This window comes from Janthinobacterium saanense, assembly GCF_014200675.1.
Lineage (GTDB): Bacteria > Pseudomonadota > Gammaproteobacteria > Burkholderiales > Burkholderiaceae_D > Janthinobacterium.
The window spans coordinates 1-52,755 of sequence record NZ_JACHCI010000025.1 but is presented as its reverse complement, the minus strand read 5'-3'; the positions used below and the strand labels follow the sequence as shown (position 1 = coordinate 52,755).

At 59.2% G+C, this 52,755-nt stretch carries 64 protein-coding genes, 1 tRNA gene and 1 pseudogene; 40 read left to right on the top strand and 26 right to left on the bottom strand.

From position 1 onward, the window contains the following. Positions 1-205: 205 nt before the first annotated feature. From HDE72_RS24565 to HDE72_RS27605, 6 genes are read right to left on the bottom strand one after another with little or no spacing between them, the layout of a single operon-like run. Positions 206-856, bottom strand: coding sequence for a DUF6475 domain-containing protein (locus HDE72_RS24565; protein WP_183747315.1), 651 nt, complete (start codon positions 854-856; stop codon positions 206-208). Then, on the bottom strand, positions 843-1,655 hold the full coding sequence (locus HDE72_RS27610) for a YdaU family protein (RefSeq protein WP_221291394.1): 813 nt from the start codon (positions 1,653-1,655) through the stop codon (positions 843-845). Before HDE72_RS27610 ends, HDE72_RS24565 begins: the two co-directional genes overlap by 14 nt. Beyond that, a complete protein-coding gene (locus HDE72_RS24555) occupies positions 1,652-2,059 on the bottom strand; it encodes a hypothetical protein (protein WP_183747312.1) in 408 nt (135 codons plus the stop codon). Before HDE72_RS24555 ends, HDE72_RS27610 begins: the two co-directional genes overlap by 4 nt. Beyond that, entirely contained in the window at positions 2,056-4,686 is a 2,631-nt protein-coding gene (locus HDE72_RS24550) for a DNA methyltransferase (protein ID WP_183747309.1), read from the bottom strand. Before HDE72_RS24550 ends, HDE72_RS24555 begins: the two co-directional genes overlap by 4 nt. Beyond that, positions 4,683-5,171: a nuclease domain-containing protein gene (locus HDE72_RS24545; protein ID WP_221291393.1), complete on the bottom strand. Its 489-nt coding sequence runs from the start codon at positions 5,169-5,171 to the stop codon at positions 4,683-4,685. The genes HDE72_RS24550 and HDE72_RS24545 overlap by 4 nt, the downstream gene beginning before the upstream one ends. Then, complete coding sequence (locus tag HDE72_RS27605) at positions 5,168-6,217, bottom strand: adenine nucleotide alpha hydrolase family protein (RefSeq protein WP_221291392.1); 1,050 nt, start codon at positions 6,215-6,217, stop codon at positions 5,168-5,170. Before HDE72_RS27605 ends, HDE72_RS24545 begins: the two co-directional genes overlap by 4 nt. Before the next feature lie 29 nt (positions 6,218-6,246). Here HDE72_RS27605 and HDE72_RS24535 point away from each other — a divergent pair, with 29 nt between their 5' ends. After that, a complete protein-coding gene (locus HDE72_RS24535; RefSeq protein ID WP_260176901.1) occupies positions 6,247-6,900 on the top strand; it encodes a DUF4145 domain-containing protein in 654 nt (217 codons plus the stop codon). A 337-nt stretch (positions 6,901-7,237) separates the two neighbouring features. After that, on the top strand, positions 7,238-7,630 hold the full coding sequence (locus tag HDE72_RS24530) for a hypothetical protein (protein WP_183747306.1): 393 nt from the start codon (positions 7,238-7,240) through the stop codon (positions 7,628-7,630). Position 7,631: 1 nt separating this feature from the next. On the opposite strand, the gene HDE72_RS24525 is transcribed toward HDE72_RS24530, so the two are convergent. The 7 genes from HDE72_RS24525 to HDE72_RS24495 all read right to left on the bottom strand — a co-directional run bounded on the left by HDE72_RS24525 (position 7,632) and on the right by HDE72_RS24495 (position 12,314). Further along, positions 7,632-9,890 carry a DNA cytosine methyltransferase gene (locus tag HDE72_RS24525; RefSeq protein WP_183747303.1) on the bottom strand — a complete coding sequence of 753 codons (2,259 nt, stop codon included), beginning with the start codon at positions 9,888-9,890 and terminating at the stop codon, positions 7,632-7,634. 103 nt (positions 9,891-9,993) lie between these two features. Continuing rightward, entirely contained in the window at positions 9,994-10,770 is a 777-nt protein-coding gene (locus tag HDE72_RS24520; protein WP_183747300.1) for a hypothetical protein, read from the bottom strand. Beyond that, positions 10,767-11,129 (bottom strand): helix-turn-helix domain-containing protein, encoded by a 363-nt coding sequence (locus tag HDE72_RS24515; RefSeq protein ID WP_183747298.1) that lies wholly within the window; start codon positions 11,127-11,129, stop codon positions 10,767-10,769. The genes HDE72_RS24520 and HDE72_RS24515 overlap by 4 nt, the downstream gene beginning before the upstream one ends. 154 nt (positions 11,130-11,283) lie before the next feature. Beyond that, entirely contained in the window at positions 11,284-11,454 is a 171-nt protein-coding gene (locus HDE72_RS24510) for a hypothetical protein (protein WP_183747295.1), read from the bottom strand. Continuing rightward, positions 11,451-11,717, bottom strand: a complete 267-nt coding sequence (locus HDE72_RS24505; RefSeq protein WP_183747292.1) for a helix-turn-helix domain-containing protein — start codon at positions 11,715-11,717, stop codon at positions 11,451-11,453. Before HDE72_RS24505 ends, HDE72_RS24510 begins: the two co-directional genes overlap by 4 nt. 76 nt (positions 11,718-11,793) lie before the next feature. Next, positions 11,794-12,009: a hypothetical protein gene (locus HDE72_RS24500; RefSeq protein ID WP_183747289.1), complete on the bottom strand. Its 216-nt coding sequence runs from the start codon at positions 12,007-12,009 to the stop codon at positions 11,794-11,796. Between the two features lie 17 nt (positions 12,010-12,026). Further along, a complete protein-coding gene (locus HDE72_RS24495; RefSeq protein ID WP_183747286.1) occupies positions 12,027-12,314 on the bottom strand; it encodes a hypothetical protein in 288 nt (95 codons plus the stop codon). Positions 12,315-12,432: 118 nt separating this feature from the next. On the opposite strand from HDE72_RS24495, the gene HDE72_RS24490 reads away from it, so the two are divergent. After that, entirely contained in the window at positions 12,433-12,897 is a 465-nt protein-coding gene (locus HDE72_RS24490; RefSeq protein ID WP_183747283.1) for a hypothetical protein, read from the top strand. A 28-nt stretch (positions 12,898-12,925) separates the two neighbouring features. On the opposite strand, the gene HDE72_RS24485 is transcribed toward HDE72_RS24490, so the two are convergent. Beyond that, on the bottom strand, positions 12,926-13,249 hold the full coding sequence (locus tag HDE72_RS24485; protein WP_183747280.1) for a transcriptional regulator: 324 nt from the start codon (positions 13,247-13,249) through the stop codon (positions 12,926-12,928). A gap of 80 nt (positions 13,250-13,329) precedes the next feature. Here HDE72_RS24485 and HDE72_RS24480 point away from each other — a divergent pair, with 80 nt between their 5' ends. The 4 genes from HDE72_RS24480 to HDE72_RS24465 all read left to right on the top strand — a co-directional run bounded on the left by HDE72_RS24480 (position 13,330) and on the right by HDE72_RS24465 (position 16,668). Next, on the top strand, positions 13,330-13,854 hold the full coding sequence (locus HDE72_RS24480) for a helix-turn-helix transcriptional regulator (protein WP_183747277.1): 525 nt from the start codon (positions 13,330-13,332) through the stop codon (positions 13,852-13,854). 378 nt (positions 13,855-14,232) lie between these two features. Then, complete coding sequence (locus HDE72_RS24475) at positions 14,233-15,126, top strand: LysR substrate-binding domain-containing protein (RefSeq protein WP_183747276.1); 894 nt, start codon at positions 14,233-14,235, stop codon at positions 15,124-15,126. Between the two features lie 168 nt (positions 15,127-15,294). Further along, positions 15,295-16,167, top strand: a complete 873-nt coding sequence (locus HDE72_RS24470) for a hypothetical protein (RefSeq protein ID WP_183747273.1) — start codon at positions 15,295-15,297, stop codon at positions 16,165-16,167. 159 nt (positions 16,168-16,326) lie between these two features. Then, positions 16,327-16,668: a hypothetical protein gene (locus tag HDE72_RS24465; protein WP_183747270.1), complete on the top strand. Its 342-nt coding sequence runs from the start codon at positions 16,327-16,329 to the stop codon at positions 16,666-16,668. 397 nt (positions 16,669-17,065) lie between these two features. Here the strand turns inward: HDE72_RS24465 and HDE72_RS24460 are convergent, their stop codons facing one another. Further along, positions 17,066-17,254, bottom strand: a complete 189-nt coding sequence (locus HDE72_RS24460; RefSeq protein ID WP_183747267.1) for a hypothetical protein — start codon at positions 17,252-17,254, stop codon at positions 17,066-17,068. A gap of 543 nt (positions 17,255-17,797) precedes the next feature. On the opposite strand from HDE72_RS24460, the gene HDE72_RS24455 reads away from it, so the two are divergent. From HDE72_RS24455 to HDE72_RS24330, 27 genes and pseudogenes are all read left to right on the top strand, one after another. Then, positions 17,798-18,079 (top strand): hypothetical protein, encoded by a 282-nt coding sequence (locus tag HDE72_RS24455; RefSeq protein WP_183747264.1) that lies wholly within the window; start codon positions 17,798-17,800, stop codon positions 18,077-18,079. Further along, a complete protein-coding gene (locus HDE72_RS24450) occupies positions 18,076-18,309 on the top strand; it encodes a hypothetical protein (protein ID WP_183747261.1) in 234 nt (77 codons plus the stop codon). The genes HDE72_RS24455 and HDE72_RS24450 overlap by 4 nt, the downstream gene beginning before the upstream one ends. A 477-nt stretch (positions 18,310-18,786) precedes the next feature. Next, complete coding sequence (locus HDE72_RS24445; RefSeq protein WP_183747258.1) at positions 18,787-19,095, top strand: hypothetical protein; 309 nt, start codon at positions 18,787-18,789, stop codon at positions 19,093-19,095. 30 nt (positions 19,096-19,125) lie between these two features. Further along, complete coding sequence (locus tag HDE72_RS24440; RefSeq protein ID WP_183747256.1) at positions 19,126-19,578, top strand: hypothetical protein; 453 nt, start codon at positions 19,126-19,128, stop codon at positions 19,576-19,578. Beyond that, positions 19,575-19,754 carry a hypothetical protein gene (locus HDE72_RS24435; protein ID WP_183747253.1) on the top strand — a complete coding sequence of 60 codons (180 nt, stop codon included), beginning with the start codon at positions 19,575-19,577 and terminating at the stop codon, positions 19,752-19,754. The genes HDE72_RS24440 and HDE72_RS24435 overlap by 4 nt, the downstream gene beginning before the upstream one ends. Further along, on the top strand, positions 19,751-19,882 hold the full coding sequence (locus HDE72_RS27890) for a hypothetical protein (RefSeq protein ID WP_260176900.1): 132 nt from the start codon (positions 19,751-19,753) through the stop codon (positions 19,880-19,882). Before HDE72_RS24435 ends, HDE72_RS27890 begins: the two co-directional genes overlap by 4 nt. Further along, complete coding sequence (locus HDE72_RS24430; protein ID WP_260176899.1) at positions 19,879-20,391, top strand: DUF3268 family zinc-finger domain-containing protein; 513 nt, start codon at positions 19,879-19,881, stop codon at positions 20,389-20,391. The genes HDE72_RS27890 and HDE72_RS24430 overlap by 4 nt, the downstream gene beginning before the upstream one ends. Further along, positions 20,388-20,639 (top strand): hypothetical protein, encoded by a 252-nt coding sequence (locus HDE72_RS24425; protein WP_183747250.1) that lies wholly within the window; start codon positions 20,388-20,390, stop codon positions 20,637-20,639. The genes HDE72_RS24430 and HDE72_RS24425 overlap by 4 nt, the downstream gene beginning before the upstream one ends. Before the next feature lie 112 nt (positions 20,640-20,751). After that, positions 20,752-21,747, top strand: coding sequence for a hypothetical protein (locus HDE72_RS24420; RefSeq protein WP_221291391.1), 996 nt, complete (start codon positions 20,752-20,754; stop codon positions 21,745-21,747). After that, positions 21,744-22,400 carry a lambda exonuclease family protein gene (locus HDE72_RS24415; protein WP_183747247.1) on the top strand — a complete coding sequence of 219 codons (657 nt, stop codon included), beginning with the start codon at positions 21,744-21,746 and terminating at the stop codon, positions 22,398-22,400. Before HDE72_RS24420 ends, HDE72_RS24415 begins: the two co-directional genes overlap by 4 nt. Next, positions 22,397-23,767, top strand: coding sequence for a coiled-coil domain-containing protein (locus tag HDE72_RS24410; RefSeq protein ID WP_183747244.1), 1,371 nt, complete (start codon positions 22,397-22,399; stop codon positions 23,765-23,767). Before HDE72_RS24415 ends, HDE72_RS24410 begins: the two co-directional genes overlap by 4 nt. 25 nt (positions 23,768-23,792) lie before the next feature. Then, a complete protein-coding gene (locus HDE72_RS27600; RefSeq protein ID WP_311735285.1) occupies positions 23,793-24,548 on the top strand; it encodes a KTSC domain-containing protein in 756 nt (251 codons plus the stop codon). Continuing rightward, positions 24,545-24,793 carry a hypothetical protein gene (locus tag HDE72_RS24395; protein WP_183747241.1) on the top strand — a complete coding sequence of 83 codons (249 nt, stop codon included), beginning with the start codon at positions 24,545-24,547 and terminating at the stop codon, positions 24,791-24,793. The genes HDE72_RS27600 and HDE72_RS24395 overlap by 4 nt, the downstream gene beginning before the upstream one ends. Continuing rightward, positions 24,790-25,482: a hypothetical protein gene (locus tag HDE72_RS24390; protein WP_183747238.1), complete on the top strand. Its 693-nt coding sequence runs from the start codon at positions 24,790-24,792 to the stop codon at positions 25,480-25,482. Before HDE72_RS24395 ends, HDE72_RS24390 begins: the two co-directional genes overlap by 4 nt. Before the next feature lie 28 nt (positions 25,483-25,510). Beyond that, positions 25,511-25,924 (top strand): recombination protein NinB, encoded by a 414-nt coding sequence (locus HDE72_RS24385; RefSeq protein ID WP_183747235.1) that lies wholly within the window; start codon positions 25,511-25,513, stop codon positions 25,922-25,924. A 9-nt stretch (positions 25,925-25,933) separates the two neighbouring features. Continuing rightward, positions 25,934-26,830, top strand: a pseudogene (locus HDE72_RS24380) (recombination-associated protein RdgC); the annotation flags it as partial. 51 nt (positions 26,831-26,881) lie between these two features. After that, on the top strand, positions 26,882-27,247 hold the full coding sequence (locus tag HDE72_RS27885; RefSeq protein ID WP_311736845.1) for a DNA translocase FtsK: 366 nt from the start codon (positions 26,882-26,884) through the stop codon (positions 27,245-27,247). After that, a complete protein-coding gene (locus HDE72_RS24375; RefSeq protein WP_183747232.1) occupies positions 27,244-27,660 on the top strand; it encodes a hypothetical protein in 417 nt (138 codons plus the stop codon). Before HDE72_RS27885 ends, HDE72_RS24375 begins: the two co-directional genes overlap by 4 nt. Beyond that, positions 27,657-28,361 (top strand): hypothetical protein, encoded by a 705-nt coding sequence (locus HDE72_RS24370; RefSeq protein WP_183747229.1) that lies wholly within the window; start codon positions 27,657-27,659, stop codon positions 28,359-28,361. The genes HDE72_RS24375 and HDE72_RS24370 overlap by 4 nt, the downstream gene beginning before the upstream one ends. After that, the gene (locus HDE72_RS24365) at positions 28,358-28,792 is read left to right on the top strand and encodes a hypothetical protein (RefSeq protein WP_183747226.1); all 435 of its coding nucleotides are present in this window, start codon (positions 28,358-28,360) and stop codon (positions 28,790-28,792) included. The genes HDE72_RS24370 and HDE72_RS24365 overlap by 4 nt, the downstream gene beginning before the upstream one ends. A gap of 100 nt (positions 28,793-28,892) precedes the next feature. Next, complete coding sequence (locus HDE72_RS24360) at positions 28,893-29,225, top strand: hypothetical protein (protein WP_183747223.1); 333 nt, start codon at positions 28,893-28,895, stop codon at positions 29,223-29,225. After that, positions 29,222-29,455 (top strand): hypothetical protein, encoded by a 234-nt coding sequence (locus HDE72_RS24355; RefSeq protein ID WP_183747220.1) that lies wholly within the window; start codon positions 29,222-29,224, stop codon positions 29,453-29,455. Before HDE72_RS24360 ends, HDE72_RS24355 begins: the two co-directional genes overlap by 4 nt. Beyond that, the gene (locus tag HDE72_RS24350) at positions 29,452-30,339 is read left to right on the top strand and encodes a hypothetical protein (protein ID WP_183747217.1); all 888 of its coding nucleotides are present in this window, start codon (positions 29,452-29,454) and stop codon (positions 30,337-30,339) included. The genes HDE72_RS24355 and HDE72_RS24350 overlap by 4 nt, the downstream gene beginning before the upstream one ends. A gap of 1 nt (position 30,340) precedes the next feature. After that, the gene (locus HDE72_RS24345) at positions 30,341-30,592 is read left to right on the top strand and encodes a hypothetical protein (RefSeq protein WP_183747214.1); all 252 of its coding nucleotides are present in this window, start codon (positions 30,341-30,343) and stop codon (positions 30,590-30,592) included. Then, positions 30,589-31,215, top strand: coding sequence for a hypothetical protein (locus HDE72_RS24340; protein WP_183747212.1), 627 nt, complete (start codon positions 30,589-30,591; stop codon positions 31,213-31,215). The genes HDE72_RS24345 and HDE72_RS24340 overlap by 4 nt, the downstream gene beginning before the upstream one ends. Next, a complete protein-coding gene (locus tag HDE72_RS24335; RefSeq protein ID WP_183747209.1) occupies positions 31,212-31,574 on the top strand; it encodes a helix-turn-helix transcriptional regulator in 363 nt (120 codons plus the stop codon). The genes HDE72_RS24340 and HDE72_RS24335 overlap by 4 nt, the downstream gene beginning before the upstream one ends. Beyond that, positions 31,460-32,470, top strand: a complete 1,011-nt coding sequence (locus tag HDE72_RS24330) for a tyrosine-type recombinase/integrase (RefSeq protein ID WP_183747206.1) — start codon at positions 31,460-31,462, stop codon at positions 32,468-32,470. Before HDE72_RS24335 ends, HDE72_RS24330 begins: the two co-directional genes overlap by 115 nt. An 88-nt stretch (positions 32,471-32,558) precedes the next feature. Here the strand turns inward: HDE72_RS24330 and HDE72_RS24325 are convergent. From HDE72_RS24325 to HDE72_RS24310, 4 genes are all read right to left on the bottom strand, one after another. Continuing rightward, positions 32,559-32,633, bottom strand: a tRNA-Val gene (locus tag HDE72_RS24325). A gap of 80 nt (positions 32,634-32,713) precedes the next feature. After that, positions 32,714-33,430 carry a DNA polymerase III subunit epsilon gene (gene dnaQ, locus HDE72_RS24320; protein ID WP_183747203.1) on the bottom strand — a complete coding sequence of 239 codons (717 nt, stop codon included), beginning with the start codon at positions 33,428-33,430 and terminating at the stop codon, positions 32,714-32,716. An 87-nt stretch (positions 33,431-33,517) separates the two neighbouring features. After that, positions 33,518-33,955, bottom strand: a complete 438-nt coding sequence (gene rnhA / locus HDE72_RS24315) for a ribonuclease HI (RefSeq protein ID WP_183747200.1) — start codon at positions 33,953-33,955, stop codon at positions 33,518-33,520. Beyond that, positions 33,948-34,724, bottom strand: coding sequence for a class I SAM-dependent methyltransferase (locus HDE72_RS24310; RefSeq protein WP_183747198.1), 777 nt, complete (start codon positions 34,722-34,724; stop codon positions 33,948-33,950). The genes rnhA and HDE72_RS24310 overlap by 8 nt, the downstream gene beginning before the upstream one ends. A gap of 19 nt (positions 34,725-34,743) precedes the next feature. Between HDE72_RS24310 and gloB the strand changes: the two genes are divergently transcribed. Further along, complete coding sequence (gene gloB / locus HDE72_RS24305) at positions 34,744-35,565, top strand: hydroxyacylglutathione hydrolase (protein ID WP_183747195.1); 822 nt, start codon at positions 34,744-34,746, stop codon at positions 35,563-35,565. Between the two features lie 188 nt (positions 35,566-35,753). On the opposite strand, the gene aceB is transcribed toward gloB, so the two are convergent. Further along, positions 35,754-37,352 carry a malate synthase A gene (aceB, locus tag HDE72_RS24300; protein WP_183747192.1) on the bottom strand — a complete coding sequence of 533 codons (1,599 nt, stop codon included), beginning with the start codon at positions 37,350-37,352 and terminating at the stop codon, positions 35,754-35,756. 234 nt (positions 37,353-37,586) lie between these two features. Between aceB and HDE72_RS24295 the strand changes: the two genes are divergently transcribed. After that, positions 37,587-38,486 carry a LysR family transcriptional regulator gene (locus HDE72_RS24295; protein ID WP_183747189.1) on the top strand — a complete coding sequence of 300 codons (900 nt, stop codon included), beginning with the start codon at positions 37,587-37,589 and terminating at the stop codon, positions 38,484-38,486. A gap of 111 nt (positions 38,487-38,597) precedes the next feature. Here the strand turns inward: HDE72_RS24295 and HDE72_RS24290 are convergent, their stop codons facing one another. From HDE72_RS24290 to HDE72_RS24275, 4 genes are all read right to left on the bottom strand, one after another. Next, complete coding sequence (locus tag HDE72_RS24290) at positions 38,598-38,801, bottom strand: cold-shock protein (RefSeq protein ID WP_010398811.1); 204 nt, start codon at positions 38,799-38,801, stop codon at positions 38,598-38,600. A gap of 295 nt (positions 38,802-39,096) precedes the next feature. Continuing rightward, positions 39,097-39,459, bottom strand: coding sequence for an Hpt domain-containing protein (locus HDE72_RS24285; RefSeq protein ID WP_183747186.1), 363 nt, complete (start codon positions 39,457-39,459; stop codon positions 39,097-39,099). 33 nt (positions 39,460-39,492) lie between these two features. Then, complete coding sequence (gene upp, locus HDE72_RS24280) at positions 39,493-40,143, bottom strand: uracil phosphoribosyltransferase (RefSeq protein ID WP_183747182.1); 651 nt, start codon at positions 40,141-40,143, stop codon at positions 39,493-39,495. 151 nt (positions 40,144-40,294) lie between these two features. Then, positions 40,295-41,986 carry an isovaleryl-CoA dehydrogenase gene (locus HDE72_RS24275; protein WP_183747179.1) on the bottom strand — a complete coding sequence of 564 codons (1,692 nt, stop codon included), beginning with the start codon at positions 41,984-41,986 and terminating at the stop codon, positions 40,295-40,297. Between the two features lie 361 nt (positions 41,987-42,347). Here HDE72_RS24275 and HDE72_RS24270 point away from each other — a divergent pair, with 361 nt between their 5' ends. Then, positions 42,348-44,087 (top strand): putative bifunctional diguanylate cyclase/phosphodiesterase, encoded by a 1,740-nt coding sequence (locus HDE72_RS24270; protein WP_183747176.1) that lies wholly within the window; start codon positions 42,348-42,350, stop codon positions 44,085-44,087. Continuing rightward, a complete protein-coding gene (locus HDE72_RS24265) occupies positions 44,084-45,580 on the top strand; it encodes an HDOD domain-containing protein (protein ID WP_183747173.1) in 1,497 nt (498 codons plus the stop codon). Before HDE72_RS24270 ends, HDE72_RS24265 begins: the two co-directional genes overlap by 4 nt. A 41-nt stretch (positions 45,581-45,621) precedes the next feature. On the opposite strand, the gene aroC is transcribed toward HDE72_RS24265, so the two are convergent. Continuing rightward, entirely contained in the window at positions 45,622-46,716 is a 1,095-nt protein-coding gene (aroC, locus tag HDE72_RS24260) for a chorismate synthase (protein WP_183747170.1), read from the bottom strand. 474 nt (positions 46,717-47,190) lie between these two features. Between aroC and HDE72_RS24255 the strand changes: the two genes are divergently transcribed. Further along, positions 47,191-49,455 (top strand): putative bifunctional diguanylate cyclase/phosphodiesterase, encoded by a 2,265-nt coding sequence (locus HDE72_RS24255; protein ID WP_183747155.1) that lies wholly within the window; start codon positions 47,191-47,193, stop codon positions 49,453-49,455. 34 nt (positions 49,456-49,489) lie between these two features. On the opposite strand, the gene metE is transcribed toward HDE72_RS24255, so the two are convergent. Then, positions 49,490-51,772 (bottom strand): 5-methyltetrahydropteroyltriglutamate--homocysteine S-methyltransferase, encoded by a 2,283-nt coding sequence (gene metE, locus HDE72_RS24250; RefSeq protein WP_183747153.1) that lies wholly within the window; start codon positions 51,770-51,772, stop codon positions 49,490-49,492. Positions 51,773-51,946: 174 nt separating this feature from the next. On the opposite strand from metE, the gene HDE72_RS24245 reads away from it, so the two are divergent. Continuing rightward, positions 51,947-52,627, top strand: a complete 681-nt coding sequence (locus tag HDE72_RS24245; RefSeq protein ID WP_183747151.1) for an epoxyqueuosine reductase QueH — start codon at positions 51,947-51,949, stop codon at positions 52,625-52,627. Positions 52,628-52,755 lie beyond the last annotated feature (128 nt).

Here is a 52,755-nt window from a genome sequence, read left to right as displayed (position 1 = left end):
GAGTTAATTTGCGCAGCGATGCTCGTGCTTTACGACAAAAAACAGCTAGCAGCTGCGCGAGCGAAGAATTTAGTCAGCAGCAACCTGAATCTTTCGCTAGCGCCTCATAGTTCAATTTATTTCGACCCGGACAGACACTGGTAGCAGGCAGCACCTCCTCGCAGCGTGGCGGTAGCTGAATTCAAGCCGCATCGCTTTTTGCGCATCAACCATGGCCCACCATCCGCTGTGCGGAAGCAGCTGGGCCTGCCAATGCGCCAGCAGATCGCATGGCAATCAATGGCTGCGCTGTGCCGCCGGCCATCACGCGCTGAGCCAGCGATTGATCCCCGATCAGGGTCGGCGCTTCGCCGCGGAAGCCGGCCTGCGCGTTCTGCGCCTCGGCCAGGCCCACCAGGACCGGCGGGTAATCGGGGCATTCGTTGCGCATGCGATAGCCGCGGTACCGGTTTTCGAACTCCTTGGCAACGAAGGGCCATTCCTTCTCAGTCTTCGCGCCCAATGCAGTCCAGCCACCCATTTCCGTCAGCACGCGGTGCACCAGGGCATCATCGAAAGCCACGCTGCGGTAGGTGCCAACAACCCGTAGCGCGCGATCAACCTTGGCCCAAGCTACCAGCGCCGAATCCTGCGTGGTGCCGCCCATCATTCGGATCAGATCGGCCGGCTTCGGCGCGAACTGGCCGCTATCAGGATTGCGTACGTGGCGGTCAAAGGCCTGGCGCACAGCGGACAGGTCGTACTGCCGGAGAGCGCCCCACCAGATCGTGATGGCGAATTCGCTGGCGGCGCGCCCGTAAAGCTCGGTGATCGCACCTACCATGCCGGCGAATTCCTCGTAGTCATCCTGCGTCATGCAGACCTCCTTGCGTTGCTGCGTTACCGAAAATCCTCGCCTTGGCCCGCTCGGCGGCGGCCATGGTCTGGCCGTAGACCGTGCTGGCACCCTGCCCTCGCCCGGCCTGCGAGGCGTGCTGTGTAATCCATTCGGCCTTGAAGCCGCGCCATCCCCTCTCGCAGCAGATGCGCAAAGCGCCCTCCAAGGTCAAACCGGCCTTTTCCGCTTCGCGCACGATGCCCTGGATCGCAGTCTTCGTGATCGGCGCCTTGTGCTTGGTCCGCAGGGCCTTGAAGTCAGCAACGATCTGCGGATCGATCTCGGAAAGCAGATCGTCGGGAGCCGGAGGCGACTTGTCTTTTGTTTTTACTGGTTTATGGTTATTGGTTATTGGTTCTTGGTTAGTTTTTGATCCGGTTTCAGCCGGGTTGCCAGTAGCATCCAAATCGAAACCCGATGGAAACCCGCTAGGTTCTTGATTGGTTGTTGATTGCTTGCGGGGGCGACCGCCCAGCCTCCCATTTGCTTTCGCTGTTTCTGCCTTCACGTGGTAGTCGGCAATGACTTGCTCGCACACCTCATGACGGTATCCGTCATCTGTTTTGATGAATTTGAAGCGAAGCAGGCGCTCAACAATCACACGCTCATCTGCCGTCTCGACGCCCAGGGCGTCACATAGCACATCGATATCGAGCGGAAGTGGTGCCTCGACGTCGTAATAGACATCCATCATGTCCCGGTAAATCCAGCGAGCCTGGCGAGACATATTCACGGTCCCGGAGCGGAAGTCGCCGATGTGGAAAGGGTAATAGTTCAAGGCGCCACCTCCTGGGAGCGCGCCGCGCCGAACAGCGCAGCCACCAGAGGATCACCCGCAGCGGCGGCTTTGCGGATCCAGTACTTGCTGCGCCAGCGCGCCTGCATACGGTCCCAGCGGCCGTCCTGCTTGGCCTTGGCCTCAAAGCGCAGCCGGGTCTGAAGCTTCGTTTGATGCTTCAGGCGGCACGGCGCATCAGGCAGGCTGCCGACGGCATACACGGCCATGGCCGCGCCAGCGCGCGGGTGGCGCTTCCAGCTGCAGATGTAAATCTTGCGCTCGGCATGCAGCTGGTTGACCCAGCGCAGCACGGTGGCCTGACTGACGCCTGACTTGATGACGATATCGGCCTTGGTACCGGGCATGGCGCCCAGCACGAATTCACTGAAATTTGCGCGCGTCACTTTGCATTCTCCTCGTCCATCAATTCCATATCGAACAGTGTAGGCATGCTGACCTCGCGCTCCATCGCCTGGCAGTAATGCACCTGGTCCGCGAAATAAGCCGGATTCAACTCGCTGCCAGCACCACGGCGGCCAAGCTTCATCGCGCGCACGGGCACGGTACCCAGGCCGCAGAATGGGTCATAGATCACTTCGCCAGGGTTGCTGTAACGGCCGATCAGGCGGTCTACGATATCGATCTGGAATGGGCAAACGTGTTTTTCGACCGCGCGCGCCGACTGTTCGCCATTCAAAGTGCGCATGCGCACGATGTCGTGCCACACGGCCGGGTCGGTGCTACCGGGTGCCAGGCTGAGGTAGTCGGCTGGAAGCGCCTTGTTGGCCAGCAGCGCCTCGCCCACCTCAACGTGGTATTCGTAGTTGTAGACGTTTTCCAACGACAGGCCGGTGAACAGCTTCGCCAGCTTGGCCGGGCCGAAGCTGGCCAGCTCTGCGGCACCCAGCAGGCGGTCGCCGCTCGAGCGCCAGAATGCATGCGCATCGACCTGCCAGCGCGCCACGCTGTAGCCGGTACCGGTAATTGGTGCAGCCTTGCGGTCGAACGGGATGCGCTCGCCGTCATCGTCCAGACACATCGGCTTTGCCTTGGTGACTGGCGTATCGGCGTAGCCGCGCGAGCGGTCCGTCTGTGGCTTATGGAACAACAAGATGTATTCCGGCGAGCCGACGCCCATCTTTGTGCCGTCCTTGCACACCTCGGAATAGCCCAGGCGGTAGGTTTGGTTGTTTTCGCGCACCACATCGGTCACGACTGTGATCATGCCCATATAGTCGAAGCCGTGCTTGATGCCGTGAAACAGCGCTTCGGCGTGGAACGGGCTGACGGTCGGCACACCGGCGCCGGTGACATTGCCGAAATTGATGCGGTCCTTGACGTGGCAGGCATAGATGCGGCCAGGCTGCAAGATGCGCAACAGTTCCGGCGTCAGGAAGTCCATCTGCGCCCAAAAGTGGTCATTGTCTTGAGTGTGGCCAAAATCGTTATAGCTCGGCGTGTATTCGTAATGGTTGGCGAATGGCACGCTGGTGATGATCATGCCCACCGAGTTATCGGGCTGCTGCATGGCTTCGAGCACGCAATCGTTATTGGCTACGGAAAAGCGCTCGCCGGCCACCACGGCGCGCTCGACACCGATGGTGCGCGCCAGCGAATCCTGCATAGACAGCTGATCCAGGCCGTAGGAGCGGATGATTTGGCCCATTTTGGCCTGCATTTCGTCGTGGCGGCGCCATTTCTCCATCAGATCGGCCAGCACCTTGCGCTCGACTTCCGTGTGAATAATGTCAATGCGGACGGCGTGCCGCTGCTGGAAGCGCTGCACCCGGTGGATTGCTTGAATGAAATCGTTGAACTTGAAGCCGATGCCCGCGAAAATCTCACGATGGCAATACACCTGGAAGTTGCAACCGCTGCCAGCGATGATTGGCTTGGTGGACAGGCTCTTGATCTTGCCGTCGCTGAAATCAGCAATGCGCTGCTCGCGCTGGTCCAGGTCCTGCGTACCCCAAACACTGACCACATCAGGGATTGCCGCCTGAATGGCGTGGCGCTCATCTTCCAGGTCGTGCCAGATCAGAAAATGATCGTCAGGATCCACAGCCATGATCTCAGCCACCTTGGCGACCCGCGCGGCCATACTGTCGCGTTTCTCGCCAGCGGCGGCCGACAGACCCATGGCCACGTTCGGAATGAGCAGGCCCTGGCCATTCTTCTCGGCGCCGGCCGTGTCGTAATTGCTCGGCACTTCGTGAAAGCGCACATCGAGGGCCGGCAGGTCATAGCCCTCGTCCGAATGACCCAGGTCGCTTGGGCGCTGGATAAAAACGGCCCAGCTGGCCACCCACAGCCAGAATTCCTGCTCTTTGTGCGGATACAGCGTCAGGTTGCCCGCCTTTTCACTGTCGCGCTGGAAGAAGCGCGTCAGCGCCTGGCCAGTGTCCATCACGCCCAGGTAGCCGGCATAGTGGATCAACTCTTTGAAGCGGTTAGGGCTCGGCGTGGCCGTGTAGACAAACTTGAACTCGACACCGTCGAACATCGGCAAGAACTCTTGATAGGTCTTGCTGCCGTAGCTACGCAGCACGCTGGCCTCGTCCAGGCCGGATGCCTGCCACTTCGTCACGTCGACCTTGCCCTCACGGACTGACTCATAATTCGTCATGTAGATGGTGGCCGGGTCATCGATCTCCGCATCAGTGCGGATGAAGCGCAGGTCGACAGCCTGGTCGCCGGTGAAGCGCTTCGCCACCTCGCGGGAGAATTCCTGGCGCACGCCCAGCGGGGCGACGATGCCGCGAATACCGCCCGGGCGGTGGATGCCGATCTGGCGCATCACTTCCAGGTTGGTGCTGGTCTTGTGCAGGCCGAACGAGGCGAAGATGGCGCGCTGGCCGCCAGCCAGGGCCCAGCGCACGATATCGCGGGTGTGCGGCTTGAGGCCGGGGTGGATATCAGCCAAAGGCACGTCGAAGCCCTTGCGCTGAGCCAATTTGATCTTGGCGCGCAAGAATTCGCTGTACGCCACTTCTTTCAGGTGTTTTTGTTCTTGCGGGCTAAATGCGCTCATGGGTGTTCCAATGTAGGTTGAATGGCGGCAGGCGCTGCATCGAGCAGGCCCATCGTCCGTAAAATTTCGTGGGTGCGGCACACGGCCGCGTAAAAAGTGTCTTCCAGCTCAGCCAGCGACAGCCCAGCCGGGCGCGGGCGCCGGCCGTCGAGCACGTCGTGGCAGGCACTGCAGCCGAACGCCGCGGCGGTGTCCGGCGCCTTCAGGCCCATACCCTTCCCGTCTGCCAGGAAATTGCTATGGCATAGCACGGTGGTGTCAGGGTCAAAGTTGCAGACGGCCATGCGCAGCGTGCAGTCCTGGCCGCGCGCGGCGCGCCGGATCGGCGTCGAGCGCGGGCCTTTGGTCTTCAAGCCAGCTTTGCCCTTCGGCGCCATGCGCTGATGCGACTGCACGGAGAGCATGCCGGTGCTGGGCATGGGCGAGGTGCGCTTGAATGGCGTGCGCGCCAGGGGGTTGCCGGGCTTCATGGGGGAGCGCTTCATACCGCCCGCCAAAGGGACGACATGTTAATATGTTGCCAATATCCACGAGGAAATTTATGAAAGCTTTCGTTCAATTCGCGGGTCTGGCACTGTTTTGCTTTGCAGGCGGCTACGGCCTTAGCAACATTCCGTGGTCCAGTAGCAATACTCCATCCTGGGTACAGGCTGTTGGCTCCATAGTCGCGATCGGAATTGCAATATGGGTACCGTACTGGCAAAAAAGGCAAGCTCAGGAGCAGGCGAGGATCGCTGAATCGGAACAAGTGAGGCACCTTCTTCGAAATCTGCTCGATGAGATGATTGTCGTTTCCGATAGTTTTGGAGTGCGAAACGGTAAGCTTTTGATGGATGTTCCGGCCGGGGAACCCTTCCTTTACGTGATCCCAATCGTGGAACGTCCATTCCCAATCTACGATGCCTCGACCGCCAGACTCGGGCAAGTCCCGAATGACGATTTGCGCCGCCTTATTATCATGGGGTATGGACATGCGAATAGCTTTGTCGGCAGTATTCGCCTGAACAACATTCTCATAGAGCGTTTTGAGCAAGCTGACTACATGGCCTCGGTACATGGCGATCAAATTCACAAAGATTTGCGAGATGCTCGTCTTCGCAGACTGGCGCAGTACTGTGACTCCCTTAGAGCGTCCTATACGGTGGCGATAGAAAAAATGCAAAAAATGCAGACCACCATCAAGGCAGAACTGGGGCTGATCTAGCCTTATCACTTGATTGGCGATTTCAACACGGATGCCGCGCTCTTGCAGCTCGTCCGTGATCTGGCGCGCCGCGATGGCCAGCGGTGGCAACTCCTGGCGCGTGTCGGCGTAAAACACCGTCAACGACTTCGGGCGGGCGATCTTGCCAGTGTCAAGCAGGTAGGTGATCAGCGTCAGCGTGGCGCTGGAATCTTTGCCACCCGACCAGGCAATGCCCCAGTGTTCATGCGTGGCGCCGTAGGCCAGCAGCGACTGGATCGTCAGATCGATGGAGTCGGTCATCTGCAGGCGCTGGGCGCCCACCGAGAAAATATCACCTTGGCTCATGATAAGATTTCCTTTTGATAAGGAAATTTATGGCTACAATCGTTTATGACTGTCCGCATTGCGATGCAAAGATAATGAGCTTTGCAATCCAATCCGAATACATCAGGCCAGCAAATCCACAGCAGTTGATTGTTAGCGCCACATGTGGCGGCTGCAATATGCCGATTACAGTCTTGTTTCACAGTGCTGCAAGTCTGATCATGCTCGGCTATAAGACCGCTGATTACTCTGGAAACCTTATGGCAACAGGACATCAGGTTCGCGCTCATAAGGTATTTCCAGAAAGTACCTCGTCCGAAGCGCCTGCTGACATTCCTGATTCGGTTGCTCGCGTCTTTTCTCAAGCTGCTGCATCGCTTAAAGGGCAACATTTCGACGCTGCCTGCAGCATGTATCGCAAGGCTATGGAACTCGCCCTCAAGGCGTTTTCGCCAGATATCGAAGCCTGGAAAATTGAAAAGCGGATTGATCGATTGGCCAAAGAAAACAGAATCACTCCCGAAATTCAAGCCTGGGCACACGAGCTTAGACTTGACGGGAATGAAGCCGTACACAGCGATACGGTTGCAACCGTGGAAATGGCCAGCCAGATGCATGAGTTCTGTAAGTTCTTGCTCATATATCTCTACACTCTGCCTGCACAAGTTGAGGCGGCCAAACTGCGTCGAGAGGAAGGGCAATAAAGAATTGAACACGCTCAACCCCTCGTGCTGCTGGCCACTACCGGCGGCAAAATAGTTGCGCCATCCCCACTTGGACTTCGGATGTTGCTGCACGGCGCCCAGCATGTGCTGCAGCTTGGCGAAGTCGCCAGGCAGAATTACGGCGCGGACGGCGGCCAGCGCGCATGCGGCGCATTTGCCGTGCTGCGACAGTTGCTTGGCGGTGCTGGCCTTGCCGCAGGCGCAGAGCTTGCGGATCAACGAATAGGCGGGAGCGGCTTGGTTTGCAATATGTGCGCGATCATTTCTTGCCAAGTCGTACATCATGTTAGGATTCCTTTTTGATAAGGGGGAAAATATGGACGAACAAGCCTTGGCGGATGTGATCAGGAACTTCGAAACCAAATCATTCGAGGAGGCATCGCAATGGGCGGACCTCCAAGGGAATACAGACAATGCAATAGCATTTCGGCAATGGAATACTCGACGCCAGGTTGCCGCCATCGCAGCGCAGCGCGCGGAAGACTTGGCGCTTGCGGTCCGTAATACGGGTGCGGCCGAGGCTTCATCTGAAGCCAGCCAGTTGGCGGCAGATGCTGCTGTAAGGGCAGCGGAGGCAAGTGAGCGCGCAGCGGTCGCAGGGGAACGATCGGCAGCGGCGTCTGAGCGATCACTTCGGTTGGCGGTGATTTCGTTAGTTATTGCAGGGGCAGCACTCGCTATATCCGCATACCCATATGTAGTGAAGTAATTCACGCAACCCTCGCAATCTCGCGCTCATGCGCGAAGTTGGCCAGGATCAGCGCCTTGGCCATGGGCGGGCACACCGAATTACCGCACATGCGCACTTGGGCCGATTTCGTCAGTTTCAGTCCTTGGGCCGGGTCGTCGCCGATGATGTAATCGTCGGGGAAGCCCTGGGCCCGGAACAGCTCGCGCGGCTGCAGCATGCGCAGGCCGATATCCACGATCTGGTAATCCTGGCCGTGGATCGTCACCAGGCCGAAGCGGTCGCGGCTAGTTACCGTATTGAGCGGGTCCGCCAGGTCGTGCGTTTCGCTGGCGCCGTAATAAGCCAGCAGGAACGAGCGCACCTCGGCGTGATGCTGGCCGCCGGCGCTGACCGTGCCCAGCGGCTCGTCGGTACCGGCCGCCGTGCTTGTTCCGCGCAGCTTGATCATGTTGCTGGTGACCAGCGCCGACTTGCCGCCACCGCCGGCCGTGACCGTGCCAAGTGGCGCATCAGCGGCATGTCCAACGCTGGCGCCCATGTCGCGCTGGATATGAGCCGTGACGACGCCCAAGGCATGGGGCGCGCCGGCCGGGTTTTCCTTCGGCCCGGCCGTGATTGTCGGCAGCGGTGTGTTCATGTCGCTACCGGTGGCGCCAGTGCGGAATTTGGTGATGTGCGCCGACACCATGCTGAAATGCCCACCTTTGACCTGGGCGCAGATCGTGCGCAGTGGCTCGGCGGCCGACATCACGCGTTGATTGCTTGCGTTGGCATGCTCCGTCAAGAACGCCGTCACCAGGCTGTGGTGGTCGCATGCGGTGACCGTACCGATAGGATCGGTCAGGTCGGAACCCACGACGCCCGTGTAATGTTTGGCCAGGAACGCGGTGGCCACGGCCTTGTTGCCGCTGGCCGTGACGGTACCCAGTGGAGTGTCGACGTTATGCGCGCCTGTGCCCCAGCGCTTGACACCGCCAGGCGACACCTCGCCATGCGCAGCGTCGACCAGCAAGGCAGATACAAGCGCGTGCTTTGCTGCGGCGCCCACCACCGTGCCCAGTGGCTTCTCGATATCAAGCGCGCGCGGCGCCTGGCCGGCATGCACCAAATCAATCTGCTCTTCCTCTCCGCAGCGCGGGCACTCGGCAGGCGCCAGGCCGCCAGCGCCCGTGGCGTGTTGATCATTGAAGTTATCGCCGCACGCCTTGCAGTGGTACAGCGCCGGCCGCTCTCCATAGCCCACCTGTACCAGAGTGGCCACGCCCAGCGCTTTCTCGCCCCGGTGTGCACCGGTGATGGTGCGGAACGGTTCCCCGATGGATTCGGTGCGGTCGCCGCCCTGGTGCGTGACCGGGACGATTGTTGGCAGCACTACAGCACGGTGGTTTTCCGTCGTCAGCGTGCCGAATGGCTGATTTGCCGAGACCGGTTTGCCGCCGTAGATCGGGCCACCCTGGCCGACAATGAACGGATCGGCCGCGTCAACCACATAACGCATGATGCCCTTGGCGATGCGGCGCAGTGTGGCCGGTGCCAGCGGCTTGTCGCGCTCGAAGATCGACGGGCACGGCAAACTGAAGTCGATACACTCGGCCGCCGTGCGGTACGGCAGCAGCTTGCCGGCGCGCACGCCGATGCTATCCGGCGCGCCATGGGTCGGTTCTGGCCACTGGATGGCGATGCCGTCGCGGCGTGCCACCAGGAAGAAGCGCTTGCGGATGGTCGGCGTATTGTGGTCGCAGCCGCGCATTTCGCGGTATTCGACGGCATAGCCGTGCGCGCGCAGCTGGCGAATGAACGAATCGAACGTTTTGCCGCGCTTGGCCGGATCCGGCTTGGCGCTACCGTCGGCGGCGACCAGCAGCGGGCCCCAAGTTTTGAACTCCTCCACGTTTTCCAGCATGATCACGCGCGGCTTGCACTTGGCTGCCCAGCGCAGCGTCACCCAGGCCAGGCCGCGAATGCGCTTTTCGACCGGCTTGCCGCCCTTGGCCTTGCTAAAATGCTTACAATCTGGACTGAGCCAGACCAGACCCACCGGGCGGTTGCCCGTGACCTTGATCGGGTCGACGTCCCACACGCTTTCGCACAGGTGCGTGGTGTGCGGGTGGTTCGCCGCGTGCATGGCCAGCGCTTCGGGATCGTGGTTGATGGCGATATCGACCGGGCGGCCGAATGCCTGTTCAAGGCCGGTACTGGTGCCGCCGCCGCCGGCGAAGTTGTCGATGATCAGCTCGCTGCCCAGGTCGAGAGAAAGGGTGAAGTTGTCGCGCTTCATGGTTGCGCCTCCACAGGACGGAGGGTCACGCGCAGGCGCGCAAACAGCATGGCCATCACCAGGTCGCAGACGCGCTGGTCACGGGCGAGTTTGAGGGAGGGCATCATGGGCGCACCTCGTCATTGCTCGATGGTGCAGCAAAGATTGCGCACGGCGGGCTGGTAGTCAGAACTTCTGCTGGCGCAGCCGCTGCCTTCTTCGCCAGTTCGGCGGCGGCCTTCAGCACGTCGTATTTTTCAACACCCCAAGCCAGCGCGTAGCAGCACCAGAGGAAGCTGTGCGTGTATTCCGTGAAATCGTGTTCGAACAAATCATCGAACTGCCAGCCGCGCCGCTGCGCATCGGACGGGTCTGTGTGATGGAAATCGTAGGCCGCATATTGCGCACGGTCGCCGCCATCATCCAGCACGCCTATTACCTCATCTTCGACCGCTTCCCACAGTTCGCGTCGCCCCTCCTTGTCGAGCGAGTTGCTTGCCTTGGCGTCTCGCATCCACTGCACGCGATATTCATTGATGACCCGTTTGAATTTGTCTTCATCGAAGGCCTTTGGCTTGCCGCCGTGCCTGTTGCCGTCGACCGCGATCAGCTTCTCGGCCCAGTAGCCCAGGTTTATGCCCAGCTTCCGCCCGCGTGACTGGTTGTACGCCCGGTCGGTGCGGAAAAACTCGAACATGTCCGTCAGGCGCTTGAAGACGTAAGTGCCCATGTCGCCGGTGTAGCAGAGGTGGCCCGGCCAAGTGATCAGGTCGAAGAACATGTCGCTGCTGTCCGGCTTCTTGAATCGTATGTGGCGGTTCACGCCGTCGTCGCGGATCACGATCAGCTCATGGTGAGCAACATCGCGCAGGAAGCGCTCTTCAGTGAGGGTGCGACTCATGGGCGCACCTCCGCCGCCGGCGCACCAAACATCGCCTCAACCAGCCAATCACGGCCGTGTTGGCCGCGTGGCCAATTGTTGGTGCGGGTCCGGTACAGGTCGAATTCGGCCTGCTCGTCCAGGTCCGGCATGCCGTACAGCGCGCCGGAATGCTTAGAGGCAGCCTCGATCATGACCAGTTTGCCAGCGTCGACCAGGGCGGTCAGGCGCTTGCGGACGGATTCGCGGTGCATGCCCAGGTCTATAGAGAGATCAACGATGGTTGCGGCGCCAAAGCGCTTGACCGTGGATACAAGGTCGGCCGCGTGTTCGCTTTTGAGGTAGTCGCTGTTGATGTGATTGCGGATAGTGGTCGTCATGGCTGACCCCACGCAAATTCGCCATGCGCGTGCATTTGATGCTGCTCAGGCGCGGCCTGAGTGTTAGTAGCAGCATTGGTGGTGTACAATTGGCTCATAAATTCTTTCGGGATTTATAGCGTTTCAAGGAAGCCCGCCTGCCAGCGGGCTTTTTTTATTGCCCGGCCAGCAGCTCTTTGAGCATTGCTTCGTAGTGCTTTCGCGCACGGACGTGGCCGAAATCGATCTGCTGCATGCGCTCGGCCTGGTCGTCGTGCTGGGCCGAGGCGCCCTGCCCGTCCTGCGCCGGCGCGCTGCCTTCTTCGGAATGTGTCGCCCCGGTCAAGCCGCCACCTCAGCACGAGCAACACGCTTGAGCTCGCGGATCGACACGTCGAACACTTCGTGCATGCGGATCAACAGCGAGGCACCGATGGGCAGGCGGCCGTGGCGAATCTTGGAAATCACTGGCGGCGCCACTTCCAGCGCGCGGGCCAGGGCGGCGTCGTTCTTGAGGCTGTGCTGGAGCACCAGCGTATCGAGCAGGTCGTTGTTGCCCTGGGCATTGTTCAGCGAGGTGGAAGTCGTTGTTGCATTTGCTTGTGTCATGTCATAGTCCTAATTGATGGTGGATAAAGTGGCCGTTTCCGGCCATGTGATGCTGTAGCTGTTGGGTGCGGGTTCGTTATGGCGGCTCGCGCCGTGGCACCTCATATTTCCGCGCCACCTGGTCAGTGGCATCGCGCCACTTGTTCCGTGCCGCCTTATGCGCGGCTTTCGCCGCTTCCTCACCCTCCCCGTCCCTGGCTCCCTGCAGGTCTTTTTCCGCCTGCCGGTAGCTCAGGGAGCGCTGGAAGATGAGTTCCCTTTCCTCGGCTGTTGCCTCGGTTTGTTTATTCAATAGCTGCCTCCATGCCGTTAAACCCGCAGGCGAGTGATGCGCGGTACCAGGCCGAAACTTGGGCGCGATGCCGGAAACTGGGTCTTACTGTTTCCTGATTTGGGCCTAGCTCCGCTCGAAAACGGCGGGCTATCATTGCGCTTCGGTTTGGCATCCAGGTGGTTGCGGATGATTACGATGGTGCATTCGTTGAGCACGTCACTGACGGTCTTGCCCTGGGCGGCGCAGGCCTCTTGCAAGGCGTCCTTGTTGCTGTCCGTGATGTAGCTTTTGACGAGTGCGGTACGTTTTTGCTTGTGTTTCATGGTTATCTCCTGGTGGTCGGTGTTGCAGGGTTTGTGTTTGTGTTGCTGGTAGTGCTCAATGCTTGTCCATTTAGGTGTGGTAAATTAGATATTTCATATAAACAACTAAGGAATCGCTTTGGCCTTCAATGTTTTTGAAGCTCTTACTGCAATCTCGACTGCTGCCACAGGGCTATTGGTGTTTTTGCAGTACAAGACCCAGCGAGCCTTGAGTGCAGCTTATCTAGATGGAAGTATTAGCAGGACACGGAATGACGAACTGCTAGTTCGACTAAAAATTCATCCGGCGGAGCTGCCTGTGCAATTCATTGGAATTTCAGCCCGCAAAGCCGAGATCGCTAAATTCAAGTCCATCTATGAGCCAGGGGGCAAGGCGCAATTCTCGCTAGACGGAGGCTGGCTAGAATCCTTGCCAGGGCCGATCGACGTAGCACCATCACGCGTTTCCACTTCCCCCGTTGAGATTTGGTTTTTCATAAAGCCCCGGAGTACTGAAAGCTCAGCCCTCATTTCGCTCCATACCCGCGTCATGTGGATTCCTGTCCGGTACAAGATAAAGCTGCCGATCACGATCAATACATGACTGGCAAGTTGCATGAGTTCGAACTTGCTCATGACGAACCTCGCGGATCGATGCCAACAACGGAGTGCAGCGGGATGGTGTCGAGGATGTTGGTTGGGGATGGGGGTTGGCGGCCGGCGTGGCCAGGATCGCCCTCCGCCAGTTCGGGCCAGATCTTGTGCCAGTCATCCGGGCGCAAATCTTTGCGAGCAACTTGGCCGCCGGTCTGCTTTTCGATAGCAGGACAGTGCCGAATCGCTACCGGGCGGATTTGCTCAATCCATTGATGGAGTAAAGCGGCAGAGATATTGATCGCACGGGCAAAGTCCGCCTTCTTCACGCCCGTAGCAATGAGGTAATTTTTAAGGTCCATGGCGCAATAATAGCATTGCTAGTACGTAAGTCAATAGCAAAGCTCGTTGCGGCTTTAAATAGCATAGCTATACTTCGCTCATGAAAAAAGAACCGAAAGCACTGGAAGACTGGCAAGCAGCAGATGCGCAGCGCCTTAAGGCGCTGTTTGACGCGCGTCAACCGAAAATTTCCCAGGCGGATTTTGGTGATTTATATGCTATTGGCTCTCAAGGGATGGTGTGGCAGTACGTTGCTGGCCATCGCCCGCTGAACATCAAGGCAGCCACCGCCTTTGCGCGGGGCTTGAATGTGAACGTTGAGTTGATCAGCCCAACGATTGCAAAAGAAATTGCAGCTGCTGCCTCACACACGGGTCAGCCAGCCGAAGCCTTTGAGGCCGTTGGCTCAATTGGCTCGCAAGTTGTCGCTGACTACTCCAAGCCAGAGCCCGGCCCTTTGTCGCCCCCGACCGCTCACACGCAATGGATTCGCGATGATGAGGCGCGCCTCCTTGATCTGTACCGCACCACTGACGATGCTGGCCGCGAGAGGATCATGACGGTGGCCGAAGGTGAGCCGCGTTCAGCGCTTCGGGGCATTTCGATCGTTGACAACCAGTCTTAAAAGTCGCGCCCGGTCAGGGTGGCGTTTCGCGTCAATTTCCATCATTCGCAAGTTGGCCTCGCGCCTACGCTGATCCATTGCCTTGTAGGCCGCGATGACCCTCTCTATGTTTTCCATCCTAGAACGCCTCCTGGGCGTGCGGGCCGGTCGCGCATGAAAACAGGACGGCCGCACAAACTCTCAAATTAATCGGGCGCGGATTTGCAAATAACGCACACTTATCCGCCGAGCAACAAATAGCGTACCCGAGTTTCCAATTTTTCGAAATTGCCGAAATAGATAACTTGAATTATCGAGAACGTTAATTGGGCGTCACAATTACCGTCTATCCATTTCAATTCCGTGACGGTTGGTTAGAATCCTGCGCAAATAGGATTCATGATGCTGACACTCCGCGACCTCGAACTGATGCGACATATTGGGATGGAAACGAGCCTGGTTGCGGCAGGACGACGCGCGGGCATGGCAGCCCCATCAGCAACGAATCGACTGAATAGAATTGAGGAAATTGTCGGGGAATCCCTGGTTATTCGAAGTGGTCGCCGATTCGAACTTACGCCGGCCGGCAAGATCGTGGCCGCGTCCGCCACCCTCATCGCTGACGAGCTGCGCAGGATGAATGAGCTGTTGCAGGGGCGGCAGCGCCACGGCCGACAGACGCTTAGACTTGCATGCTCGGACACGGTTTTAATAGGCGAATTGCCAGCGGTGCTTGGGGAGTTCCTGGAGGCGCATCCCGCAATTGACGTGGCAGTAGTCAGCGGGGATTTCGATGCGGTCGCCGCCCTGGTAGCATCGGGAGAGGCCGATTTGGCGCTGTTTCCGCACCCGCCAGCTGGGCACGGCCTGCGCTCGATTCCCTACCGCCTGGAGCGGATTTGCTTAATTGTGCCGGATGGCCATGAGCTTGCGCGTCGACCTGGCGCAATAGCATTGGCCGACGCCCTGCCCTATGATTTTGTTTCGACTCACCACGATCTGCGCCTTACTAAATACATCGCGGATCACGCCCCCGAAAGCCTCCTGGTTCGCTCACGCGTCACCGTTGACACTCTGGCGGCCCAGGCTGAAATTATCGCACGGTCCAGGCTTGGAATTGGCGTGACCGTCGAATCAATTGCGAGGCAGGCAGCACGCACATATCCGGTGAAAATGATTCCGCTTGCCGACAAGTGGGCGCGCCTGGATTTCCATTTGCTCGCAAAAAATCTCGATAATTTGGGCGAGGTAGCATCGTTATTTGCTCAACACATAAAGTCACGAGTTGCGTGATTGTTGGATAGAATATTTTTGTTGTTTTTCATCAAATCCGCAATGGATCAGCCCGTCACTTGTGCAGCAAGCAACATATTTGATGCAATAATTTGCTACTTTTCATAGAATTAGCATTCTATATAATGCTGCGGCGCAACGGTCTGCGCCAACTAAACTGGGACGAGAATGAAAAAAATACTACCGCTCTTGCTGCTCGCTTGCGGGCTGCACGGATCCTCATGGGCCCAAGATGCATCGAACAAGGGAACAAAAAAATCAACACAACCAAAACAGGGAGCGGATTCGAAATCTTCACAGAAAAAGGTGAGTGATTTAGCGGCATTCTCCCAAGACCCATTTGATGCGAACGCCGAAACCCTCCCCATTGACTTTCGTGGACATAGTTGCATTGCGATCTCAGACAGGCTTAAGGCATTCAAATTAAAAAAAGATGAATTTGAATCCACAAAGGCTTACGCTGAGCGTGTCGAGCACGTCAAATCTGAGCCCATCTATGGCAACTTAAATGGCTCAAGCATAATAGCCATGTCGCCAGATAAGCCCTTGCTTATGCCTAACTACAATGCGGATACTGAAACAATGACGGTACGCATGTTGTCTCACGGCAGCAGAACAACCATGATTGGAGAGGGCTTCTTTTCCTCGGCCTTGATCAATAGCAGCCTATCAAGCACGCAGAAGTACATCGGGGAAAATGGGTATGGAAAGAAAGTTGAAATAACAAGCTCCGTTTATGATGCTTGCGGAATTACATTTGCGAATATTAAGTCCCAGGGCCCCTCGACTGGCATCCCTTCAGATTTCTCGTTTAAGATTTCACCCGATGATGCAAGACTAAACAAGGGCGCAATTCGCATTCTCTACATCGCGAAGCTAGAGTCCCCATTTCTTTCCAGATACGGCAACATGATAAAGCCGACAATGGATAACCCGATAGAATTGCTTTGGAATGGTGACTCCCTTGTGATGAAACTGTCGCAGGTTTGGCTGTATAGCTCCGTAACTGGCAAGGTTTTCTCAAAAGAGCTCTTGCAATAATCGCTCCAAGGCGGAGCCTCAACTGCAAGCAAAAATTGAAGCCCGCCCCACGCGGGCTTTTTAATTCGGATTTGCAATTATTGAATAGATTTCATGTTGTAAATTTGCATATAATTGATGCGCGCAACGGCACGCTCCTATGCCGCAACATCAATAACGATGACCAAGATTTTTGGCTTGCTCCTAGCGCTCAGTCTTACGATTCCCGCACTTGCTGCGGATGGCTTGCCTATCCTCCAACCAGACGAGGTGATAGCTAAATACGGCAAACCAGACTCAGTAAGATCAAGCGAGTATGAAAAGCCGCGACCTCCACTTGTAACCAAGATGCTTGAGTACAAAAAGGAGCATGTGCGCGTCACGCTGCTTGCAGGCGGAAAAGTCGGCAACCCACCGCCTTACAAATCCTGGCATTTAATAGGATATCAAGACCCGCGAGATAATAGCGTTATAACAAAAGAGGAGGCTGAAAAGCGACTTCTAGGGAGATTGAAAAAATAACAAGCCCGCCGCGGTGGGTGAAAAAAGAATCTGGGGTGATTCCCGGACTGCGGACCATCAATCCGCTTAAGGTGTTGACGTAGCAGCTCGGAGGACATGGATATGGCACTGAGCGGCGAGATCGGCAATGCCGAACTGCAATGGAGGCGGTGCCTACGTTGTAGCGCGCCATCGTAGCTGCAGCTACACCGGCTAGCGCCTGGCAAGGCGCGATATAAATGCCGACCCTAACCTGTTGGCAGGCCTGCCGGCATAAATGAGGCTCACGCCATGTTTAAGCTGACATGTAAAGCAATAAAGGTGGAAGTCAACCTATGGGCTGTTGCAGCAATTTTGCATCAGATTTTCAGTTGGCTTTCTTCCTAAGAGTGTGGGGTGGCGCAGGCCGTCCCATTTCTTAATCGACTTCTGGCGACGTATTTTCAGCCTTCTTTGCAGTTGCGAGGAGCAAGCTAATGGCCTGCGTCAATTCTTGCAGCGCCTTAATATCTCCCTTAATAACACCCCCCTGCCCGACAACTTTCAGTTGATATCTACCAGAGCTTCGCTTTGTAAGCTGAATCATATATTTCGGCGGCGCACTCATATTTTTCCTCGCCCAAGCGGGCTCGAATTATTTTCTACTTTTATTTCCCCTCTATGGGTACTCAAAAAGTCCCTTATCTTGCTCTTGAAGTTCGCTTTTGATCTTGCCTTCTAAGGTCAAAAGCCGGTCGCTTCAAAGTCCTACCAGGTGGCGGGAAAGACTCAGCCATCCTTAGCTGAGCCTTTACATATAGACCAGTACGACGTCTTTATGACTCGTCAGCCTCTTCGGTCTAGGGCGCTAACTTCGTCACCCTCGTGCGTCTCTCAGACCATCCTCACAGTACGCCTATCCCAACACCCCTGCCGGCGATTCCCGACGAGTGCTGCGGCCGCCTGAAATTTTGGCGACGGATGAATTTTAACAGATTTTACTAGCATCGCTATTGCATAATAAAAATAGCTTTGCTATTATTCATTCCATCGAACAGCAACCACCGGAGAAAACCATGTCCCCAGCAGAACTCGCAGCACTTGAAGCAGTCCTCATCGCCCACGGCGAAGTCATCCCGGTGGTTCGCATTGAAGTGCGCGGCTAATCACCATGAACGTCACTTCCAAAGTCCGCGCCCTGCTGCCGCTGCAACGCGCCAGCCACCGCGAAATCGTCAGCAAAGAAGGCGCCCTGGTTGTCGAGGTCATGTCAGCTGTCGGCGTCGGCGCGGCAAACGAGCTGGAAGCGTTGATCGTCGCGGCGGTGAATTCGCATGAAGCGTTGGTCGCGGCGCTGTCGGCCATGGTTGCTGCCGATGCTGCCGGCCGGGAAATCTCGGTTGATGAAATCAGCGCTGCCACCGAAGCGCTGGCATTGGTGAAAAAAGCATGAGTGCCCGTGACGCCATCCCTGCCCTGTTTGAGCCTGCGCCAGCCCGCGCCACGGTGCGCAAGTACGACGTGCGCATCAAGTTCGAGGATGGAACCTACGAAGGTAGCGCCTGGGCTGGAAGCGCAAGTCGTGCTCATGAGCTGGCACGGATCGATGCCCGCATGTTGGCCTGCTCTGGCACGTTTTATGGCCGCGAGCTGGGATGGACTGCGGAGCTGGCAAAGGTTTAGCGGTCGCCCGCGCCGTAGGCAAGGCGGGACAGGACTGGCAGCCCGATTAACTGCCCTGTGGGATCAGGATGCCCGCCTCCCTGCGCAGGTGACCCGGAAGGGCAAGCGCAGGAACCACATGGCTGCTGACTGCCGAGGAACCTAGACCACACAGGTAATGCTGGTGCAAGCGGGTGGGCGGATTGGTGGGGCAGTCGGCAGCCATGTGGTGAATGCGCAGGCTGATGCGCGGTGATGTTGAGGATGGAAATCGCAGTCCTGACAAAGGCCGATACAACAAGCACTCGGGGATAAGCCATCGCACCGAGTAAGCCGGAAGCAGTCAGCACCGGCCGCCACACGCGCTTCCTGGCGTACGCAGGATTGAAAACCCCGTTAGCTCAGTGGAGAGCGCCGAGGACACTAACTCGGAGGATGGCTTAGCGGCCGGGTTCGACTCCCAGCGGGGCACCAGATCATAAACAGGAGAGCGGAACCATGAATTGCGACTGCGTAAGAACAATCGAAAACAAACTGGCCAGCGCGCCATTCATCGTGGCCAAAGCTGGCAGCGATATCAAGGTCGAGTGCCAAGCCACCGGCATCGCCATGACGGATGACATGGGCATGCGCAGCACGATCAATATCCCGTTCCGTATTCGCGGTACCGGCAAGGGTTTTTCCAGCGCCAAGGGCAAGGAAATGCCGTGCGTCGCCAGCCACTGCCCCTTCTGCGGCCGCACGACTGGTCGCTATGTGGTCGGCGAAGACGCAGGCATCGCAGCGGCGCTCGCGCCAGCGGCTTAAACAACACCCAAAACAACCAGAGGAGCGGCCATGCGCCAAGTTCAAGTTTTCAAGTGGATTCAAGAAAGAAGTGGCGACGGCAAGCCGCAAAACGTCCGCATCCAGGATGGCATGGCTACATTCCATCAGTTCGGCGCCTCCTACGAAGAGTTCGAGAACGGCGCCGGCAATTACGCGGTCGCCATCATCGAGCGCGCCGACGGCAGTGTGCATCAGGTTGGCGCGGACATGATTCAGTTTCTCGCCCCGCCTGCGGCTGCGGCCCATATCGGCTCCAAGTGGGAGCGCGTCAATGAAAAGGATGCCAGCTTTTCACGCCTGCGCGTACCGACAGGCTGGCTGGTACGCGAAGTAAGCGACTGCGCCCACATCGGCAACGACAAAAACGAATACATCACCACCGGCTACGACTGGCGCGTGGCGTTGACCTTCGTTCCTGATCCTGATGGCGCATGGCTGGCAGCGCCGGGCGGTGCAGCATGAGCGCCGCCGTGAAATGCGCCCTCGGCGCAAAGCACAAGTGGGAATGGCTAAAGGACGTGACCAACATGACCGCGACCATTACCCGCGAAGGCGCCGTCCGCAAGCTGAGTCGTCGTGGCATCTATAAGTGCGCAAGCGGCGCTGAGCGCCAAGGCAGCGCAAGGAGCGGCCTGTGAGCTACATCATAACCATCCGCACCGCCAGCACGGCGTACAGCTACGCCGCTATCGGCAACCTGGCCGCGCTGATCGATGCCGCCTATGACGACGGCGCCCTGGGCGTCACGGCAATGGTGCAGCCATGATCGGCACCATGCAAAAGGCGCTGACCAAGGCGGGCATGGTTAAGCCACGCACCGGTCCGGTCACGCCGCAAAACCCATCGCGCAGCGCCACGGCACGCGTCAAGAACCCGCTGCCCGCGCCAATTGAGTGCCCATATTGCGGCGATACCGTCGAGCTCGTAAACAACAGCGAGATTTATGGCCGCCCATATGGCGAATGGCCTTGGGCCTACAGATGCGCAGACAGTGACTGCAACAGCTATGTCGGGCTGCACCCGCTCACCGGCATTCCACTGGGCACGCTCGCAAACACCGAGCTGCGCAAGGCGCGCAAGGATGCCAAAGCGGCATTCAATCCAATCTGGCAAAGCGGCGAAATGACCAGAAACGAAGCATATGCCTGGCTGGCCGACGCCCTGCGGATTGAAAACGCGGAGGAGTGTCATATCGGCTGGTTTGACTTGGTCATGTGTAGGCAAGTTACCCGCCAATGCTACCGCCGGCGTGTCGCCCAGCAGGTGAAGTCATGAAGCTCGCCACCCTGCTCCACCGCCTGCCGTCCGCCAGCCGCTACCACTGGGCGCGCTATCAGCACTGGATGAACAAGCTTCGTCTGTCCGGCGTGCGCCGCGAACTGGCCGGCCAGGACGAAATCCGCAAGGCACTGATCAGCGCAAAGATCGACGCAATGATCGAACTCGAAGCATCCGGCGAGCGCTTGCAGCAGTTGGGTCGCGCCCACCGGGAGGCGCAGTGGCCGTCGAAAGTCAAACCGTGATGGATGTGGCCGGCCAGGTCTTACGCAACTGGCATGCCGGCCACGCCATCGTTTACGCCGTCCGCCTGGCGCTGTTGAAAGCGGAAATTATAAAACTCACAAGGAAACAGACATGAACGAAGTAATCGAAATGCCGCGTCGCGAGAGCGCCGGACTGGTCGCCGCCGAGGTCCACCGCTATTCCCTGGTCGAGATTCGGGAACGCGTGAACCTGGTGCAGGAAGTCATGCGCGGCATCATGAAGAAGGATACTCATTACGGGACGATCCCTAGCACACCGAAGCCGACCCTCTACAAACCCGGCGCCGAAGTGCTGTGCGTGACGTTCCGTATCGCGCCGATCTATCGCATCCTCGATCTCAGCACCGACCTGGTGGCCCGCTTCCGCGTTACCTGTATCGGCCAGCATCAGGTGTCCGACATCATGCTGGGAGAAGGTGTGGGTGAATGCTCATCGGCCGAAGAGAAATACAAGTGGCGCGCTGCCGTTTGCGCTGAAGAATTCAACCTGACGCCTGAAATAATGCGGCGCCTGAAGTTCTACAAGAACGGCGGCAAGGCAACACAGGTACGAACTGAAGCCGCTGATCTGTCAAATACGGTCCTAAAAATGGCCTGCAAGCGCGCCATGATTGCGATGACATTGAACGTCACAGCAGCATCTGACATTTTTACGCAGGACATCGAAGACCTACCAGAAGAGCTGCGCAGCCAAGATGCGGGCGAGCCTGCGCTGTCAGCCCTGGCAATCGAATGGGTGGCAAAGGCAAATGCCGCACCAACTGCCGAAGACTTGGCTCTTGTATGGAAGGCCGGCGTCAAGGCCATAAATGAGGCAAAGGATGCTACGGCATCGAATGCATTCAAGACTGCCGTTACCGCACGAGGAGAGACACTTAAGGCGGCGCAGCCAGCGGCCAAGCCGGCGGCGCAACCACTCTCCGCTGCTGCAGCCGAAATTCTCGCAGACATGGAGGTAGTCGCCGATGATGGTGTCGAGGTCTTCGCCGCGAGCTGGGGCAGTTTATCGAAATCCACGCAGAACACGCTTGCTCCTCATTACGACGCATTGATGGCGCGCGCGCAGAAAGCTCGAGGGGCAGCATGAAATTCATCACATGCGCCCAAGGTACGGCCGAATGGCATCAGGCCCGCGCTGGCGTAATTACAGCCTCCTGCTACGCCGATGCTGTATCCAAGTTGTCTCGCGCGTCCGGAAAACGCAAGGCTGGCGATCCGTCCGTCGCATCCGATAAGTACGCTGCTGACCTGGCCATCGAGCGAATCAGCGGCAAACCCTATGGCGCACCAGTCAAAGCTTGGGTGCTCGATCGCGGCCACGAAATGGAGCGTCTGGCGCGCATGGCTTACGAGGCACGCACTGAGTGCATGGTCACTGAGGCGGGCCTGGTGCTGACCGACGACGGCTTATTTGGCTATTCAACGGACGGCTTTGTGGGCAATGACGGCCTGATCGAGATCAAGGCACCAGTGGACAGCGTCAAGATCGTCGAGATCCTGGAGACGGGCGATCTGAGTGAATACATGCACCAGATGCAAGGCGGCATGTGGATCACAGCCCGCAAGTGGTGCGATTTCATCATGTACGTGCCCGACTTAGCCAACGCCGGCAGTGACTTATACATCAAGCGCGTAATGCGCGACGACAACTTTATTGACGCAATGGTGCTGGACCTGGCCGCGTTTGCGCGCCGCGTATCGGACCGGGAAATTCTTTTCAAACTCAAGGAGGCAGCATGATCACCGAAACCACCCAGGCAGCACCAACCACCACTGCACTCTCATTACCGCAGCGCGCTGCCGTTGCGCTGGGCGCCGCCGACTACGAAACAAAAATCAAAGAGCAGGTTGCCGCCTCTACCGATATCACCGCCGTAATCGACCCAGCTGGGCGCGATCAGGCGCACCGCATAGCCATGAACCTGCTGAAGCTGCGCACCGGCATTAAAGCTGTGGCCGAGGCGGCCCGCAAGGATGCAACCGAATTTAGCAAGGCGGTCATCACCAAAGAGAAGGAACTGATTGCGCTGATTACCCCAGAGGAAGTCCGCGTTTTCGAGTTGCGCGATACCTACGATGCCAAAGTTGAGGCCGAAAAGCAGGCAGCGATTGCAAAGGAGCGCGAACGCATTGCAGCCATCCAGGCCGATATCTCCACGATTCATGACAGCCCACTGGATTTGGTCGGAAAGACCGCCGCAGAAATCCAGGTAGTCATTGAGTCCGTGGCAGCCATTGTGGTGAGCGAAGAGCGCTTTGCTGAATTTGAGCGCGATGCCACCAAGGTCGTCGCCGAGGTGAGCGTCAAGCTGGCCGGCCTACACGTCGCAGCGGTGGCAAGCGAAGAAGAGGCCGCCCGCATTGCCGCGGAGCGCGCAGAGCTGGCGCAGTTGCGCGAAGCTGCTGCCGAGCGTGCGCGGCTGGCACAAGTTGAGGCTGAGCGCATCGCCGCAGAACAGAAGGCAGAGGCCGAACGTCTGGCGGCACTCGCTGCCGAGCAGGAAGCTGCCGCTCTACGTGAGCGCGAGGCTGCCGCAGCCAAGCTGAAGCAAGAAGCCGAGGCTCAGGCTGAGAAAAACCGCCTCGCTCAGGCGGAAATCGACCGCCAACTCGCCGAGTTGGCTGCAGCAAAAGCAGCGGCGGATGCTGATCGCCTGGCTGCCGAGCAGGCGCGCATAGCTGAAGAGGCAAAGGCCGCAACCGAACGCCAGGCCGCCACCGATCAAGCAGAGCGCGACCGCGCAGCCGCACTGGCTGAGCAAGGCCGCCTGTCCGACCTCGCCAATCAGCAAGCTGCGCAGGCGCAGGCACGGGTATGTGAGGCCATCCCAGCCAAGCCATCGGCAGCCGGCGCGGCGGCAACCGACTTGTTCGCCGAAGCGGGCACGGCCAAGTCTTCCCGCCCATCCACGCCGCCGACGCTGCGCCTGGGCCAGATCGGCGACCGCTTGGGCTTTGCCGTCACCGCCGTTTTCTTGGAGTCGCTGGGCTTTGCTCCAGCAGGCGCGGACAGGGCCGCGAAGCTTTACCACGATTCGGATTTCCCCAGCATGTGCAGTGCCCTGCGCCGCCATATCGCCGACGTACAAGCCGCACACACCGTTTAAGCCAGTCAACCACCAGGAGATTTCCGTGAGCACCATCCCTCAAATCATCATGCACCAGGTCGAGTCCAGCCAGTTTGCGGCCATCGGCCATGCGCCAGAACTGGACCTGCTGGCCGTCCAGTTCCACCCGAAGAAATCCACGGGCGTGAGCGATATCTACCACTACCAGAATTTCAGCGCCGAACTGTTCGCCGAATTCCTGGGTGCTGAGTCGCAAGGCTCGTTTTTCATCCAGCGCATCAAGAAATGCGCCGACCAGTTCCCGTACTCGAAGGTCGACCAGGCTGCCTTCAGCTACGCCGCAGCGCCGCCGGCCTCCAAGCCGGCCAGCCTGGCCGAAGCTGCGCCAGTGCGGTCGTTGAGCAAGGAGCTGCTAGCCGGCCTGCTGACGGGCCGCGAATACGGCAAGGAAATGCTGAAGGAAGAGGAAATGCAAGCCAAGGCAGCCGGCCTGATTGTGATCTTCGGCGCCAGCGACGACCTGATGGAATTCCGTGGCTTGGTGGACGACGAGCGCGGCGCACCGACCATTGCACTGATCGACGACAAGGGCTTGCTGCCGTTCCGCGAGGATATCGAGCACGACGACGAAGCGCTCAAGGAGTATTTCGCCCGGGCGCAGCAGGTGCGCGCCGTGGATGCCCTCTGGGCCAAGGAAGACGGCTACAGCTGGACCTACCGCACCGACGTGCCGCACGCCACCTTCGAAATCGTGGAAGACGGCGAGCCTTACTGCCGCGGCATCGTGATCGACGTGGCCGACCTGGGCGGTGCAGCGTGACCACGCGCGCCGAACGCCAGGCACAGGCGACCGCCAAGCTACAGGCCGTATGCGACAAGTTTAACGCGGCGCACCAGGTCGGTGCCGCCGTCAGTGTTGAGCTGGACAGCGGCGAGGTCCGCGAGACGGTTACCACCAGCGAGGCGCAGGTGCTCAGCGGCCACAGCGCGGTGATCTGGCTCGATGGCATCAGCGGCTGCTATGACCTGGAGCGCGTGACGGCTTTGAAGGCGGCAAAAGCATGAGCGCCACCTCCCCCGAAGAGCAATTCCTTCGCGACGTCGCCGAACACACGATGACCGTGATCCGCGATGACGGCGTGAACCGCCACATACGATTCAAGAAGCCGGACAGCAGCGAAATGTTCTTCGATCTGATCACTTGGCCGGGCCACCTCTGCTACACCGGCGACATGGGCACTTACGTGTTCCAGCGCCTGACGGACATGTTCGAGTTTTTCCGCACCGACCGGGCGTACAACCAGTCACGTGGGCGGAAGCTGGGCATAAACCTGGGTTACTGGACCGAGAAGTTGATCGCGGTCGACGGCAACCGGCATGGCGGCAAGCCAAAGGCCTTCGATGAAGACAAGTTCAAACGGGTCATCAATGAATATCGCGTGCAGTGGGTGCGAGACGCCAAGGCAAGCAACTCGCTCGACAAGGAAGGGCGACGCGAACTGTGGGAAGCGGTCGAAGATGGGGTAATAGGCGTGCTGGATGATGGCGGCGACCGTGCACAATATGCGGCCTACGATTTCCATCACACCGACCCGTCCGACGCGCAGCGGCGCGGCTGGCAGTTCGATGATTTGTTCGAACGCGATTTCACGGAATACACGCACAGCATTATCTGGTGCTGCTATGCGCTGGCCTGGGGAATCGAGAAGTACGACGCGGCGCAGCGGCTGGCGGCCGAGGCGGTGCCAGCATGACGGCGCGCCGCGCGGCGGGAGTGCCGCCATGACGAAACAGACCTACTTCCTCGTACACGACGAGGCACGGCGCCGGGCGGTCGAATTTGCCAAGACCGCGCCGGTCGGCTGGATGGTGGTCTTTTCCGAGCCGAAGAAGAAGCGCGCCCAGGAAGAAAAGTACCACGCCATGATCGGCGAGATCGCCAAGCAGGTGGAGCACATTGGGCGCAAGTGGGATGCGGACGATATGAAGCGGCTGCTGGTGGACGAGTTTGCCGACGAAATGCGCCTGGCCGGCGCGCCGCTGCACCACGACGGGCGCGTGACGCCCAGCTTCGACGGGCGCCGGATCGTGCAGCTGGGCGTCCAGACCAGTGACTTCTACGTGAAGGAAGCCGCGCAGTTCATTGAATTTTTGTATGCCTTCGGTGCCGCGCGCGGCGTCGTATTCTCAGAATAAGGAAGCGCCATGTTTTTCAAAAACCTCCAGATTTACCGCATTCCCGCCCGTTGGGCCATGACAGCCGCCGTGCTCGAGCAGGCGCTGGCGCCGCAGCAGTTCACGCCTGCCACCAGCATGGACCTGGTGCGCCAGGGCTGGGCCGCACCACGCGGCGCCGGCGCGCCGCTGGTGCACGCCGTAGGCGGCCAGTTCCTGCTGCAGCTGAAAACCGAGAAGAAGCTGCTGCCGTCGACCGTGGTCAACCAAGTGGCCGCCGCCCGCGCGCTGGAAATGGAAGAAGCCCAGGGCTTCGCGCCCGGCAAGAAGGCCATGAAGGAATTGAAGGAGCGCGTCACCGACGAACTGCTGCCGCGCGCCTTCGCCATTCTCAGCACCACGGCCGTGTGGATCGATCCGGTGAATGGCTGGCTGGTGGTGGACGCGGCCAGCCCGGCCAAGGCCGATGAAGTGATCAAGCTGCTGCTGAAATCCGTCGACAAGCTGCCGCTGGAAAGCCTACGCGTCATGCGCTCGCCGGTGGGCGCGATGACGGAATGGCTGCAAGCCGATGAATCCCCTTCCGGCTTCACGGTCGACCAGGACGCCATCATGCGCGCCACCGGCGAGAGCAAGGCCCAAGTGGCATACAAGCGCCACACACTCGAAGCGGACGATATCCGCCGCCATATCGCGGCCGGCAAGCAGTGCACGCGCCTGGCCATGACCTGGAGCGACAAGATCAGCTTCGTGCTGGACGAGAGCCTGGCCATCAAGAGCGTCAAGGCGCTCGACATACTGCGGGAATGCGCGATTGGCGAAGCGGCCGACGAGCGCTTCGACAGCGACTTCACCTTGATGACCGGCGAGCTGGCCAAGATGCTGTCCGACCTGGTCGAGGCGCTGGGTGGTGAGGCTGATGTTGAAAAGCCAGCGACGCGCCCGGCGGATAGTGCGCCAGCAAAAGGCGATGAGCCGGTGCGCGCACAGCGCGTGGCCAGCGATGATGGCAGCGCGGCGGCCGCAGTGCGTCGCCTGCACAACAGCCTTGCCAAGGATGGCGCCACCGCCACTATCACGGTCGGCGGCGAGTCCGTCGAGCTGGGCGCAAGTGCCGCCGTGCCGCCCGGCGACGGCAGCGCCGACGATCCACTCTACACCCAGGCCGTGGACCTTGTCCGCACCCAGGAACGCGCCTCGGTGTCGCTGGTGCAGCGCCATCTTCTCCTCGGCTACAACCGAGCCGCGCGGCTGATTGAGGCGATGGAAGCTAAGGGCGTGGTCAGCGTCGCGGCGTCGAACGGTGACCGTACGGTACTGGCCGCGTCGGGAGTGGCAGCGTGAGCGGCGCGCATACCCCTGGCCTACTTTTCGTTGCCGAAACCGGCCAGGATGACGGTTGCAGCCCGGAAACCGTGATTCGCGGAATGGATGGCCGTGCTGGCGTTGCGGTCGCCATCGACTTCGGCGCGAACAATCCCGGCATGCGCGAGGCCAACGCGCAGCGCCTGGTTGCTTGCTGGAATGCGCTCGACGGCCTGTCCGACGATCATCTTGCTGGCGGCTGGAGCGCGCGCGGCATGAGCCTCTACGCAAAAGGCCTGGAAGAAAAGCTTGCTGCGGCGCGGGCGCTGCTGGTCGAGGTAGTGGCGCCGCACGATGAGCACGTCAAAGCATGCCAGACCGCCGGCGAGGCGCCAAACATCAACCCTCTGGCTGGGCGGATTAATGAATTTTTGAAAGGCGGCGCGTCATGAAAGAAACCGGCATGCTTTTCAAGGCGCCCATGGTGCGCGCCCTGCTCGATGGCAGCAAGACGCAGACGCGGCGGATCCTGAACATCACGCACAAGACTCCTGGCCTCGTTGCATGTCTTACCCCGCCTTTTGGCAACCCACGTCCCGGCACGGCTGCCGAGCTGTGCCCGCACGGCCAGCCTGGCGACCGCATCTGGGTACGTGAGACGTGGCGTTCGACCGGCGACGGCGGCCGCTCCGACTACATGGCCCCGCGCGATATGCAGCCGCACCAAGTCTGGTATGACGCGGACGGCGCCGCGCCGGAAGGCGAATGCACGGGCAAAACGCGCACTTCGATCCACATGCCGCGCTGGGCCAGCCGGATCCTGCTGGAGATCGTGTCGGTGCGCGTCGAGCGGCTGAACGACTGCAGCGAGGCAGATGCCAAGGCCGAGGGCGTCATGCAACTGGATGGCGACGACAGCCAGCGCCCGGAAGTGTGCACAAAGGATGGCTGGCAGCTCTGCCCGACGTGCGCCGGCACCGGGTTGCGCAGCACGCTGGGCGCGGGCGGCGGCGTCAACTTCGACGTGGACTGCTCGGACTGCGATACGCACCTCAAGCTTTACCGCCACCTATGGGAGGCAATCAACGGCGCCGGCGCCTGGGAAATGAATCCGTGGTGCTGGGCGATTACCTTCAAGCGAGTTGCGCCATGAACCCGCGCATCTACAAGAAGCAGGCCAAGCGCGCGGTCGAGCTGTTGCGGAGCCATGGCGACACGACGAAGTACACGCCGTCGACCGAACCTGGTGTCATTGATGAGCCGTATCCGTGGAAGCGCGGCAAGTGGCTGCGCCATCACCGCCCCGCCGAATACGGCTTATGGCAGCGCATCGGCGCGATTCCAGAAGTTTCTTGGCAAGACTTCGATGGCGAGTGGGATGGTCACGATTCCCGGACCGGCTGGGAGCGCCACTACGATCACGCCCAATTGCCATCTGATTACTGGGAAGGCTTCGAATGGGAGTGCGGCGGCAAGCCGTGGCCGCGCCCGTCAACCAAGCAGCGCATGGCCATGTGGCGCCACAGCCAGATCGCGCCAGGCTGGCGTTGGCGCGGCGGCCGGGCTGTACGGATGGCGTCATAACAGCATCCGACCCAGCGCACATGCATGGGGTGCATGGGGTCGGAAGTTTTAATGGCTGCGCCATAGCGGCACAACCAAGACATCAACCTGAAAGGTAAATATGAAAACGACCATTGAAGCAGCGCCGATAGTACGCAATGCAGACGGCAGCTACTACCACCCTGCCCTGGCGAGCCTCCCGGACACCGATGAAAGCGCCGAAGCGTTCACTGGCTGGCTGGCGGAATGCGGCGTTCAAGCTGCCAGCATCTGGATGGAAGGGGATGCGCCAGACCTCGCAGATCGCTACATGGAGAGCGACGGCGACCCGAGCGCCCTGATCGACTGGCAGCCAACCGTGCCGCCCGGCGATGGCTGGTTCCTGTTGTCCATCTTCGATACCGATGACGGCCCCGTTGCCCACTACGTGCGGCCAGTGCCGGCAGCCCAATGAACACCAGCCCAGCACCAGAGGCCCCGGCCGAGGCCGCCTACAAGCTGGACCGCGCTGTGCTGCGCGCAATCCACACCTGCCAGCCCGTGCTGTTCGAGGGCAAGCAGCACTACCTGCGCGGCATGGGCGCCCAGGTGCTGGGTGGTGGCGTGTCATCCGTGATTTACCTGATGGGCGACGCGACACCGCGCCAGCCCAGTGAAATAACTTTTTTGGAGCATGCAGAATGATCAACAACGATAGCAATGACACGCTGGAGCAAGCTGCTCCCCCTTCGGTCGCCGCAACGCCGCAATACCTGGCCGTGCCGGATGGATGGAGGCTGGTTCCGATTGAGCCGACGCCTGAGATCATCGCTGGTGCCGCAATCGCATCCTGGCCAACCGCATCGCTTGCCGATATCGACCTAGCACGCCAGGCAGCACCGCTCGTCTTGATGCAAATGGATATGGCGCCAGGCACGACCGTGGATGCGTTAGCTGGCATGTTGGCTACGATGGCGCCGGCATATCGCGCCATGCTGGCGGCCGCACCGAAGTACTCATCGCTGCCAGCCACCGCGCCCCAAGTGGTAGCGGATGAGCGGGCGGCGTTTGAGGAGTGGGCTATGGCAGAAGGACTGATTCAAGAGTCGCACGGCATCCGCTCGACCAGTTCGATATGCAGCGTTGCGATGAAGGCATGGATGGCTGGCCGCGCCGCCCTCGCAGCCGCCCCGGTGCAGGCGCAAGAGCCGGTGGACTGGCAGAAGATCGCCCTGTTCTACCAAGACTTGTACAGCCAAGAAAAGCACCGGGCCCCCGTGCAGCCCGTGGCCGTGCCGGATGGCTGGAAGCTGGTGCCAATTAATAATCCAACAATGGCGCAACTGGATATCGGCGGCTTCCCGCGCATCGCTTTCAACCACTACGCCGCAATTATCGCTAACGCTCCCGCCGCCCCAGCAGCGCAGGGCGATGCCCAAGAACTGAGCAATTCGAAAATTCGGACGATTCTCCACAAATATTCCCGCTACATGGGGCAACCTGGATATTACTCGGACACTGAGTTCAGTTGCCTTCAGGACGTAATCGCGTTTGCCCGCGCCGCTATCGCTGCCAAGGCGGGAAAATAATATGCCTACAATAGATGAGTTAGAGGCCCGTAGCGCCACTAAAGAAAATTGGGAACTTCGGAAGCGCATCGATGAATTGGAAGATAGGCTCAAACCCAAGCCAAGGGGTTCAGCGGTAGAAGCCTTCAACAAATTCTGGAAAGCTGAAGGTAACGTCAGAAACAGAAAAGAATTAGCTCAACTCGCATTTGATGCGGGGCACGCATTGCGGCATAAAAAGAGCGATCCTATCGCTGCCAAGGCGGCATCATGAGCGCCTACGACAAAACGTCGATCCAGATCAACCGCTGCAAGCGAATTCTAGACCTTGTTGACGATTATGTGGATTGTCCCACTCAGGACTATCGCACCACATTGCGCAAGGCGCTGATGGATGAATTTGAAGTGCCTGCCATCGCCCCGCCAGTAGCTGCGGGGAGCGTGGATATGCTGCAGCGCTTTGACCTAGTCGAATCCCAGTATGGAACTGGCTACATGGTTCACTGGGATAAGGCCATGGAAGAAGACGCAGATGGCGAGTGGGTAAAGCATGCCGATGCAATCGCCTGGGACGCGCAACTTGTAGCTGAGGCAGCACATGGCGCGCAGCAATCAATAGAATTTTTAGAAGAGCGCGCCGAGAAAGCCGAAGCCGAAGTGAAGCAAGTCAACGAATGGCGGGCAGCGGCGCTGGCTGAAAGCCGGGCGCTGGGCGAAGCGTGGGCGGGCAAAGCAGAGAAGGCCGAAGCCCGCACGGCGCAGCTGGAAGCCCTGCTCGCTGCCGCCGGCAAGCTGATCAAGGCCAAGGGCCGCCATCATACCGAGCTGAACTACCTGGCGCTTGTGACTGCATATGATGCTGCCGCCAAGGGCGATGCAACCGGGAGCGCGCCATGAACATGAGTGAAGTCGAAATGCGCCACATCGCCGAAATGGTGGCGGCGCTGGACAAGGCCGCAGGCAAGAAGCCCGCCAGAGCATCCGGCGAATTGAATAGGCAGCAGATATGCGCTGCGCTCGGCGTCAGCGAATCAACGATCCGCCGCCTGGAGCAGGCGGGGCTGCCATATACACCGGTCGGTGCGCGCTCCAAGCGCTACGACCTTGAAGAATGCAAGAACTGGTTAAAGGAACACAACCAATGTCCATCTGGGATGATAAAAACGGAAGAAAGCACGTCGGCATTGAGGCGGGCGGGAAAAGAATTCACAGAAAGCTGCCGAAAGGTGCAACTGCGAGTGATGCCAAGCGCGTAGAGGCTGAGCTTCGCTCGGCAATCTTGCGCATGGCATCGCCGACAGCCAGGCAACTCAACATTCCGGGCGACCCATCCATGTCGGAAATTTTGGCAATATATGTGGAGCACTCAGAAACGCTGCGCAGCGCAGAAACATCGCAGCACCATGCCAGGCGCCTAGGGCCGTGGGCTGCCAAGTACAAGGCCAGTGAGGCGCAAGAGTTCTCCGATCATGTTATCAGAGACATGAGCAGGAAAGTCCCGGATACAAAAACAAAGAAAATGAAAGCAGCATACGCCCCAGCAACAATCAATCGATCACTTGCGTGCGCAAAAAAAGGTTTGGCACTTGCTTGGCGCCGCCGCATTATCCCGGAAAATTACGGCCTAAGAATTGAAAACGTCAGGGTGGACAACAAGCGCGAAATTTTCTTGAGCGTCGCAGAGGTGCGCATGATTGCAGAGCATTGCTCGGAGCAGGCCCAGGCCGCAATTTGGGCCGCCCTGCTAACTGGCGCGCGACGCGGTGAGCTATTCCAGATTCGCAGCGAGGACATCGGTACCGATACCATTAGGCTTCCCGCAAGCCACACAAAAACATTTAAAACGCGCGTGATACCAATCATTCCCGCGTTGAGGCCATGGCTTAAACATTTTCCGCTAGCAATCTCAGTCGACGGGCTGAAGTCATCATGGCGCAGGGCCAGGGTAAAAGCGCGTATGGAGCATGTGAACTTTCATGACTTGCGGCACTCTTGCGCAAGCATCATGCTTGGCTTAGGCGTTGATCTTTATACAATTAGCAAAATCCTCGGGCACAGCAACGTTCAAACCACGCAGCGTTATGCTCACCTGCAGGTTGATGCGCAACGGGCGGCACTGGACAAGCTCTCGGCGCTGGTTCAGAAAAACTAAATCACACCCAGAAATCACACCCACAAAAAAAGCCGCGTATCAGTGATAGGCGGCTTTAATATAAGTACTTGTTTTTACAGCGTATTCTTGGTGGGAAGTGCAAGTTTCGAACTTGCGACCCCTGCAGTGTGAATGCAGTGCTCTACCCCTGAGCTAACCTCCCTAAGCGGATCGAATTATCGCATAAGTGTTGCGGCGTCTGCAAGGGCTGGCGGCGGGAAATTTTGCTTGGCGCCGTTTTTATCAGGCGGCTACCGCTGGCGTGCTGACAGCGGTCCAGATGCATTGACCTTTGACGGCTTTGTCCAGGCCGGCGATGGTGCTTTCGTGGGCGGCGATTTCGTCGGCGCTGGCGGGCTGGAAGATGATGTCGGCCAGGGGCACGATTTCCAGCACGGCGCCGTCTGCCGCAACTTCCACTTCTTCATCCATGCTGAGGCTGTTCTGGCCGCGCGTCATGGCCAGGTAGACGTCGGCCAGCAATTCGGAGTCCAGCAGCGCGCCGTGCAGCTTGCGGTGGGCGTTGGAGACGCCGTAGCGGTCGCACAGGGCATCGAGCGAGTTGCGCTTGCCGGGGTGCATTTCTTTTGCTTGCACCAGGGTGTCGATCACGCCATGCACGTGTTCATGAATAGGTGGCAGGTTCAGGCGCTTGAATTCGGCGTTCAGGAAGCCGATATCGAAGGGCGCGTTGTGGATGATCAGTTCGGCGTCGGCGATGTAGGCGCGAAACTCTTCGACGATTTCGGCGAATTTCGGTTTGTCGCTGAGGAATTCGGTGGTCAATCCGTGGACCGCCAATGCGCCCTCTTCCGAATCACGCTCGGGATTAATGTAGTAATGGAAGTTGTTCCCGGTCAGCATGCGGTTATTCAACTCTACCGCGCCGATCTCCAGGATGCGGTCGCCCGTGCGTGGGTTCAGGCCGGTGGTTTCAGTATCGAGAACAATTTGACGCATGGCAGACTCATTCGTAAAAGCAAAAAGCGAAGGTCACAGTATAACAAAGCTGTGCCCTTCGCTTATGTATTGCTGCTACTTTTTAACTCACGCTCTGACCGTTTCAACACCCATATTCGCCAGTTGATCGGCCCGTTCATTGCCCGGATGGCCGTTGTGGCCGCGTACCCAGCGCCATTCCATGGTATGCACGGCCTGGGCCGCGTCCAGCGCTTGCCACAGGTCGACGTTTTTCACGGGCGCCTTGGCGGCGGTTTTCCAGCCGCGTGCCTTCCAGCCATGGATCCACTCGCTGATGCCCTTTTGCACGTATTGGCTATCGGTGTACATCACCACCTGGCAAGGGCGCTTGAGCGCCGTCAATGCCTCGATCACGGCCTTCAATTCCATGCGGTTATTGGTCGTGTTCAATTCGCCGCCGTAGATTTCTTTCTTGGCGCCATCGGCAACCATCAGCGCGCCCCAGCCGCCGGTGCCGGGATTGCCCTTGCATGCGCCGTCGGCGTAAATTTCAACCTTATCCATCTTGCTGTTCCCGCCTTTTATTAGTGACCGGTGCGCCTGCGGAGGCCGTCGCCGGTTTTTTGGTCCACGCCGGACCGATCAAGCGCATCCCTTTGACGCGCTTGATCGCCTGCACTATATACACTGCACCCAGATATGGCCACCAGCGCGCGCCGGCCTTGTCCATGAAGGCGTTGCGGCGCAGCCATTTTTCCGTCTTGCAGGCGGGTGCATAACAGCCGAAATGGCTGCGGCTCACGCCCATGTTCAGCAATTTTAACCAGTCTTTCATGCGTGGCATGGAAATCAGCTCACCCGCCTTCGGCAAATAATGGCGGCCCGTGAGGCGGCCCAAACCCTGGCGCGCGCCCCACAGGCTGGCCGGATTGAAACCGCAGACGATCAAGCGCCCTTCCGGGATCAGCACGCGTTCGACTTCGCGCAAGACCTGGTGCGGCTCGGCGGCAAATTCCAGCACATGCGGCAACACCACCAGATCCAGGCTTTGCGATTCGAACGGCAACTCGTCGAAGGCGGCCACCAGCTTGACCCGGCTGTCCTGAGCCGGTTGCGCGGGCAAGCGGGAATCGAGCAGCCATTTGTTCGGCATACGGCTGGCAGCGAGCGCATCAAACTGCGGCAAACCGATCTGCACGGCATTAAAACCGAAGATATCGGCCGTCAAACTATCGAGGCATTGCTGCTCCCACGCGCGCACGTAGAGACCGGCCGGTGTTTGTAACCAGCCATCAAGCGCTATAATGGATTTTTCGGATGCCACACTGTCCATTCAGTTTTCTTTCTTGCCTATGATCCATTCCCCCGTACAAACCTTATCACACACTTTATCGGTACTTGCCGTGCCAGCCTTTGCCGACAACTACCTGTGGCTGATCCATGACGGCACGCATGCCGCCGTGGTCGACCCGGGCGATGCGATGGTCATCCTCGATGCGCTCAAAGCTCATCAGCTGACATTGTGCGCCATTTTACTGACTCATCACCACGCCGACCACACCGGAGGCGTTCCTGAATTGTTGCAGCATTTCGCCGTGCCCGTCTTCGGCCCGCGCAATGAAGCTATCACAGCCATCACGGAACCTCTTGCCGAAGGCGATGTCGCCTACGTGCGCGAGCTGGGCTTGCAGCTGACCGTGATCGACGTGCCCGGCCACACCAAAGGGCATATTGCCTATGTGCGCCAGCGCGACGAACGCAGCGGCGCGCCCTGGCTGTTTTCCGGCGACACCCTGTTTGCCGGCGGCTGTGGCCGCCTGTTTGAGGGCACGCCGGGGCAAATGGCCGACTCGCTGGGCAAGCTGGCCGCCCTGCCCGACGATACCGAGGTATTTTGCGCCCATGAGTACACCTTGTCCAATCTGCGCTTTGCCAGCGCCGTCGAGCCAGGCAATCTTGCCTTGCAAGAAAGGGTCGCCATCGATACGGAAAAACGCCAGCAAGGCCTGCCTACCGTGCCGTCGACCATCGCCATGGAAAAAGCCACCAATCCCTTCCTACGCTACAAGGAGCCAGCCATCCTGGCCAGCCTGAAAGTGGAAGGGAAATTGGCAGCCGATGCGTCGCCTGTGGAAGCCTTTGCAGCCTTGCGCATGTGGAAAAATAATTTCTGATAGCACCGGATAAAACCTACTGCGCGTCGGCATAGGCAGCCTGCGATGCTCACCGTACTTTAGTACGGTTGCGCTTCTTGGCCACCTCTTCCTTCCGCTCGCTACGGTTTTATCCGGCGCCGTAATTTTTACTGCATAAAAAAACCGGAGAAAACTCCGGTTTTTTATGACTCAGAGAAATCTACCAATCAAATCTCTTCGTACAGCGGCAGGGTCAGAAATTCAGCAAACTCTTCCGAGGTCGACATTTGCTCGAAAATCTGGCCGGCGCGCACGTAAGTCGGTCCGTTGCCGCCGGGGGCGTTGCGCTGGACCTTGGCCAGTTCTTCCGGAATCATGCTGCGCACCATTTCGGCCGTGACCTTGCGGCCGTCTTCCAGCACGCCCTTGCTCGAACGTATCCATTGCCACACTTGCGAGCGGCTGATTTCGGCCGTGGCGGCGTCTTCCATCAGGTTATGGATGGGCACGCAACCGTTGCCGGCCAGCCAGCTGCCCAGGTAATGGATGCCCACGTTGATGTTGTAGCGCAAGCCCGCTTCCGTGATCGGCGCTTCCGGCTGGAAATTGAGCAAATCGGCTGCCTTGACATCGATATCGGGGCGCTGCTTGCCGATCTGGTTCGGCTGGTCGCCCAACACTTTGGTGAACTCGCCCATGGCCAGCTCGACCAGACCAGGATGGGCAACCCAGCCGCCGTCATAACCATCGGTGGCGTCGCGCGCCTTGTCGGTGCGCACGCCGCCCATGGCGATATCGTTCTTTTCAGGATCGTTCTTGATCGGGATCAAGGCTGCCATGCCGCCGATGGCTGGCGCGCCGCGCTTGTGGCAAGTCTTCAGCAGCAGCAAGGCGTAGGCGCGCATGAAGGGCGCCGTCATAGTGACCTTGGCGCGGTCGGCCAGGCAGAAATCCTTGTCCAGCTTGAATTTCTTGATGCATGAAAAGATGTAATCCCAGCGGCCCGCATTCAGGCCCGAGCTATGTTCGCGCAATTCATACAGGATTTCATCCATTTCAAACGCCGCCAAAATGGTTTCAATCAGGACCGTGGCCTTGATCGTGCCTTGCGGCAAGCCCAGTTCCTCTTGCGTCATGACGAAAATATCGTTCCACAAACGCGCTTCCAGGTGCGATTCCATTTTCGGCAAATAGAAATACGGACCGGCGCCGCGCGCCAATTGTTCTTTGGCGTTATGAAACATGAACAGGGCAAAATCAAAAATGCCGCCGGAAATGCGCTTGCCGTCGACCAGCACGTGTTTTTCATCGAGGTGCCAGCCGCGCGGACGCACGACCAAGGTCGCGATCTTGTCGTTCAGCTTGTAGGATTTGCCGTTCTGCTCCAGCGAAATTGTCTTGCGCACGGCGTCGAACATATTGATCTGGCCCGTAATCTGGTTGTCCCAGTTGGGCGTGTTCGAGTCTTCGAAGTCCGTCATATAGCTGTCGGCGCCCGAATTGAAGGCGTTGATGACCATTTTGCGCTCGACCGGACCCGTGATTTCCACGCGGCGGCATTCCAGCGCTTGCGGTATCGGTGCAATCTTCCAGTCGCCATCGCGGATATGCGCCGTTTCAGGCAGGAAATCCGGACGCTCGCCCGCATCGAGGCGCTTGGCGCGCTCCACGCGCACGGCCAGCAATTCCTGGCGGCGCGGCTCGAAGGCGCGCGTCAGCCTGGCCACCAGCGCCAGCGCTTCTGGCGTCAATATCTGTGCATAGCCAGGCTTGATTTCACCGCTAATTTGCATGCCGTCAGGCAGGACAATGGGGGCGTGCGTCATGAAGTTCTCCAATATGAATAGAAATAAAGCGAAAAATAAAGCGAAAATAATCTGAACAGCAATCTGCTCATCGCACTATAGGCGGAAATACTGCGCAGGCACGGCTAGGGATCGCAAGAAAATGCGTCGTTCCGCAGCGCTTTTGTTTTATAGTAATGCACTATAAGGCATGGAAACGAGATTAAAAATCACTTCATCTATGCGTTTTTATCACAAGTGAGGAAAACACAGGCCATGGGGCAATTCAGGCAAATCTCTACCTTCGTGGATGTGGTCGCCAAAGGCAGCCTGTCGGCGGCAGCGCGCGCGGAAGGCATCGCACCAGCCATGATAGGGCGCCGCCTCGATGCGCTGGAAGAGCGGCTGGGTGTGAAACTCTTGCAGCGCACCACGCGCAAGCTGGCGCTGACGAATGAGGGCGCGGCCTTTCTGGAAGATTGCCAGCGCATCCTGGGCGAACTGGAAGAAGCGGAATCGGCCGTGGCCGTGCGCAGCGTGCAGGCGCGCGGCCATTTGCTGATTTCTGCGCCAGCCGGCTTTGGCCGCCATCACGTGGCGCCGCTGCTGCCCTCTTTCCTGGCCGAACACCGCGACTTGACGGTGTCGCTGAACCTGAACGACAGGCTGGTCGATTTGATCGGCGAAGGCATCGACGTGGCCATCCGCATCGCCAGCCTGTCCGATTCCTCGCTGGTCAGCACCAAGCTGGCCGATAACCAGCGCGTGCTGGTGGCCTCGCCCACCTACCTGAAGCGAGCCGGCACCCCCTTGGTGCCAGCGGATCTAGCCAAGCATAATTGCCTGGCGATCAGCAGCGAAGGCAGCCAGCGGGGCTGGACCTTCCGCGAAAACGGCAAGAACCTGACCTTGAAAGTCACGGGCAATATGGTGTGCAATGATGGTGAAGTGCTGCATGACTGGGCCTTGGCGGGCAAGGGACTGGCCTGGCGCTCGATGTGGGAAGTGGGCGCCGAGATCGCTTCAGGACAACTGGTCACGGTGCTGGACCAGTACGCTGCACCGGGCAATGACATCTACGCCGTGTTCGCGCAGCGCCGCCACCTGCCCTTGCGCATCCGCGCCTTTGTCGACTTCTTGCGCCATAGCTATGCCCAGCCGAGGTATTGGCGCTAGAGAAGGATGGCTGGGGAGGAAAATGCAGGCGAAATGCCTGTTTTACGAAAATGCAGGCGAAAAAAAATCCTCGGAGACCGAGGATTTCTTTATTTCGTTTGATCCAGCGTATTAGATTGGCTGAATGTTCGAAGCTTGCTTGCCTTTAGGGCCAGCAGTCACTTCAAAAGAAACGCGTTGGTTCTCTTGCAGGGACTTGAAGCCGTTCGACTGGATAGCCGAGAAGTGAGCGAACAGATCTTCGCCGCCTTCGTCAGGGGTAATAAAGCCGAAACCCTTCGAATCATTGAACCATTTTACGATGCCAGTTGCCATTACAATTTCCTATTTCAGTTAAGTTGGGCTTGCGCCCGTTATATCGTTTGAAGCAAGAAAGAAATGACAGACAAACTGCACTACTACCTCGAATCCAACGATGCCCAATTATACCAACAAAACTGAGAAAAACCATTCTTTCGCAAAATAAACTTGCGAACACTACTTTAATAGCCAAATCCCCGTCTTGCGGCGCCCTGTACCAGCGGCATGGAGACACTATATCTCAATCCTTCGCGCGCACGCTTTGCGTTATATCAAATGTATTAATTTGACCACGCCGCGTGTAGGAGGCCTAGGCCTGATAGGTGGACGCGGCTGCATCGTGCGCCGCCCAGCGCAGCAGACCGCCCACCTGCGCGCTCAGGACCGGCCATTCGGCCAGCACCTCGCCCGGCTCGTTGAGCAAGCCGCGCACCAGCTGCTCCAGGCGCCGGCATTCTTGCCCCAGTGCCGCAAAGCCGAAAGTGGAGGCCGAACCGGCCACTGCATGCAAGGCGCGGTGCAGCGCCGTCAGTTGTTCCAGCCGCGGGCCTTCGCTGTCGCAGCGCTCGCGCGCCGTGGCGATGGCTTGCATCAAGCCAGGCACGCCGGCGGCGTACTTGTCATTCAAGGCGCGCAAACGGGCGCGGAAATCCGGGTCGATCAAGGTAGCCATGGCAGTCCTCGCGAGCTTATAGCGGTAGTTTAATTACTTGGTGCCGAAGATGCGGTCACCCGCATCGCCCAGGCCCGGCACAATGTAAGCGTGCTCATCCAGATGCGAATCGAGCGCAGCAGTAAACATCTTGACGTTTGGATGCGCGTTCTGGAACACGGTCACGCCTTCGGGAGCCGCCACCAGCGACAGGAAAACGATTTGCTCATCGGTCACGCCGCGTTTTTTCAGCACATCGACGGCATACACGGCCGAATTGCCGGTCGCCACCATCGGGTCGCACAGGATGAAGGTACGCTCATTCAGGTCTGGCAGGCGCACCAGGTATTCCACGGGCATGTGCGTGGCAGGGTCGCGGTACACACCGATATGGCCCACGCGGGCCGACGGCAGCAGGTTCAGCAAGCCATCGCTCATGCCGATGCCGGCGCGCAGGATGGGGACGATAGCCAATTTCTTGCCAGCAATAACTGGCGCATCGATGGTCACCAGCGGAGTTTTGATTTCGCGTGTCGTCAGCGGCAGGTCGCGCGTGATCTCATAGCCCATCAGCAAGGTGATTTCTTTGAGCAACTCACGGAAAGTGCGCGTCGACGTGTCGTGCTCGCGCATATGGCTCAGTTTGTGCTGGATCAGCGGATGGTCGGTAATGAAGAGATTGGGAAAGCGCGGATCTTGTTTCATATGTTCTCTCTCTTGTTCCAAGCGCGGCGAGATGATTGCATCGCAAGCGCGCCGGGTGTCGATAAAATAATGGATTGCAGCATTATCCCAGCCCACAGCGCCGCTGTGGCTGTAATTTTAGAAATAATCGCATGTCAGCTGCAATTCAAGCTCAATATTCACGCAGCGCCCGCGCCAGGATGGCGCTGCAATCCGTGCCTGCCGGCAAGCGTCCATAGGCCCCGCCCGGCGCCTGCACCAGCCGCGATAGCACAAAAGCCTGGGCAACAAACGGTGGCGCATGGCGCAGCAGCAAGGCGGCCTGCACCGCCAGCACGATGCGCTCGGCCAGGCGGCGCGCGCCAAATTCATCGGCTTGCGGCCCCTCCAGATCGGCCAGCAGCTGATTACGATAAGCAACAAACGCGGGTTCGCCCTCGCCCGCCAGCGCCAGCTCTGCCTGCAGCGCCTCGCGCGCGGCGGGCGACTTGCCGAAGGCGCGCAGCACGTCCAGGCACATCACATTGCCCGAGCCCTCCCAGATCGAATTGACGGGCAGTTCGCGGTACAGCCGGGCCAGCGGCGCATCTTCCACGTAGCCGGTACCGCCCAGCACTTCCATCGCCTCGGCGCCAAAGCCGGGACCGCGCTTGCAGATCCAGTATTTGCCGGCCGGCGTCAGCACGCGCGCCAGCACGGCTTGCTGTTCATCGTGCTTTTCATCGAAGCAGCGCGCCAGACGCAAGGCAAAGACAGTCGCCGCTTCCGATTCCAGCGCCAGGTCGGCCAGCACGTTGCGCATCAGCGGCTGCTCCACCAGCGGCTTGCCGAACACGGCCCGCTGGCGCGCATGGTGCAAGGCCTGCGTCAAGGCGGCGCGCATGATGCCGGCACTGCCCAGCACGCAATCGAGGCGCGTATGGCTGGCCATTTCCAATATGGTCGGTATGCCCCGGCCCTGCGCACCCACCAGCCAGCCGTAGGCACCCGTAAATTCCACTTCCGACGACGCGTTCGAACGGTTGCCCAGCTTGTCTTTCAGGCGCTGCACGCGGATCTGGTTACGGCTGCCATCAGGCAAAAAGCGGGGCACGAAAAAGCACGACAGGCCAGCGCTGCTGCCGCTCTCCGTTTGCGCCAGGATCAGATGGGCGTCGCTTTGCGGCACCGAAAAAAACCATTTGTGGCCGACGATGCGCCAGACGTGTTCCGCCTGCTCGCCAAACAGCGCTTGTGCCTCAGGCAAGGACACCGGCTCGGCATAGGTAGTATTGCTACGCACATCCGAGCCGCCCTGCTTTTCCGTCATGCCCATGCCGATCAGGGCGCCCCGCTTCTGCTCCACCGGCAAAGAGCGTGGATCGTACTCGCGCGACAGTATCTTGGGCAGCCAGCGCGCGGCGATCTGCGGCAGATGCGTGGCCAGGCGCAGCGCCGGCACCGAAGCATAGGTCATCGTCAGCGGGCACTGCGTGCCGTTTTCCACTTGCCCGACTAATAAATAGGTGGCCGCGCGCGCCACCTGGGCGCCTGGGCCCGGTGCGGCCCATGGCGCGTTATGCGCACCGGCGCCGACCAGGATGGCCATCAATTCATGCCAGGCCGGGTGAAAGGCCACTTCATCGATGCGCCGCCCGGCCCGGTCGAATTGCTGCAATTGCGGCGTGTGGATGTTGGCCAGCCGCGCCAGCGCCAGGGTGTCCGCGCGCCCCAGCTTTTCGCCCAGCGCGGTCAGTTCCGGTAGCGCCGCCCCGCCGCCCTCGCGCAAGACCGCCTCGATCAGGGCCGGGTCGCAGGCGAACAGATTGACGTTCTCGAAGGGCGTGGCCTGGTTGAAAACTTCATGCGTGTCGTAAGCATTCATGGCGGGTCTCCGGTGCGGTTTGCTATCATGGCGCCCCTGCCAAGCTGGCAGCAGGCAAAAAACCGTCTGTCAGCCAGACTAGCGCAAAGACCAGGTCAGGGCAAGCGGCTTGCCGTGCGGCCCCTTGCACAAGGTTTTTCAGGAAAAGAAAGTCTTATTTATGAAATCCCCCATGCAAGCTGAAGGAATGTTGCTTTATTTCATGTAATTGGGGGCTTTTCAATGATACATTTCGTCTGGGTCAACTGACATTTGATAGCGCAAGCAGCCAGCAAGCTGCAATGAAGATGGTGTGAATTTCCTGGCCAGCCTGCCGATTGCAGGGTGGTCAATACTGAACGATAAGGTAAAAGCCAGCACGATGTTTTCCAGTACCCCATCCGCCGCCCACCGCGAGGCTCGTCTAGAATTGGATAACCTCATGGAAGAGGCAGGCGACATCGTGTTCCGGCTCGATGCGCACGGCGTGATCCTGTTTGCCAGCCGCCGCGCAGCCACGCTGTTCGGTGCGCCGGCAGGCCTGGCCGGCCGTCCATTACTGCCACTGGCCACGGAAGCGTCGCGCGCGGCGCTGCAGGCTGCGCTGGAAGACGCCCTGGAAGAACCGGGCCGGCTGGAAGTGCGGCTGCAAACGCCAGACCAGGAAATCTGGTTCGAACTACGTATTTCTTCGTATATCAGCCAGACCGGCATCGTCGAACTGCTGGTGGTCGGGCGCGATACCTCGGCCCAGCACAATACGGAAGAACGGCTGCGGCATATGGCCACGCACGATGCGCTCACGGGTTTGCCCAATCGCTTGCTGCTGTCGGACCGTATCCGCATGGTGATCGCCCAGGCCGCGCGCTCGGGCCAGGGCTTCTCGGTGGCCACCATCGGCCTCGATGGCTTTAAAAAGGTCAACGATGGACTCGGCCACCCGGTTGGCGACGCCGTGCTGCGCCTGGCCGCCGCGCGCCTGCGCAAGACCCTGCGCGACAGCGACACCCTGGCTCGCGTGGGCGGTGATGAATTTGTTGCGGTCCTGCCTGGAAGCGCTACCGACGCGCAGATCAAGCTGGTGACGGGCCGTTTGCTGGCCACCTTGCAGGCGCCGTTCGAAGTCGACGGCCACACGATCTACGTGGGCGCCTCGGTCGGCGTGTCGATTTACCCGCTGCATGCCGAAGACGAAGTGCGCCTGGTGGCGCTGGCCGATGCGGCCATGTCGCGCGCCAAGGAAACCGGCAAGGCCCGCTGCCTGGTCTACAGCCCGCGCCTGAACAGCCCGTCCGAACACGATATCTCGCTGGAAGCGGCCATGTTCCAGGCCGTGCGCGAAGGCGAGTTTTTGCTGTACTACCAGCCCATCGTGGACGCGCACACGCGCCAGATCCAGGGTTTCGAGACCTTGATGCGCTGGAAGCACCCTACCCTGGGCCTGGTGCCGCCCGTGCGCTTCATTCCCATTGCCGAAGCGAACGGCTTGATCAACCTGCTGGGCGCCTGGGCGCTGAAAGCAGCCTGCGTGCAGCTCAAGCAATTCCAGGAAGTGGCGCAGCGGGCGCTGTATATCTCGGTCAATATCAGTCCGCGCCAGTTCCGCAACGACAAATTCCTCGACGTGCTGGACGACGCCATCGCCTTTTCGGGCCTGTCGGGCGAGCACCTGGTGCTGGAAATCACAGAGGGCACCTTGATGATCGATCCCGTGCACGCAGAAACCATCCTCGTTAAAATGACGGAACGCCGCGCGCGCATCGCCATCGACGATTTTGGCACCGGCTATTCATCACTGGCCTATCTGAAGCGCTTCCCGATTTCCGTGCTGAAGATAGACCGTACCTTTATCAAGGATCTGCCCGAGTCCAGCAAGGACGCGGCGATCTGCAACACCATCCTCGACCTGGCCAAGCACTTGAATCTGTCGGTCGTGGCCGAGGGTGTAGAAACTGAAGAACAAATGCATTTCATGGAATCACGTGGCTGCCACTATATACAGGGCTATCTGACGGGCAAACCGATGCCGGCCCATGCCGCACTGGCGGCACTCAGCGAAAAAACCTATGCGACGCTGGTTTCCGCGCCGTCAGACCATGCACTGCGCGGAGGTGTGTCATGAATCCAGGCCAGTACACGGCGCCTACGCAGCTCGGCAAGAACACCCTGGAACTGCTATGGGCGCGCACCCGCCAGCAAGGTGACATGCCCGGCTTCGCCAAGGCCATCAGCGCCATCCTGGGCGCCATGCGCGGCGAGGATGACCACGAATTCGACATGACGCAAACGGTGCTGTCGGATCCTGTCCTGACGCACAAGGTATTGCGCCTGGCCAATAGCGGCATGTATTCGGCTTTCGGCCAGCGCGTCAACACGGTCTCGAAAGCCGTGCTGGTGCTGGGGATCGACGCCATCGGCCATCTGGCGCTGGGCCTGAAACTGATCGAAGAATTGTCGCAAGCCACGCCGGACTCGGTCAGCGCCCACGTCGAGATGGAAAAGGCCGTGCTGGCAGGCATGGTGGCGCAACAGGTGGCCACCAGCGCCGGCAGCCTGCAAGCAGAACAGGCCGTGGTCTGCTCCATGCTGCACACCCTGGGCCGCATGATGGTGACGTTTTACATGACGGATTTCTGGGCCCGCATGCAGGCGCACGCAGGCCCCGGCAATGAAGCGGCAGCCGCGCGCGAAATCCTCGGCCTGTCGCTGCCCGAAGTGGGGTACGCCACGGCGGCCCACTGGGGCTTGCCGCAACACCTGATCAATGGCATGCGTCCATTGGAAGCCTCGGTGGAGGACACTCCTGCTACCGGCGCCGACTGGATGGCCGGCGTGTCGACCATGGCCGCACGCTGCGCCGACTCGCTGTGGCACGACGATGCAGCCGGCGCGGCCCAGGTGCACGCGCTGATCGAAAATTATTCGGGCATGCTGGGCATAGCAGTCGACGAGCTGGGTGCGGCGGTGGAAAAGGCAAAAGCGATGGCCGCCGCCGACCTGTCGATTGCGCCGTTGTCGAAGCCGGCCGAACGGCGCGCGCAGCAACTGGCGTCGACGCGCTTGCGCGCCGAAGGCAACCGCATCCTGATCAGCGGCCTGGCCGATCTGCGCGGCGCCATCGGCAGCGCCACGCCTGGGCAGATGGTCTCGATGGCGCTGGAAACGCTGCACCAGGGCTTTGATTTTTCACGCTCGGTGGCCTTCGTGCGCAACCATAAGGATCATTTGTATTCGGCCCGCATCAGCATGGGCGAAGGCATGGCCGACCTGCAGGATTTGATGGTGTTTGGCGACGCCTACGAGCCGAACGTGTTCCATGCGGCCCTCAATAGCGACCGCGTGATCTTCATCGACAATGCGCGCGACCCGAAATTCGCCGCCAAGCTGCCGCAATGGTGGAAGTCCACCCTGTCGGAAGCGCGCAGCTTCGTGGTGCTGCCGCTGTCGGCCAACGGCCACCCGACGGGATTTTTATATGGCGACTGGGACGACAGCTTCCCGCCCATCCAGCTGAACCAGACGGAATTCAACCTGATCAACGATATCCGGGCCTTGCTGGTGCAGTCGGTGGAGATGCGCCACCAATTGGAGTTGGTAGCAAACAAGGTGGCGTAAGTCGGATCAGGGCCGCAGGCCTTGATCCGACGAAACTCAAATCACTTCAGCTTCGGCGTAGTTACACTGACATCACCGCACTGGGCGCGGTACATCAGGGCGTGGTCGATCAGCACCAGCGCCAGCATGGCTTCGGCAATCGGCGTGGCGCGGATGCCGACGCAGGGGTCGTGGCGGCCGAAGGTTTCCACCATCACAGGGTTACCTTCCTTATCGATCGAACGGCGCGGCGTGCGGATCGACGAGGTGGGCTTGATGGCAATCGACACGCTGATGTCTTGCCCGGTAGAAATACCTCCCAGCACGCCACCGGCGTTATTGCCGATAAAACCTTCTGGCGTCAGTTCATCGCCGTGTTCCGAGCCTTTTTGCGCCACGGAATCAAAACCGGCGCCGATTTCCACGCCCTTGACGGCGTTGATGCCCATCATCGCGTAGGCGATGTCGGCGTCCAGCTTGTCGTAGATGGGCTGGCCCAGGCCGACCGGCACGTTTTGCGCAATCACATCGATACGGGCGCCGATGGAATCGCCATCGCGGCGCAGCTGGTCCATCGCCGCTTCCATGCGCGCGATCAGATCGGCGTCGCCGCTGGCCGCAAAAAAAGGATTGGCATGCACATGCTCCCAGGATTCAAACGGCACGGGAATATCGCCCAGCTGGCTCATGCAGCCCTTGAAGGTGGTGCCATATTGCTGTAGCAGCCATTTCTTGGCAATCGCCGCCGCGCCCACCACCGGCGCCGTCAGGCGCGCCGACGAGCGGCCACCGCCGCGCGGATCGCGTACGCCATATTTATGCCAATAGGTATAGTCTGCATGACCGGGGCGGAAGCTTTCGGCGATATTGCCGTAATCCTTGCTGCGCTGGTCTTCGTTGCGGATCAGCAGCGCAATCGGCGTACCGGTCGTTACGCCCTGGTACACGCCGGACAGTATCTCGACCGTATCGGATTCCTGGCGCTGCGTCACGTGGCGCGAAGTGCCCGGTTTGCGGCGGTCCAGTTCAGGCTGGATATCGGCTTCCGACAAGACCAGGCCCGGCGGGCAGCCGTCGATCACGCAGCCGATAGCCGGGCCATGCGATTCGCCGAAAGTGGTAACAGTAAACAGCTTGCCAAATGAATTGCCGGACATAGTAGGAAATTGTGAAGACTGGAAAACGCAATTCTACCAGTCTACACGGCGCGCCAGACCGCTATCGCCACATTCTCTACAACATGGTGCAGGGAAATGAAAGGCTTGATGCATTTTAAATATCAAAAATCATCTATTACAGTTGTATTTATGCCAGTACAGAAATATTGCCCCACGGCATAGATTTAAAAAAGCATAGTGCTTATTAAATCGCTATATACTTGAATGAGAGCGTATAACAAAATCCCCGACATGCGACTTTTATTGGGGTAAGCAACAAGAGCTGCATCAGAAATGGCGAGAGTAATGCCTTGTTTTTTTGATTTTTTGGTATGCGCCGAGAGCACATCAGAAATGTGCAGGGCTAGGCGCACCGCCGAAGACAGTACGCCAGTACGGCAAGGCGGTGCAACAACGCCATGCACATTTCTGATGCGCTCGCAATAATATCAAGTCATCCTGGAGAGCTATTACATGCCTGAACCGATCATGCCCCTTGATGCCAACAAGGACGATCACGACGACCTGGTATTCCTCGATGAGCAAGCACCGCCGCCAGCCTCCGCCGCCGCGCTGCGCAGCGTCTGGAGAGTGATGATCATCGACGACGATGAAGATGTCCACTCCACCACCACTTTTGCCCTCGGCAACCTGGAAATGCAGCACCGTCCGCTGGAATTCGTGCATGCCTATTCGGCAGCGCAGGCGCGCGAGCAGCTCAAGCATGAAACCGACATCGCCGTCATCCTGCTCGACGTGGTGATGGAACAGGATGATGCGGGCCTGCATTTAGTACGCTATATCCGCGAAACCCTGAAAATGACCGACGTGCGCATCATCCTGCGCACCGGCCAGCCCGGCTATGCACCGGAAATCGACGCCATCCGCGATTTCGACATCAACGATTACAAGACCAAATCCGAACTGACGCGCATCAAGCTGTTTACCACGGTGACGGCGGCCATCCGCTCGTATGAGCAGATACGGGCGATCAGCAGCAGCCGGCGCGGCCTGGACCAGATTGTCCACGCCAGCACGCAATTGATGGCTTTACACGGCGTGCAGAACTTCTCGGCCGGCGCGCTGGCGCAGATCGCCGACTTGCTGGGCGTACGCGCCGATGGCGTGCTGTGCGTGCAGGATATGCTCGACGACGGCAGCAAGCAGCTGGTCGTCTGCGCCTGCACGGGCATTTTTTCCAATCTACCGCATAGCGCCCTGTGCAAGCTCGACAATGCCCGCGTGGCGCAGGCCATCGACCATACGCTGGCGCAGCGGCGCAATGTGTACGCCCACGACTACGCCACCCTGTACTTTGCCGGCAAGTCCAGCCGCGATGCGGCCGCCTTCCTGCTGCTGCCGCGCCCTCTTTCCGCCATCGATGAAAGCCTGCTCGAAGTCTTTTGCAGCAACGTCGCCGTCGGGCTCGACAACGTGGAACTGGTCACGCATCTGCATAACGCGGCCTTCTACGACCAGCTATCGAAGCTGCCCAACCGCACGCGCCTGGTGGAAATCCTCGACACGGCGCTGGCCGGCCCTGCGCGCGACGAGGCAACCCTGTCGCTGGTCGACCTGGACCACTTTGCCGAAACCAATGACGCGCTGGGCCATCAGTTTGGCGACTTGCTGCTGCTGGCCGTGGCGGGCCGGCTGCAAACCCAGCTGGGCGAGCAACTGACGGTGGCGCGCCTCGGTGGCGATATTTTCAGTGTGCTGGGCGATTCATCGCAGGTGAACCCGGCCAATATCCTGGCCCTGTTCCAGACGCCGTTCAGCATCGATGGCCAGGACGTGCAGGTATCGGCCACCTTGGGCCTGGTGCGCCTGGGCGAGCATGCCGGCACGGGCGCCGATGCCTTGAAGGATGCCGATATCGCCCTGAAACGCGCCAAGAGCCAGCAGCGCGCCGGCCACTTTTATTTTTCGCGCAGCATGGGCATCGAAATCCGCGAGCGGGTGCGCATGATGCACGCGCTGCGCACGGCCTTCAGCCAGAAGCAGCTATTTGTGGTCTACCAGCCGCAGATCGACCTGTCCACGCGCCGCGCCGTGGGCGCCGAAGCGCTGCTGCGCTGGCAAACGCCGGATGGCAAGTTCATCTCGCCCGACCGTTTTATTCCCATCGCCGAATACTCGGGCATCATCATCGAGCTGGGCGAATGGGTGCTGCGCACCGCCTGCTGCGAACTGGTGCGGCTGCGCGCCGAGGGCCACCGCAACTTCGTCATGTCGATCAACGTCTCGCAAGTGCAGTTCCGCCATCCCCTGTTTTTGGAAATGCTGCGCCTGGCGCTGGAAGAAACACAGGCGCCACCCGAATTCATCGAACTGGAAATCACCGAATCGATGGCGATGGAAGAACCCGACCTCTTGATCAAGATGCTGTGGCAGATCAAACAGACGGGCGTGAGCATCGCCATCGACGACTTCGGCACCGGCTTTTCATCGCTGTCTTACCTGCAGCGCCTGCAGGTGGACCGCCTGAAGATAGACCGCGCCTTCGTCACCGAAATCACCGGCTCGGCGCGCGGCAGCAGCATCGCTGAAATGGTCATTCAGCTGGGCCGCAACCTGGGCCTGGCCGTGATCGCCGAAGGGGTGGAAGATGAGCGGCAGGCGCAAATCCTGCAGGCGCTGGGCTGCCCCATGGCCCAGGGATTTCTATTTGCCCGCCCGATGACCGCCAGCGCACTGGGCAAATGGCTGACCGAAGAAGCGCTGCAAGGCGCAGCCTGAAGCCGCAAAGACAGCGCTGGACTCACTACGCCACCTAAACACTGACGGTGCTCCGTAAGGTCTTGGCAGCGGCGACCATATTGTGCAGCGCAGGAATCACCTCTTTCCAGCCGCGCGTTTTCAGGCCGCAATCGGGATTGACCCACAAGCGGGCCGCCGGGATGCGTTCAGCCGCTTTTTGCATCAGCTTGACGATCTGCTCCTGGCCTGGAATGTTCGGCGAGTGGATGTCGTACACGCCAGGACCGATTTGATTCGGATACTTGAAGTCATCGAAGGCGTCCAGCAATTCCATGTCCGAACGCGAGGTTTCGATGGTGATCACGTCGGCATCCATGCCGGCGATCTGCGCAATGATGTCGTTGAACGCCGAGTAGCACATATGGGTGTGGATCTGCGTTTCATCGCGCACGCCGTTGGCGGTGATGCGGAACGATGCCACGGCCCAGTCCAGGTATTCTTTCCATTGCGCCTTGCGCAGGGGCAAGCCTTCGCGCAGCGCCGCTTCGTCGATCTGTATCACGCGGATACCGGCCTGTTCCAGGTCCAGCACTTCTGCACGCATGGCCAGCGCCAGCTGGTAGCACGATACCGAACGTGGCTGGTCGTCGCGCACGAAGGACCAGTTCAATATCGTCACAGGGCCGGTCAGCATGCCTTTCATCGGCTTGCTGGTCAGCGACTGGGCGTAGGTGCTCCACTCCACCGTCATGGCTTTGGGACGGCTGATGTCGCCGAACAGAATAGGCGGTTTCACGCAACGCGAACCGTAGGACTGCACCCAGCCGAACTGGCTGAAGGCGTAGCCATCCAGCTGTTCGCCAAAGTATTCCACCATGTCGTTGCGTTCGGCTTCGCCGTGCACCAGCACGTCCAGTTCCAGCGCTTCCTGCTCTTTGACGCAGCGGGCGATTTCTGCCTGCATCAGCGCTTTATACGCGCAAGTGTCGAGCTGGCCGCTGCGGTACTGGCTGCGGGCCTGGCGAATTTCCGCCGTTTGCGGGAAGGAACCGATGGTGGTGGTCGGGAAAGCCGGCAATTGCAGCAGCGCCGCTTGTTTGCGGGCACGCTCGGCGTAATCGCTCTGGCGTTGACCAAATCGGCTTTCGATGGCGCCAAGCGCAGCTTTGACGGCAGGATTGTGTACGCGCGGCGAAGCGCGGCGGGCGGCGATGGCGGCGGCATTGCCGGCCAGTTCGGCTTGCACCGAGGCACGACCATGGTTCAGCGCTGCCGACAGTATTTGCACTTCATGCAGTTTTTGCAGGGCATACGCGAGCCACGACTTGATGTCCTGGTCCAGCTTTTGTTCATTGTCCAGGTCGACAGGCACGTGCAGCAAGGAACACGATGGGGCGAGCCACAGGCGCTCTTGCAGCGTGGCATGGACAGGTTCCAGCCATTCCAGAGTCGCGCTCAGATCGGTTTTCCAGATATTGCGGCCATTCACCACGCCCAGCGACAGCACGTGCTGCGCCGGCAGTTTGGTGATCAATGCCGCAACCTCATCACGGGCGTTGATGGCGTCCACGTGCAAGCCTTGCACCGGCAGGCTGGCGGCCAGCGGCAAATTGTCTTGCAGCTTGCCAAAATACGTGGCCAGCAGCAGTTTGACTGGCGCGCCTTGCAAGGCATCGTAGGCGGTCACGAACGCTTGCTTCCAGGTGGCATCCAGTTCCGTGACCAGCACTGGCTCATCGATCTGTACCCATTCCACGCCCAGGCTGGCCAGCCTGGCCAGCAGTCCTGCATACACAGGCAGCAGTTTCGGCAGCAGCGCCAGCTTGTTCGACCCGTCTTTTTCCTTGCCCAGCCACAAATAGCTCACAGGGCCGATGATCACAGGTTTGATCCTGGCGCCCAGTGTGCGCGCTTGTTCGATCTGTTCCACCAGGCGCCTTGCGTCCAGCGCAAACTGGGTCTCGGCCGAGAATTCAGGCACGATGTAGTGGTAGTTGGTGTCAAACCATTTGGTCATTTCACCGGCATGCACGCAGCTGCAATCGCTGTCACTGGCCGAACGGCCACGGGCCACGCGGAAATAGTTGTCCAGCACATTGCCGCTCAAGCCTTGCACGCGCCTGGGCACGTTGCCCAAGGTGAAACTCATGTCCAGCACCTGATCGTAGAAAGAAAAGTCGCCCACCGGCACCAAATCCAGCACTTGCTGCTCTTGCCAGTGGCGCAGACGCAGTTCCGCGCCCAGGCCTTCCAGCGCCTCGCGCGTGGTGGCGCCCTTCCAGTAGTCTTCCAGGGCAAATTTCAGTTCACGCTTGCTGCCAATACGGGGAAAACCCAGATTATGCGTGGTGACCATGAGAACTCCTTGTGTTGCATAGTCACCATCATAAACACTTCAATTCATTAATAATAATGGTAAAATCTAATGCATCCATTATTTAAATTCATGTGAAACGATACCTGTAATCTTTTTATCGACGTGGCGTGCCAGACTGATCAGGCGCACGCCCTCTCTTGACGGAATAGCATCATGGAACAAGAATACACCCGCGAAAAACTGGCCTGGCCTGGTGGCAATAACAAGGTGCTGCTGCATTCCTGCTGCGCACCCTGCTCGGGCGAAGTGATGGAAGCCATGGTGGCCTCGGGTATCGACTTCACCATCTTTTTTTACAATCCGAATATTCATCCGCTCAAGGAATATGAACTACGCAAGGAGGAAAATATCCGCTTTGCCGAAAAATTCAATATTCCGTTCATCGATGCCGATTACGACCGCGACAACTGGTTTGCGCGCGCCAAGGGCATGGAAAACGACCCGGAACGGGGCCGCCGCTGCACCATGTGCTTCGACATGCGCTTTGAGCGCACGGCCCTGTATGCCCATGAGCATGGTTTTCCCGTGATTACCAGCTCATTGGGTATTTCTCGCTGGAAAGACATGAAGCAGATCAATGGCAGCGGCGTGCGCGCGGCCAGCCACTACCCCGACATGCTGTACTGGGAATACAACTGGCGCAAGGGTGGCGGTTCGGCCCGCATGATCGAGATCAGCAAGCGCGAGAATTTTTACCAGCAAGAGTATTGCGGCTGCGTCTATTCCCTGCGCGACACGAATGAACACCGCGTCGCCATGGGCCGCGAGCGCATCCATTTGGGCGTCAAGTTTTATGGCACGCTGGAAGTGACGGAAACGCCGGAAGAGAAGTAAAAGTCACGAACGTGCAAAAAAGCCAGCATCAATGCTGTAATGCCGTTCAGTTAAGACTGAACGGCATTTTTATTTGGGTCTTGTAAACGGCAAGTTCAGCTGTTAACCTGCCGAGCATGCTCGATGAC

What these genes read in the sequence shown, in the direction of transcription:
- HDE72_RS24565 (WP_183747315.1), bottom strand. Translation starts at nt 856, where the DNA reads ATGACGCAGGATGACTACGAGGAATTCGCCGGCATGGTAGGTGCGATC.
- HDE72_RS24550 (WP_183747309.1), bottom strand. Translation starts at nt 4,686, where the DNA reads ATGAGCGCATTTAGCCCGCAAGAACAAAAACACCTGAAAGAAGTGGCG.
- HDE72_RS24545 (WP_221291393.1), bottom strand. Translation starts at nt 5,171, where the DNA reads ATGAAGCGCTCCCCCATGAAGCCCGGCAACCCCCTGGCGCGCACGCCA.
- HDE72_RS27605 (WP_221291392.1), bottom strand. Translation starts at nt 6,217, where the DNA reads ATGAGCCAAGGTGATATTTTCTCGGTGGGCGCCCAGCGCCTGCAGATG.
- HDE72_RS24535 (WP_260176901.1), top strand. Translation starts at nt 6,247, where the DNA reads ATGGCTACAATCGTTTATGACTGTCCGCATTGCGATGCAAAGATAATG.
- HDE72_RS24530 (WP_183747306.1), top strand. Translation starts at nt 7,238, where the DNA reads ATGGACGAACAAGCCTTGGCGGATGTGATCAGGAACTTCGAAACCAAA.
- HDE72_RS24525 (WP_183747303.1), bottom strand. Translation starts at nt 9,890, where the DNA reads ATGAAGCGCGACAACTTCACCCTTTCTCTCGACCTGGGCAGCGAGCTG.
- HDE72_RS24520 (WP_183747300.1), bottom strand. Translation starts at nt 10,770, where the DNA reads ATGAGTCGCACCCTCACTGAAGAGCGCTTCCTGCGCGATGTTGCTCAC.
- HDE72_RS24515 (WP_183747298.1), bottom strand. Translation starts at nt 11,129, where the DNA reads ATGACGACCACTATCCGCAATCACATCAACAGCGACTACCTCAAAAGC.
- HDE72_RS24505 (WP_183747292.1), bottom strand. Translation starts at nt 11,717, where the DNA reads ATGACACAAGCAAATGCAACAACGACTTCCACCTCGCTGAACAATGCC.
- HDE72_RS24495 (WP_183747286.1), bottom strand. Translation starts at nt 12,314, where the DNA reads ATGAAACACAAGCAAAAACGTACCGCACTCGTCAAAAGCTACATCACG.
- HDE72_RS24485 (WP_183747280.1), bottom strand. Translation starts at nt 13,249, where the DNA reads ATGGACCTTAAAAATTACCTCATTGCTACGGGCGTGAAGAAGGCGGAC.
- HDE72_RS24480 (WP_183747277.1), top strand. Translation starts at nt 13,330, where the DNA reads ATGAAAAAAGAACCGAAAGCACTGGAAGACTGGCAAGCAGCAGATGCG.
- HDE72_RS24475 (WP_183747276.1), top strand. Translation starts at nt 14,233, where the DNA reads ATGATGCTGACACTCCGCGACCTCGAACTGATGCGACATATTGGGATG.
- HDE72_RS24470 (WP_183747273.1), top strand. Translation starts at nt 15,295, where the DNA reads ATGAAAAAAATACTACCGCTCTTGCTGCTCGCTTGCGGGCTGCACGGA.
- HDE72_RS24465 (WP_183747270.1), top strand. Translation starts at nt 16,327, where the DNA reads ATGACCAAGATTTTTGGCTTGCTCCTAGCGCTCAGTCTTACGATTCCC.
- HDE72_RS24460 (WP_183747267.1), bottom strand. Translation starts at nt 17,254, where the DNA reads ATGAGTGCGCCGCCGAAATATATGATTCAGCTTACAAAGCGAAGCTCT.
- HDE72_RS24455 (WP_183747264.1), top strand. Translation starts at nt 17,798, where the DNA reads ATGAACGTCACTTCCAAAGTCCGCGCCCTGCTGCCGCTGCAACGCGCC.
- HDE72_RS24450 (WP_183747261.1), top strand. Translation starts at nt 18,076, where the DNA reads ATGAGTGCCCGTGACGCCATCCCTGCCCTGTTTGAGCCTGCGCCAGCC.
- HDE72_RS24445 (WP_183747258.1), top strand. Translation starts at nt 18,787, where the DNA reads ATGAATTGCGACTGCGTAAGAACAATCGAAAACAAACTGGCCAGCGCG.
- HDE72_RS24440 (WP_183747256.1), top strand. Translation starts at nt 19,126, where the DNA reads ATGCGCCAAGTTCAAGTTTTCAAGTGGATTCAAGAAAGAAGTGGCGAC.
- HDE72_RS24435 (WP_183747253.1), top strand. Translation starts at nt 19,575, where the DNA reads ATGAGCGCCGCCGTGAAATGCGCCCTCGGCGCAAAGCACAAGTGGGAA.
- HDE72_RS24430 (WP_260176899.1), top strand. Translation starts at nt 19,879, where the DNA reads ATGATCGGCACCATGCAAAAGGCGCTGACCAAGGCGGGCATGGTTAAG.
- HDE72_RS24425 (WP_183747250.1), top strand. Translation starts at nt 20,388, where the DNA reads ATGAAGCTCGCCACCCTGCTCCACCGCCTGCCGTCCGCCAGCCGCTAC.
- HDE72_RS24420 (WP_221291391.1), top strand. Translation starts at nt 20,752, where the DNA reads ATGAACGAAGTAATCGAAATGCCGCGTCGCGAGAGCGCCGGACTGGTC.
- HDE72_RS24415 (WP_183747247.1), top strand. Translation starts at nt 21,744, where the DNA reads ATGAAATTCATCACATGCGCCCAAGGTACGGCCGAATGGCATCAGGCC.
- HDE72_RS24410 (WP_183747244.1), top strand. Translation starts at nt 22,397, where the DNA reads ATGATCACCGAAACCACCCAGGCAGCACCAACCACCACTGCACTCTCA.
- HDE72_RS24390 (WP_183747238.1), top strand. Translation starts at nt 24,790, where the DNA reads ATGAGCGCCACCTCCCCCGAAGAGCAATTCCTTCGCGACGTCGCCGAA.
- HDE72_RS24385 (WP_183747235.1), top strand. Translation starts at nt 25,511, where the DNA reads ATGACGAAACAGACCTACTTCCTCGTACACGACGAGGCACGGCGCCGG.
- HDE72_RS24370 (WP_183747229.1), top strand. Translation starts at nt 27,657, where the DNA reads ATGAAAGAAACCGGCATGCTTTTCAAGGCGCCCATGGTGCGCGCCCTG.
- HDE72_RS24365 (WP_183747226.1), top strand. Translation starts at nt 28,358, where the DNA reads ATGAACCCGCGCATCTACAAGAAGCAGGCCAAGCGCGCGGTCGAGCTG.
- HDE72_RS24360 (WP_183747223.1), top strand. Translation starts at nt 28,893, where the DNA reads ATGAAAACGACCATTGAAGCAGCGCCGATAGTACGCAATGCAGACGGC.
- HDE72_RS24355 (WP_183747220.1), top strand. Translation starts at nt 29,222, where the DNA reads ATGAACACCAGCCCAGCACCAGAGGCCCCGGCCGAGGCCGCCTACAAG.
- HDE72_RS24350 (WP_183747217.1), top strand. Translation starts at nt 29,452, where the DNA reads ATGATCAACAACGATAGCAATGACACGCTGGAGCAAGCTGCTCCCCCT.
- HDE72_RS24345 (WP_183747214.1), top strand. Translation starts at nt 30,341, where the DNA reads ATGCCTACAATAGATGAGTTAGAGGCCCGTAGCGCCACTAAAGAAAAT.
- HDE72_RS24340 (WP_183747212.1), top strand. Translation starts at nt 30,589, where the DNA reads ATGAGCGCCTACGACAAAACGTCGATCCAGATCAACCGCTGCAAGCGA.
- HDE72_RS24335 (WP_183747209.1), top strand. Translation starts at nt 31,212, where the DNA reads ATGAACATGAGTGAAGTCGAAATGCGCCACATCGCCGAAATGGTGGCG.
- HDE72_RS24330 (WP_183747206.1), top strand. Translation starts at nt 31,460, where the DNA reads ATGTCCATCTGGGATGATAAAAACGGAAGAAAGCACGTCGGCATTGAG.
- dnaQ (WP_183747203.1), bottom strand. Translation starts at nt 33,430, where the DNA reads ATGCGTCAAATTGTTCTCGATACTGAAACCACCGGCCTGAACCCACGC.
- rnhA (WP_183747200.1), bottom strand. Translation starts at nt 33,955, where the DNA reads ATGGATAAGGTTGAAATTTACGCCGACGGCGCATGCAAGGGCAATCCC.
- HDE72_RS24310 (WP_183747198.1), bottom strand. Translation starts at nt 34,724, where the DNA reads ATGGACAGTGTGGCATCCGAAAAATCCATTATAGCGCTTGATGGCTGG.
- gloB (WP_183747195.1), top strand. Translation starts at nt 34,744, where the DNA reads ATGATCCATTCCCCCGTACAAACCTTATCACACACTTTATCGGTACTT.
- aceB (WP_183747192.1), bottom strand. Translation starts at nt 37,352, where the DNA reads ATGACGCACGCCCCCATTGTCCTGCCTGACGGCATGCAAATTAGCGGT.
- HDE72_RS24295 (WP_183747189.1), top strand. Translation starts at nt 37,587, where the DNA reads ATGGGGCAATTCAGGCAAATCTCTACCTTCGTGGATGTGGTCGCCAAA.
- HDE72_RS24290 (WP_010398811.1), bottom strand. Translation starts at nt 38,801, where the DNA reads ATGGCAACTGGCATCGTAAAATGGTTCAATGATTCGAAGGGTTTCGGC.
- HDE72_RS24285 (WP_183747186.1), bottom strand. Translation starts at nt 39,459, where the DNA reads ATGGCTACCTTGATCGACCCGGATTTCCGCGCCCGTTTGCGCGCCTTG.
- upp (WP_183747182.1), bottom strand. Translation starts at nt 40,143, where the DNA reads ATGAAACAAGATCCGCGCTTTCCCAATCTCTTCATTACCGACCATCCG.
- HDE72_RS24275 (WP_183747179.1), bottom strand. Translation starts at nt 41,986, where the DNA reads ATGAATGCTTACGACACGCATGAAGTTTTCAACCAGGCCACGCCCTTC.
- HDE72_RS24270 (WP_183747176.1), top strand. Translation starts at nt 42,348, where the DNA reads ATGTTTTCCAGTACCCCATCCGCCGCCCACCGCGAGGCTCGTCTAGAA.
- HDE72_RS24265 (WP_183747173.1), top strand. Translation starts at nt 44,084, where the DNA reads ATGAATCCAGGCCAGTACACGGCGCCTACGCAGCTCGGCAAGAACACC.
- aroC (WP_183747170.1), bottom strand. Translation starts at nt 46,716, where the DNA reads ATGTCCGGCAATTCATTTGGCAAGCTGTTTACTGTTACCACTTTCGGC.
- HDE72_RS24255 (WP_183747155.1), top strand. Translation starts at nt 47,191, where the DNA reads ATGCCTGAACCGATCATGCCCCTTGATGCCAACAAGGACGATCACGAC.
- metE (WP_183747153.1), bottom strand. Translation starts at nt 51,772, where the DNA reads ATGGTCACCACGCATAATCTGGGTTTTCCCCGTATTGGCAGCAAGCGT.
- HDE72_RS24245 (WP_183747151.1), top strand. Translation starts at nt 51,947, where the DNA reads ATGGAACAAGAATACACCCGCGAAAAACTGGCCTGGCCTGGTGGCAAT.